The organism is Paenibacillus sp. ATY16 (assembly GCF_003399985.2).
GTDB classification, from domain to species: domain Bacteria; phylum Bacillota; class Bacilli; order Paenibacillales; family Paenibacillaceae; genus Pristimantibacillus; species Pristimantibacillus glycanilyticus.
This window is the reverse complement of the sequence record NZ_NMOK02000003.1, coordinates 1-46,461: the sequence shown is the minus strand read 5'-3', so window position 1 is coordinate 46,461 and position 46,461 is coordinate 1. Positions and strand designations below refer to the sequence as shown.

The window sequence follows — 46,461 nt, the reverse complement described above, 5'->3', positions numbered from 1 at the left end:
GAGGGTTCGAATCCCTTCCTCTCTGCCATAATTTTTTCTTACATAGCTGTTTGCTACGTAATTATCAAGGCCCGTTGGTCAAGGGGTTAAGACACCTCCCTTTCACGGAGGTAACAGGGGTTCGAATCCCCTACGGGTCACCAATTTTACCCCACAAAGTGAAGTTACACTTCGAAGGTTTTTAAGATTACTTTTCGGGGAACCCGGAATTACACAATATGGAGGCTTAGCTCAGCTGGGAGAGCATCTGCCTTACAAGCAGAGGGTCGGGGGTTCGATCCCCTCAGCCTCCACCATATATGTTTAAAATGACGCGGGGTGGAGCAGCTCGGTAGCTCGTCGGGCTCATAACCCGAAGGCCGCAGGTTCAAATCCTGCCCCCGCAACCAAAACTTTATCTTCGGTTTTTTACCGAGAATTCGATGTGGAGCTGTGGTGTAGAGGCCTAACATGCCTGCCTGTCACGCAGGAGACCGCGGGTTCGAATCCCGTCAGCTCCGCCATTTAATCAAACATCAGGCTCGGTAGCTCAGTTGGTAGAGCAGAGGACTGAAAATCCTCGTGTCGGCGGTTCGATTCCGTCCCGAGCCACCATTTTAGATGGTTGGAAAAGTTAATATGCCGGTGTAGCTCAGTTGGTAGAGCAACTGACTTGTAATCAGTAGGTCGTGGGTTCGACTCCTATCGCCGGCACCATTTTCACGGAGGGTTAGCGAAGTGGCCAAACGCGGGAGACTGTAAATCTCTTCCTAACGGTTCGGTGGTTCGAATCCATCACCCTCCACCATTTTTTATTTGAGAGCCATTAGCTCAGTTGGTAGAGCACCTGACTTTTAATCAGGGTGTCGAAGGTTCGAGTCCTTCATGGCTCACTTTACCTTGCTTTTTGCGGTTGTGGTGGAACGGCAGACACGCTATCTTGAGGGGGTAGTGCCCACCGGGCGTATGGGTTCAAGTCCCATCAACCGCACCATATGATTTGAAATTACGGAGCCTTGCTTAGCAAGGCTCTTTTTTGTTTTTCCGAAAGGATATGGAGCCTAGTTATATCCGTCAAAAAATTGAACATGGAATTAACGATAAATTGAATTGCAGGTATTTTGCCCAGACGGTATAATGCATCATCACCATTTGGCATCGATTTCATAAAAAGCGAGGGGTAGCATGATCGGTTGGACGAGCTCTACACAGGTTGGTCAAAAATTACGGACAGAGGATAAGGTCCGAATAGTTGCAGTAATGGATGACTCCGTCTTTCCGGCGGATAAGAGTCAGGAAGGCCCGCTGCCATGAAGGTAATCAAGTGGCTTTTCGTCAACCGGAGTATTCGGACAAAGATTGTTTGGAGCAGCGTAATCACGTCTCTCGTCCCGATGCTTGTGCTGTCTTATCTTTTTTACGAATCAAGCACGAAATCGCTGGAACGTACGATGTACCGCAGCACCAGCCAGAATGCGCAATATGTAGCAGGCTATTTGAATCAATACTTTCGAGATCTGTCCTCTTCAGCCCTGCAGGTGTACGGCTTCCCCCGTGTCATGAATTTGATGGAGCACGGCCGTAACATGAACGACGAGGATTTCTTTGCTCTTGGCGAGTCGCTGAAGAGCTACTATGCGCTTGTCTCCAATAAGAACAAGGATACCGTCATTAAAGTCATGATCTTTGGCAAGGACAATAAGCTGAAGGACTTTTGGTCGAGAGCGGCCAGTTATGATTCTATCCCTTTTAACGAGAGCATCCCCCATTACGAGGACATGCTCGATTTGCCGTTTCAGAACTCACTCTCCTTTTCCTACAGGGATTCTTCGTTTAAGCAGGATTTTTTCGTATTTGCCATTACGATCTATGACCCGTTCTACCATAGTAAAATCGGCACGCTTGTTTTTTACATTCAGGTCAAAGAGCTCGCTAAAGTGATCGAGGCGAATAACCAGTATCCGAATGTAATCGTGCTGCGCAACTCCAGGGGAGAAACCTTCTACCATACGAGCGACAAATACGATGGTATTGTACCTTCATTCGACATGCCGGATGCCAAGCTGAAAAAGAAGCCGAAGGAGCTTCGATTCGAGCAGCGCCAGGATCTGCTCGTCAGCACCTCTTATCTGGATAACGGGAACTCCACGCTAACCATCATTTATCCGAACGAAGAGCTGGCCCGCCATCGCAACAATACGCTTCTGATCGCAATCGGGGCCTTGGTATTTGCGGTTGTGTGCATTTCGCTGCTGTCGCTCTTTGCCCAGCAGTATTTGACACGACCGATTAAACGGCTTGGCCAGGCGATGAAAAAGGTGCGCAACGGCAACTTCCACGTCACGCTGTCACAGCCGTACCGTTACCGGGATGACATATCCGAGCTGACCCGAAGCTTCAACTTCATGACGGAAAAAATACGGGAGCTGATCGAGCAGCGTTACCAGATGCAGCTTCGGAACAAAGAGGCTCAGCTGCTTGCTCTGCAAATGCAGATTAACCCGCACTTCTTGTACAATACGCTTCAAACGATTGGCGGCAAGGCGGTGCTGATCGGAGATTATGAAATTCCGGAGATGTGCCGTTCTCTTGGCGACTTGTTCCGCTACAGCTTCTATGAGGGGAATACGGAGTCTACAATCCGGCAGGAGCTGGCGCATGTCGGCAACTATTTGTATATTCAGCAGTTTCGGTTTGAGGAGTCGCTGCGCATGGAGTTTGACGTGCCCGAGTCGTTAATGGAAGTCTCCACGATTCGTTTCGTTATGCAGCCTATTATAGAAAACGCGGTCATACATGCGCTTGGCGGGCCGGATGACGGGCAGCTGCTCATTCGGGTCAGGGCTGAAACGGACGAAGGGACAATCTTATTGTCCGTCAGCGACAACGGTCCGGGCATAGCGCCAACCAAGCTGGCGGAGCTGCGCAGCGATATGGAGAAGAAGTCGATGGAAGTATTCTCGGGGGTCTCGATTGGGTTGAAAAACGTTCACGAGCGCATACGGCTTGCATACGGCGATTCGTATGGCCTCGAATTGGACAGCAAGCTGGGCGAAGGAACGGTTATTCGTATCCGAATTCCATGCAGAAAGCGGGGAGAATCTCATGTTTAAGGTAATGGTCGTTGATGATGAGCCATGGGGGCGCAAATCGGTTGGCAAAATGATTGATGAGCTGCAGATGGATGTCGAGGTTGTCGCGGAAGCCCGAAACGGCGCGGAAGCGCTGGAGCTCATTCCGGTCAGCAAGCCCCATATCATCGTAACGGACATGAATATGCCGGTCATGAACGGCCAGCAGTTCCTCGAGCAATTGTATCACCGGTACAACCATATTAAGGTTGTCGTAATCAGCGGTCACTCGCAATTCGAATATATGAAAGCGGCCGTTGCCTACCAGGCATGCGAATACGTGCTGAAGCCGGTGTCTCATGCAGACCTGAAGGATGCCATGGTCAAAGCGATACAGGCCAGCCGCAGTCATATGAGCGTCGAGCAGCGCCAGCAATTCGCAAGCGAGATGCGCAAGCTGCGTACCGAGACGTTTCTGCAAAACGTGACGGGACGGCGAATAGTGGGCAACGCCGATATCGTCTCCCAAGCAGCGGAGCTTCTCACGAGTCCGCCTATAGGCCGCTATCGGCTTGCCGTCTGCATGTTTCGAAGATTCCGCGAGCTCTCGGATACCAAGTTCAACGGCAATGCGGACCTGCTTATGTTCAGCATCGAAAATATGATGAACGAATGGACGAGCGGCGCGCCGCTATACGTTTTCAAATCGGACGACCGTCAGCGTCTTTGCCTGCTGTTGTCAGAGCAGGCTATGGACGGCGGGACCGTGCGGGAGCTGCTGCTTCCCTTCCACGAGACAACGAGCCGCATGCTGCAGCTATATGCCGTTGTTGGACTAAGCGATCCGCGCGAACGACTGGACCAATTGCCGGAGGCTTTTGAGGAAGCGAGCGAGCGTCTTTACGGCAGCCCGCTGCGTGGAAGCGAGTTCGTGGTAAAAGCGGCCGATACGCCGCGGGAGCTGCGGGAGCGCGGCGAGATGTTCGGCGGCTTCGACGCGAAGCTGATGCAGCAAGCGATCGTCGGCGGACAAACGGCTTCGGTTCGCAGAATGCTTGGCGAGTTTGCGCGCAAAGCGGAGATATCGGAATCATTGTCCATCCGGAGCGCGCAGAAGGAGCTGCGCAAGCTTGGCGCTGCTGCCGGAAACGAATGGCCGGCTATTGCCGCAGCCAGTCTGCTGCTGTCCGATCAACGCGCGATTGACAGCGTGATGACGCTCTCCGCGCTTCACGCCTACGTGGCTGAGCTGTCAGCGGCTATAGAGGCGCATATACACGCCAGGGCGGCTTCGAATGATGCGGCTAATCCCATGAGCGAGATTGTGGCGTATTTGGACGGGCATTATTTCGAAGATGTCGGACTGATCGATATGGCAACCCGCTATCATATGGACCCGAGTTACCTGAGCCGGCAATTCAAAGCGGCAACAGGGGAAAATTTCATTGAGTATGTAACGCGCAAGCGCATGGAAAAGGCCTGCGAGCTGCTTCGCGAATCCGATCATAAGGTAAGCGATATTGCCGGGCTGGTCGGTTACGAGAATCAACGGTATTTCAGCCAGGTATTCAAAAAATTTACCGGGCAAACCCCATCGGAATTCCGGGAGTCGCCGATGCCAGAATTCCAGCCTGCAAAAAATTGAACATCGCATCTCCAATTTATTTTATTCCTGCAGCCGCCGACAATCAGTAAACTGAGCATCAGGACGAACGAGAACGCTCGATCCGAGAACATCAGACAAAGGGGATATGGATATGAACAAGAAACTCGGCCTTGGTCTCAGCGTTGCCATGATGACCGCGCTGCTGAGCGCTTGTGGCGGAAATAACGGCAACAATGCCGCAAGCCCGACTAATACGGCTCCGGCGCCCGCCAACTCGGCAACGGAATCGGCGAGCGCGCCGGCAACGGAAGATACCGAACCGGTTACCATCTCGTTCATGCATTTCAAGAGTGACGCGACGGACGGCATCAACAAAATCGTCGAGCAGTTCGAAGCGGAAAATCCGAATATTAAGGTGGACGTACAGCCGGTCAAGTTCGATGACTACGCCACCCTGCTGAAGACAAAGCTCGCCAGCGGCGATATCGTTGACGTATTTACTTTAAACGCCGGCAGCACGACCAAGCTGTACAAAGACGGCGGTTACCTGGAAGACTTAACCGACCAGGAATTTATGAAGACCTTCGATCCGGGCGTGCTCGCCGAGCAAGCAACGGACGGCCGCAACTACATTATGCCGCTGAACGCAGGGCCAATCGCCGTATTTTATAACAAGAAAATTTTCGCAGATCTCGGTATCGAGATTCCTACGACATACGATGCGCTTATCGCGGCGGCACAAAAAATCAAAGATTCGGGCAAAACGCCGTTCGCGCTTGGCTGGAAAGACGGCTGGCCGCTTGGCATGTGGCTGAGCCGCGACTTCCCGAGCAACACGGTGCTCGTAGACAAGCAGACCGATTTCTTCGACAAGCTGGAGAAGGGTGAAGCGAAGTTCGCGGACAATCCAGCCACAAAGACAACGATTCAGCATGCGCTCGACATGTTCAAATACGGCAACAAGGACCAGCTTGGCGTTGACTATAACGGAGCGGTCGACATGTTTGCCCGCGAAGAAGCTGCCATGATGTACATGGGCACCTGGCCGCTGCCGGACATCGAGAAGAAAAATCCGGAGCTGTTCGCAACCGGCATGGGTTACTTCCCGTATCCGTTCAGCAATGATCCGGCGCTTAACAAGCTGGAATTCAATCCGGACGCTTCCGTAGCGGTGAACAGCAAATCCGAGCATAAGGAAGCCGCGATGAAATTCCTTGCTTACTTGGCTAGCGTTCCCGCGGCAAACACGTGGGTAGAAAACGTGAAGACGTTGACTTACGTCAAAGGGGCTTCGGCTGACATCGCTCCGGCCGTATCGGATTTGAAGCCTTACTTCGATAACGGTCAGCTGTACAACTCGCAAGTGTATATTACGACAACGATCGACTGGACGACGCAGTTCTCGCAATACGTGCAAAAAGTATTTTTCAACAAGGCGACGGCAGACGACATCATTAAGGATCTCGACGATTGGGTTGCCAAAAACCATAAATAATAGAGCATTGGCGACGCGAACGGCATAGGTACAGCCTATGCCGTTCCTTTCGGAAAGGAGAGAAAGCGATGATAGGTTTGAAAAAAACGATTCGACGCGAGATGTGGTACGTTCTGTTCCTCGTTCCGGGCGTTCTGTTGTTTACGTTCGCCGTTATCTTGCCTTTTGTAACGGGAATACGTTATTCGTTCACGAACTGGGATGGCATCTCCCGCAAGTTGACTTATATTGGCTGGGACAATTACGTGAATGCGCTCCAAGACGCCGATCTGTGGACGGTTCTTGGCAACACGTTCAAATATGCGATCATTCTTACGCTGCTTGTCAATCTTGCTGCGCTTCTGTTCGCGCTGCTGCTCGACAGTTATTTGCCGCTGCGGAATTTGTTCCGCACGATTTTCTTTTTGCCAAGCGTTATATCGGTCATACTCGCCGGCTTCATCTGGAGCTATAACTACAGCCAAGGGTTTCCGAGGCTGCTCGCCCATCTCGGGATGGACGTAACCAGCCCGCTGGGCAATCCCGATCGCGCCCTGTACGGTCTGATCATTATCGCCGTCTGGCAGGGCATTGGCGCTCCGATGATTATCTACATTGCCGGCCTGCAGGGCATTCCGGCCGAGCTGTCGGAAAGCGCGCGCATCGACGGAGCAGGGCCGCTCCGCGTGTTCCGCAACGTTACGCTGCCGCTGCTTGCGCCGTCGGTGACGATCAACATGCTGCTCGTCCTGACCGGTTCGCTGAAGGTATTCGATCTCGTGCTTGTTACGACAAACGGCGGACCGGGCTTTGCTACCGAGGTGATCTCGACGTTTATTTATAAAAACGCGTTCTCCTCGTTTAAGGCAGGTTACGGCATGGCGTTATCGATGATCTTCTTTGTCATTCTGGTCATCGTAACGGTCGTGCAAGTGACGATATTCAGAAAGCGGGAGGTGGAGATGTAATGAGAAGCACGCGATTGCTTGTGTTTATTGCCGTTGCGGCGGTTGCCGCCGTGTTTCTGTTCCCGCTCTACGTCGCCGTGCTTATGGCGCTTAAATCGGCGAAGCAGACCTTTGATTCCTTTTACGCGCTGCCGCCGTCCCTGGATCTGGCCAACTTCGTTCATGCCTGGGATACGTCAAAGTACCCGACCGCGTTTCTGAACAGCGTAATCATCACCGTCCTTTCCGTGCTGCTTATACTGTTCATCTCCGCTTTGAGCGGTTACGCGATCGCGCGCGGCAACAAGCCGCTCTACAATTTCTTTTTCCTGTTGTTTCTTTCCGGCATGATGGTGCCTTTCCAGGTTACGATGCTGCCTCTCTACCAGCTAGGCAAATCGCTTGATATGCTGAACAATTATTGGGGAATCGTCGTGATCTACGGCGGATTCGGCGTCCAGTCCGGGGTTCTGTTCTTTACCGGCTTCGTGCGGGGGATTTCGCGGGAGATTGAAGAGGCAGCCCGCATTGACGGCTGCTCTACGCCGGGGATTTTCGTCCGTATCGTTATGCCGCTGCTGAAGCCCGTGACCGCGACGGTGCTTGTCCTTAACGCGCTCTATATATGGAACGACTTCTTGCTGCCGTTATTGTATCTGCAAAGCAAAGATTTCCGGACGATCCCGCTGCAGCAATACTTCTTCTTCGGGCAGTACAGCAGCGACTTGAACCTTGCGTTTGCCTATGCGGTGATGGGGCTTATCCCGATTATCGTCTTCTTCCTGTTCATGCAGCGTTTCATTATCAAAGGGATTGCGGCCGGGGCGATCAAAGGCTGAGGCGAATCGTAACCGAATACCGGCTAAGCAAAAAAGCGGACATCGATCACACAAATAATTGGATTATTTTGGTCGGTCTACTGTCGTACAATGGGTGGCGAGAGCAGGGTTGTCTGCTCATCACCACTCATTAGGAGGGAAAATAATGAGAAAGAATGGCATGAAGGTTGTACTGCTTCTCTCGCTGCTCCTGTCGGTATTGCTGCCTGTCGGCACCCGTACGACGTATGCGGCACCCGTGTCGATCTCTCAGACGGGCAATATTGTAACCGCTACCAACGGGACCATTACGGTTGCGTACGACCTGTCGACGGGCAAAGGCACGTTTAAGGAAGGCAGCACAACACTCATCAGCGATTTTTACTCGGACTATGCGATCAGCGGAAGCCCGACCAGGTATAAGTCGACCGATTCGGCGACCCGGACCGCAAGCTGGACGACAACCGGTACCGACGGTTATGGCACGAACGGCAAGCAGCTGACGATTACGAATGCGCTTGCGTCGGGATCCACGATAACGCTGCGCATCACCATGTACGAGAACCGTTCCTATATCCTCTCGGATATGACGGTCAGCAAAGGAACATCGCAGACGATCGACTTCCTTGAGCCAATCGCGGCCAATAATCTCGACATCGGCTCAGGTAGCGATAAGCGCATTTATACAACTCCTTATACGAACAACTACGATTTTGGCGTAGCGCCGGTCAACGATTTCGGCAACAGCCAGAACGGCGACGACCGTCCGTACGGTGCGGGTGAGACTTGGTCGGCGTTCAACGGCAAGAGCTACTGGGTGGCGGCCATGTTCGACAATACAAGCAAGAAAGGCGTTGTCGCCGGCGCGGCTACGACAAAGACGTGGAAAAGCATGCAATACCTGGCCCCGGCCAGCACGGCAAACGGTCCGCTTACCGGGTTTTCGGTCTACAACGCCGGCGGGAAAAAGAGCGGTACGTCCGTGGCGAGTGATAAGTTTTTCCTTGGTTATTTCACGGACTACCGTGACGGACTGGAGACGTTTGGCCAGGCTTACGCCGTTGGCGAGCCAAAGCTTAATTGGACCGGCGACGTGCCGATCGGCTTCAACACGTGGTACGCGTATTACACCTACGGCACGGCGGACGCGATGCTTCCGACAACGGATTACTTTTACTCCCATCTGAAGTCGCTTGGCTATAATTACATGAATCTCGATTGCTGCTATAAGGGTGTGCCTACCAAGACGCCGGTGCAGAATTTGAAGGACTTCGCGGATTACGTGCACAGCAAAGGGATGAAGGCCGGCACATACTCCGCTCCGTTCGCGATCTTTGATCCTCTGACGGACACGGTGCCAACAACTTCGTATACGTTCGGCGACATTGCGCTTAAGGATGCTTCCGGCAACCCGATCAAGTCGTACATCAATACGTATATCGTAGATGCGACGCATCCCGGCGGTCAGGCGTACTTGCGTTGGATCATGCAGACGCAGCATATCGACCCGGGCTTTGATTACGTGAAGCTCGATTTCATCGACCTCGGCATGTATGAAGGCAGCTTCTACGATTCCACGAAGAACGGGATGGAAGCCTACCGGATCGGCATGCAGGTCATGCGCGATACCTTGCTCGCGGCGCCGCAGGACATCTACATCAACGAATCGATTGCACCGCTGCTGCCATCGGGTTACGCGCATGGGCGCAGGACGGGCGTCGATACGACAATCGGACTGGAGTCATATCCGGGCATCGAGCGTCAAGCGCTTAACACGGCGGCTTCCTGGTGGACGAACGGTACGTTGTATTCGTACAATGACCCCGACATGCTGTTCCCGGAAAGCGTGATTGACGGCTTTAATAAAGTCACGCTGAACGAAGGAACGCTGCTGTCCACGGCCATTATAATGGGAGGCGGTCATCTCCTTATAGGCGACAACGTACCGTTCATATCGGAGGATCGGATGAAGACGCTGTTCAACTCCGATCTGCTGAATCTGGTGAAGGCCGGCAAGGCGGCCCGGCCGGTGTCGATGACGAACTTCTATCATAAGCTCGAACATCCTCCGACTGCGGTCTACTTAACGGCGGCGAATGGCGACAAATACGTTGGACTGTCCAACTGGGATATGAACAATTCGCAGTCCGCATCCGTAGCGTTCAGCGATCTCGGCCTTAGCTCAAGCACGACCTATACGCTGACCGAGCTGTACAGCAAGACAAAGCTTGGCACTTATTCCGGCAGCTACAGCCGGACGCTGAAGCCCGGCGAGTCGATTATAGTGCGCGTATCCGCGCAATCCAGCACTTGGCCGACGGCTGCAACGAATCTTGCCTCCGGCAAGGCTGCGACCGCATCGTCAACCTGGTCCGCCCAAGCCGGCTACGAGGCATCCAAGGTGACGGACGGCAGCCAAGCGACGAGGTGGAGCGGGGAGAACGGCACGGCCAACAACCAGTGGATCGAGGTTGACTTTGGTTCCAGCACAAGCGTTAACCGGGTTGTCGTGAACGAGTACGCTTACGGCAGCCAGAATTTCCAGATCGATACGTACGTCCTGCAATATTGGAACGGTTCCGGCTACGTGAACCTGACGAAGGGCTTTACGATTGGCGACCGGCGTATATTCGACTTCCCGACCGTCAACACGTCCAAAATCCGGCTGTATATCAACAAGGCCAGGTTTATCCCGTCTATTAATGAAATCGAAGCTTATAATGTAAGCGGCAATACGGGCTTCGTCATAGATCAAGACAATAGCAATGTTTCGTACTCCACGTACTCGGACATTCGCGCGGGTATTCAAAGGATGCAGACGTTTACGCTAACCCAATCAAGCCTGCCGAGGCTGGATGTCTATCTGTACGAAAGCTACGTAAACAAGGTACCGGAAGATAACTATTATCTGGATATCGTACAGCTCGATGCCAACAACAATCCGGTGCAAAAGCTGTTCAGCGCTTCGCTTAATCCGAACAATATTCCGGGAGCGGCGACGCCTTACGCGGTATATCCGCGCCTGACGGGACTGGACACCACGAAGAAGTACGGACTAATCTTACGCTCTCCGCAGACGCTTGACGACAACTCGACAAACAACAAGTATGGGTTCGCTTACAGCGACAGTAATCCGTATGCCGGCGGGCTCGAGCGGTTATCGACGAACGGGGGCGCTACTTGGACAACCGAAAACGGCGGCAATCGCGATTTGATCTTTACGATCTACAAGTAACAACGGCCATATAGCCGTATAAAACGGTGCTCCGCTGACAGCCATTCGGCTGTCGCGGAGGCCTTTATTGCCGCTTAAGAGAGCCGCGAAGCCTATAAAAATAACTGTTGCATAACCGGGAATGATGGGATATAATCTTCATTACGCGTTACGAAAAATGCGGTCATGGCGGAATTGGCAGACGCGCTAGATTCAGGTTCTAGTGTCAGCAATGACGTGGAGGTTCGAGTCCTCTTGACCGCACCATACGCGGAAGTGGCTCAGCGGTAGAGCATCGCCTTGCCAAGGCGAGGGTCGCGGGTTCGATTCCCGTCTTCCGCTCCACGGGATGTAGCTCAGCTTGGTAGAGCACCTGGTTTGGGACCAGGGGGTCGCATGTTCAAATCGTGTCATCCCGACCATTTAAAGCATATTGCGGGCAGCAAGCCCGCTGCATATAGGAAAGCCCTTTATCTATTCGGATAAAGGGCTTTTTTGTTGGATACGATTCCCTATTGCGGCTTTCCTCCGCATCAGGCAGGATAAACTCATAAAGCATCGAATATTGTCTTGTCCCATACTTGTTGTGAGGTGATGGAGTTGCAAGGCAAACGCTTGTTTAAGTCACCCGGAACGGCTCATGTTAGGAAAACGGGCATCCTGTCCATGCTGCGCAACCGGTTTTTGTTCTCCTCTCTCCGCAAGCGCATTATGGTGTTACTGACCATCGGCTTTGTAGGCTGCGCCATTCTAATGGCTTCCGTCTCCTACAATGCGATCTATACGATGCAGCACGATAAAATCAAAACCTCTATGGCATTTGATCTGTATCAGCAAACGACAAAGCAGAACCAAATGTACAATAACCTGCTCCAGGTTACCCAGCAGATGACGCCGGAAGGCACGGTAGGCCATCTGATGGAGACGTATGTGTACACCGCGGACATTTATAGTCAGCGTCTTCTCTCCCGCGATATTTCCTATAACATTGGCTTAATAACCTTCTCGAACCCGGCTATGCAGCTGGTCATGTACTACAATGAAGCAAGCGGGCAAGCAGCCTATTCGAATCTGCCGGTGCGCGCGGACTTTAAGCTTGAATCATTGCCGGATGTTGCCGGTATGGGAGAGCTGAGATACCAGTCCCCGCATAAATCCTTATGCCGGTTCAGCGATGATCTCGTGGTGTCCGTCACTCGGGAAGTTACCTTTTCGGACGGCACCAAGCTTGTTGTCTACGTGGAAGCCAAGACCGATATTCCGACGGATATGAGCTCGGTTACCGAAAGTTTGAACATGCCATACACGCTTGTATTCACGAACTCCGCAGGCAACGTAACCTACAGCAGCAACGGGAACGCGTTTGAAGCGGGCCAGCATCTTGAGCTGAAGGGCCAATCGGGAATGACGGACGATTATGTCTGGAACCGGATGACCGGCGATTACGGCTATGACATAACGATGCTTCTCCCCGTCTCTTACTACAACCATGAGCTTTATACGTGGAAAAATCATATGTATTGGATTCTCGCCATCGCCCTTCTAATGATGTTTATGCTTACGCTTGTGCTGCGGCGGCTTATTAACCGGCCGTTCCGGTTGATCGAGAAGGAGATGCGGACATTTGGCAAAGGGTACATGGGCACCACGCAGTACCATACGGGTATCGACGAGTTCGACCGGATTTTCGACCAGTTCAACATTATGAAACGGCAGATTCAGCAGCTCATCATGGACGTGGAGCAGAAGGAAAAGCGCCGGCATCAGCTGGAGATCGAAAAGCTCGCCTACCAGATCAACCCGCACTTCTTGATGAATACGCTGAACTCGGTCCGCTGGCTTGCCGTTATGCATAAGCAGGAAGAAATCGAGAAGTTTATCTCCTCGCTTATTATTCTGCTGAACTACAATCTGGGCAAATCCGAGGAAAAAGCGACCTTCCGATCAGAAATTCAGGTCATGAGAACCTATCTCGAGCTGCAGCAGATGCGGCATGATTTTGAAGTGAAGCTGGATATTGCCGAAGGGACTTATCTGGACAGCCCGGTCGCAAGATTCATTCTGCAGCCCATCGTGGAGAACGCGGTCTGCCACGGCCTAGACGACAACGGTATGCTGGAAATCAGCGTTGTGCCGGACGAGGCGGCGCAGATGGTGCGCATTACGATCCGCGACGATGGCAAGGGGCTCAGCCAGGAGACGTTGGCCCTGCTGCAGCGCGACACGCCGGACCAGCAGCAGACGGGCTGGGGGATTGGACTCCGGTACGTCCGCTCCATGCTGGAATCCTCTTACGGCCATAAAGCCCGCATGGGTATAGATAGCATGCCCAATCAGGGTACGACGGTTACGTTAACCCTTCCTTTTCTCGAACAACGAAAGGAGAGAGCCATGTGATTCGTGTATTAATCGTTGACGATGACAAGCTTGCGCGCAAAGGCTTTATTTCCATTATGCCTTGGTCCAATCATGGCATGGTTGTCGTTGGAGAGGCGGCAAACGGCGCCAAGGCGCTGGAGTTCATGGAGCAGCATGAGGTGGATCTTATGTTTGTCGACCTATCCATGCCCGTCATGTCGGGAATGGAGCTGCTTCAGGTGACGCGCCAGCGATTCCCGGGTCTTCGTTCCGTCATTCTGTCGTTTCATGAGGAATTCGAAAATGTGCAGACCGCTTACCGCATGGGAGTGCTCGATTATATATCCAAGGTGCGTCTGGAATCGGAGGATGACGAGCAGATTCTGAAAAGAATTCAGCAGCAGATGACGGGCGTGACGGCGCAGGAAGCGTCCGGTCAGCCTTCAGCTGCATCGCAGCCCGCGTCTTCACCTGCCGCTGAGCAAACCAGCCGTACGCAGGAGGAGGAGGGCTGGAGCGGGCTGGAGCAGGAATGGCGCGCTAACTACTGGCTTTATAATGAATCGGTCTTTCAGCGGCTCTGCAAGCAGACCGCGCAAGCCAAGGTGTCCTTCCGTCGCCTGGAAGGGCTGTTTATGCGCGTGTTATCTCAGCTCGAGACCGACCTTGGGCTTCCTGCCGAACTAGGCGCCGATGCGGCCGATGTCCGCTCGGCGGTCGAATGGATGCGCGATTTCAGGAAACGCGTATATGCGCAGGTGGCGGCAACCACCGATTTTACCAATACGACAACAAGCATTTTGAAGGCGGTTCTGTTCATACGCGAGCAGGCTTCCGGTACGCTGCATGCCGAGGACGTTGCCGATCACGTGCACATGAGCCGAAGTTATTTCAGTCAATGCTTCAAGAAGCTGTCGGGCTCGACGTTTAACGATTATTTGAAGCAGGAGCGGATCCGGTCCGCTGAGCGCCTGCTGTGCGAGACGAATCAATCCATCGCGTGGGTTGCGCATGCCGTAGGCTATAACGACTCTAAATATTTTTCCCAGCTTTTTTATGAGCAGACCCGTCTCTTGCCGTCCGAGTTCCGCGCGCAGTTCGTAGGGGGGAAGATTGATTACAATTAATCGAACAAATATCTACCCCCGTTTCTTGATTGAACACAAAACAGGGCACATCCGTCCGACTTTTTTTAAGCGCTTTCATTGTACAATGGGTAAGCAAGGAACGAACGAAGAGTTCTAGGAGGGGTTAGATGAAAAGGAATATGGCACTAATGCTTTCTGCTGCATTGCTAGGTGTAAGCCTGACAGCATGTTCTTCTTCCAATGATTCATCAAACAACAATGTGAAAGCGTCTTCAAGCCCTGAAGCAAGTTCTAATGCAACAAGCTCCGAGAGTCCCGCATTGTCCGGGGATGACCTCGCCTTCTCCAAATTCCCTAAGCCCGTTGACGTTCACATCGGCATGGTGGTGGACCCGACGGACAAAACGCTGCCGGAAGGCGACAGCGTAAGCAACAACCAATATACGCGTTACTTGAAAGAAAAGTACAACATTAACGTCATTGTGGATTGGACGGCTGCTACAGGCAACGACTTCAAGCAGAAGGTCAGCCTGACGATTGCATCGGGCAAGCTGCCTGACGGCATGGTGGTCGACGACCGCTCCTTCATGACGAAAGCCGCAAGCTCCGGGCTGCTCTATGATATTGGCGATCTATTTGATCAATATGCCTCCAAACAGGTGAAAGATATTATGGCAAGTACCGAAGGCCGCGCCTTGGAGAACGCCAGCTACAAAGGCAAGATGGTCTCGCTTCCAAACATTACGGTGGATACCGACGGCGTTCACGTCATGTGGATCCGCAAGGACTGGCTGGATAAGCTCAGCCTGCCGGTACCGAAGACGCTGGCGGAGCTCGAGACGACGGCAAAAGCGTTTATGGATAACAAGCTGGGCGGGGACAAAACCATTGGTATTGCCGGCCCATCCAAAAACTCGTTCCCGTATTCCACATTCCTCGTCTCTTCCAACAATATGGCTGGATTTGACCCGATCTTCGGCGCGATGGATGCTTATCCGGGCTACTGGCTCGACAATGGCGACGGTACGGTATCGTACGGCACAACATCCGAAAATACGAAGAAAACATTGGCTTTGCTGGCCGATTGGTATAAAAAAGGTCTTATCGACCCTGAGGTGGGTACCCGCGATAACACGGGTGATCCGATCAACGCCAACCAGACGGGTATTTTCTTCGGACCATGGTGGGCCGGCGGTTACGGCAACGGGGACTCTTTCAAGAACGACCCGACGGCCAACTGGCAGGCTTATCCGGTCTACTCCGATGACGGCAAATGGAATACGCATATGAAAACAACGGGCAGCACGTACACCGTGATCAGCAAAAATGCCAAGCCGGACGTGGTTAAAGCCATTCTGATCATGAACAACGCTCTTGTGCGTGATGAAGCAACCTTCGACCTGTCCGTTGCGGTGGGCTGGTATCCGCTCCGTAACGTAATGGCTGCTGCGAACGAAACGGAATACGAGTATACCGAGCTGATGAAAGTTCTGAAAGGCGAGACGGAACCTGAATCTTACAACGTACCGAACAGCTTGTACAAACTGATGTATGCCGATGCGAAAAAAGTAAGAGACGTCGTTAAACCGCCGTATGACGAACTAGGCGTGACTAATTACAGCACGGCTAACTTCGGCGACTTCCAACGGCTCTATTCTCTCTTGATCGGTGACCGTCCGTTTGCAACAACTCCAATCGACAAGAAGGTCTACAGCGTGACTTACAACCAGACGCCAACGATGGAAACCAAATGGGCGAACCTGAAGAAGATGGAGGATGAGACGGTTCTGAAGATCATCCTTGGGCAAGCGTCGCTCGACTCCTTCGATAAGTTCGTGAAGGACTGGAAAGCGCAAGGCGGAGATGAGATTACGGCGGAAGTTGCAGAGCTCTTGAAGAAATAAGGATAAGCAAAGCTTGCGGAAGGCACCTTGCGTTTCGGTGCTTTTCGCAAGCTTTCTCATCCATTAGAGTGACAGGAGGTTAGCCGCATGAGGAAATTAGGCCATCAGAAGCACTATTATTTGATGCTGCTGCCGGGTATGGTCTGGCTTGTCATGTTCAGTATTGTGCCTATGTTCGGGATTCTGATGGCATTTCAGAATTATAATCCGGGAAGCGGGCTGTTCAAATCCGAGTGGGTTGGACTTGAGAACTTCAAGTATATGTTTCAGCTGAATGACAGTAAAACCGTAATCAGGAACACCTTAATTATTGCCGTAGGCAAAATCGTGCTTAATCTGATCGTCCCGCTTGTCTTTGCTATATTGCTGAACGAGCTTCGCAACCTGCGATACAAGAAGCTGGTGCAGACGGTTGTTTATCTGCCGCACTTTCTGTCATGGGTTATCATGTCCACCATTGTTATCGGAATCTTCGGCTATTATGGCGTTGTAAATACAGTCTTCGGTTATTTCGGAGCGGATCCCAAGCTGTTTATGGCGGATGCGGGAATCTTCCGGCAGCTGATCGTAGGCACGGACGTCTGGAAGGAATTCGGCTATAACGCGATTATCTACCTGGCGGCGCTGACAGGCGTCAATCCTAATCTGTACGAAGCGGCCGCTATCGACGGGGCCAATCGTTGGCAGTTAATCCGGCATGTCACGCTTCCGGCACTAATCACTACGGTCGTCCTGTTAGGCGTCTTAAGTCTTGGCAACGTGCTTAACGCCGGCTTTGATCAGGTCTATAACTTGTATAACCCGCTTGTGTATTCGACGGGAGATATTTTGGATACTTGGGTCTACAGGCTAGGCTTGCAAAATCTTCAATTCTCGCTGGCGACGGCGGCTGGATTATTCAAGTCGGTCATTAGCTTTGTGCTGATTTATATCTCTTATCGTCTGGCCTATCGTTATGCCGATTACACGATATTCTAAGAGGAGGGCGCTGCTGTGGTCAGGAATACAACATTAGGTTCACGGGCGTTTGATATTGCGAATATCATCCTCCTCGGGCTGCTCGTTATAAGCTGCGTTTATCCGCTGTGGTACACCTTCTGTGTATCCATCTCCGAGAAATCCGCCGCTAACGCGGGTCTGGTAACGATTTACCCAATCGGCTTCTCTTTGACGCCGTATAAGGAAATTATTAACGACAGCATGTTCTTTAACGCTTTCTGGATTTCGATCCAGCGTACCGTGCTTGGCACAAGCTTCGCCTTGCTAATGACGGTATTAATGGCTTATCCGCTGGCACGACCGAAGAAGGATTTCAAAACGCGCAATATATTCATGTGGATCCTGGTTTTCTGCATGTTGTTCAGCGGCGGCTTGATTCCATGGTATCTTACCATTCAGAATTATCACCTGATCGATTCGATCTGGGCGTTGGTGCTGGGCGGCGGGGTACCGGTATTCGACGTGATCCTGATCATGAACTTCTTCCGCAATCTGCCGAAGGAGCTGAATGAAGCGGCGGTTGTCGACGGAGCGGGTCCGTGGTCGGTTCTGTTCCGGGTCTATGTCCCATGCTCGATCCCCGTGCTGGCCGCGGTAGCGTTGTTCATCAGCGTCTACCACTGGAACGAGTTCTTCAACGGGCTTGTGCTGAGCAATACCCAGTCCAGTTATCCGCTTCAGACCTATATCCAGCAGCTTGTCGTCAATATTCCGGTGGGCACCAACCTGACGCCGGAGCAGTACAAGAAGCTCTCGGAGCTGTCCAATCGGACGCTCAACTCGGCAAAGGTATTTATCGCCATGGTGCCGATGCTGGTCGTTTATCCATTCCTGCAAAAATACTTCGTATCCGGCATTATGCTTGGCGCCGTGAAGGAGTAACACAAAAGAACCACATCCTTAATCAGGATGTGGTTCTTTAATTTTTTGCCAGCGGTGACTGGAAAAAGCGGCCCGGTACGCCCCTAGCTGAATACTGAGCACGACCAGGTAGATGGGGATGGAGTAGAGGATGTAGTATCCGTGTTTGTAGTGGAATACGCCACACTTGACTCCAACCCATTCGAACAGGAGAGCGATAACCGCCCATGCAAGGATATATCCGACGGTTACGATTCCGGATATTCGGAAACGCTCAAACCCATAGATGTACATGTATCCGTACGGGGCGTACATCAGATACGAGATTAAATCGAAAAACTCATAGCTTGATTTGTCGCCAACATCGTACAAATCGAATGGAGGTATTGCGATCGTATGGTCAAACATAAGCCCTGACGTGACGCTGATAAGCATATTAAAAATGGTCTGCAGGGGAGACAGCGTTCGCGGCAGCAACCGATAGAAGGTGAAGCCAACTGTCATCAGAGTGATAACATATAACTCATTGCTATTGAATTGCTGGTCATAAACGATTGACTCCATTATCGAATCCATCCTTCTCTTGATGCCATCCACTGAAAGAGCTTTCCGAATAGCAAGGTATATAGCATGACCAGGAGAATCATCAGGGACTCATTGAGGTAGTTCCATTCTTTATAAATAAGAACCTGATTCCGATGCAGTTCCATACCAAGCAGCAGTTGTATGCCAAACGCGTAGACGGCTATACCGGTCCGTACGCTAGTTTTTGACGATAAGAGAAAAACATTAGCGAAAGCAATCAGGATAAAAGTTATGGTGAAGTCATTATGCAGAATCAAAGCGATAAAATGCGGGATATTCGGTTTGATTTGGAATAGCTTAAGGTTGTGGCTGCTAATGGTCAGCTTGTTCGTAAGAACGACTTCAATGGCCAAAAATAAAAGGAGGTTGACCGCAAGCGGCAGCTTAAGGCGCAGATTCATCAGTACTTGAATACAAAACCATGCGTATAAAATAAAAATAACGATGACCACCGGGGACCCTCCTTTCGTATCCAATCCAGCCTGAGGGTAGATTTCCCTTTGTATGTTAAAGATATCCTTAGTTCTGATTAATACAGGCAATAAATAAACCACATCCATAAGGGTGTGGTTTATTTATTGCAGCCAGATAGGATGCTTTTATAGGAGAAGTACTCCTGCAACGCCGCTTAAAGTCCCCAGAACGACAACCGATACGACTACAAATAGCAGCACCCTATAAGGGAACGACTTCCTAATCATAAGAATCGAAGGAAGGCTGATCGAGGGAAGCGTCAGCAGCAGCGCCGCAGCGGGTCCGGTGCCTAATCCGAAGGATAGCATCGTCTGAATGATCGGAATTTCGGCCGCCGTAGGAATAACGAACAGCATGCCGGCTATGGCGAACAACAGAATAAGCAAAATATTGTTGGATGCGGTCTCGCCTATGGTTGGGAACAGCCATGCCCGGCAGGCGCCGAGCAACAGCACCGCAAGGATATAAGCGGGAACAACGTGAAGCAGCATGCTGCCGATCGCTTTCAGCCATCTAACGAGAAGCGGGGCGGACTGCTCCTCCTGTTCCTTTTTCTCCGGGGCGGACGCAACCTGTTCAGGGAGGTTATCGCTTGAAGCGAACCGGTTAGCGAAATAGCTGACGCCAAACGTGAGCAGCAGTCCGAACACTAGTCGGATCACCGTGAACTTCCACGACAGGACGAAGGTCATAAAGACAAGCGTTGCCGGATTAATGGTCGGATTGCCCAGCCAGAAGGCTAGGGTTGCTCCGACGGAGGCGTTCTTTTTCCTCAGGCCAATCGCTATGGGAGCTGCGCAGCAAGTACACATCATGCCCGGAATGGAAGCCGCGCCGCCAACCAGCGTGCTGCCGAAGGACGTTTTGCCGAGCGCTTTAAGCAGCCAGCGGGAAGGAATAAGCACTTGAAGCAGCGAGCCTAGCAAAATGCCCAGGATAGCCGCCTTCCATACCGAATTGTAGTAGGCTTTCGCATAGTCCCAAGCCGATTGCCAAGAGGGATCGGGAGCAGCCTGATTCTTACCCGAGATAATCGACGAGCCAATGGTATGCTCGGTTGCCGCGTTTATGGCTTTGAGATAATAGGGCCACCATTTGACATAGGTAAGCCCGGCGATTGCGATGATGAGGAAAATCGCAGCCGATATAAGTATTTTCTTATTTATGGGTTCCGTTCGTTCCATATGCCCCTCCGGTAGTTATCGATTAAAAATAGCCGGTTATCATTATAACACAATTGAGGAAATGGATTATTTTTCAAGGAAATGGACGAAAAGTCTCGAATTATCCGTATTCGGCAAAGCAGTCAGGCTTCAAGTGAAAGCCTGACTGCTTAAGTGTTACTTCCGCTCCGTAGCGAAGTACAGCAGGGCAAGGGTCGGAAATGCGATTCCGAGCCATAACGCCGCACTCCATCCGCCCGCTGCGTAAGCCCATCCTCCTGCAGCTGATCCGATAGCACCGCCAAAGAAGAAGATCGCCATAAACAACCCGTTAAGCCTGCTGCGGATATCTGCTCCAAGGGAGAAGATCGAGCGTTGGCTGAGTACGAGATTAGCCGATACTCCAGCGTCGAGCAGAATAGCGGCGATAACGAGAACAACAACGCCGACTGGCGAGCTGGTTTGAATCAGAAGAGGCAGAAGCACCGAGACGATAACGGTTATAAGGGCAATTGCGGTAGCGGGTCTGGTCCAGCCGCGGTCTGCCAGACGGCCGGCGAGCGGCGCCGCGACTGCGCCTGCAACTCCAACGAGCGCATAAAGGGCAATAGCCGTTTGCGAGAAATGGAACTTAGGGCCGGCCAGGAGCTGCGGCACGGTGGTCCAGAACAAGCTGAACGCCGCAAACAGCGTTGCGTGATACAGGGCGCGGCGGCGCAAAATCGGGGTGGTCCGCAGCAGCCTCCACATGGAACCAAGCAGCGCCGTATAGTTCGTGGCTGCCGTTGGTTTTCTCACCGGCAGCACCTTGGCCAGTACAATGGCCAGAATAACAATCGCTGCGGCGGAAATCGCAAAGATGGCATGCCAGCCGAGGAAATCAGCTACTAGGCTGGATAATGGCCTTGCGAGCATAATGCCGAGCAGAAGACCGCTCATCACATTTCCAACGACGCGTCCGCGCGAGGCATCGGATGCAAGGTAGGAGGCGAAGGGTACGAGTACTTGTGCGGCAACCGAACCTAATCCAACAACAAGGGTAGCGGTTAAGAAAAGAAACGGTTGTTTTGCCAGCGCTGCAGTGATCAGCGCAGCAGCGGTAAGGAGCAAGGCGGTAACAACAAGCTTGCGGTTTTCCACAATATCGCCCAAAGGTACGATAAACAAGAGTCCCGCAACGTACCCGATCTGGGTCAGCGTTACAATCAGGCCGGCGCTGCCGGCAGACAGACCGAGGGAGGAGCTGATTAATCCGACCAGGGGCTGCGCATAGTACAGATTGGCAGCAATCATGCCGCATGCGGTTGCGAGCAGTATCGTTAACCATGCGGGAATATTTTTCTCAATGGCTTGCCCGTTTGAAGCTTCCATAACTATCACTCCGTTCTCTGGGGTTTCACTTCCGAGCGAATCAATTACTATACGTAACGTTCACTAATTAATGATTAAATCATATACTGAACGTATCGTTTTGTAAATAGGCTATATTCTTTTTCTTCGACTCTTTTTTTAGTATACTGAACGTATCGTTTTTGTTTTCCGGTTTATGTACAAACAGAAGAAAGGGATGGTTCAGGTGGAAGCTAAAAGAGGGCGGCCGCGTAATATGGAAACGCAAAAGGCGATCCTTACCGCTTCTTATGATCTATTATTGGAAAGCGGCTTTGAAACGGTCACCGTAGAGAAAATCGCTGAGCGAGCGAAAGTAAGCAAAGCTACGATTTATAAATGGTGGCCTAACAAGGCGGCCGTAGTCATGGACGGGTTCCTGTTTGCTGCCGCAGCCAGACTCCCCGTACCTGACACGGGCGTCGCATTTGATGATATCGTTATCCATGCTTCGAATTTGGTACGTTTTCTAACAAGCCCTGAGGGGAGGATAATAAAGGATTTAATTGGCGGAGGTCAGTTTGATGCAGGATTGTCGGAAGCCATTCGTACCCGGTATATTGAGCCCCGCCGACAAGAGGCGGGAAGCCTGTTCGAGAGGGGAGTTCAACGCGGGGAATTAAATAAAGATCAGGATATCGCCCTAGGCATCGATTTAATTTACGGGCCGATCTTTTATCGTTTGCTGATGACGGGCGGCACGTTGGACGATAATTATGTGAAGCAGTTGGTGACAAATGCTTTTGAAGGAATCCGTTCGAACTGAGGTCTTTGTCCGAAGACATGTTATAATGAAGTATCCGATCGATTAGGAATGAGAGAGGAAACGACATATGAATGGATTTGAAGACTGGAACCAGAAATTAAAAAGAGATTTTAACGCAACGAGCAACGTTGTTGTATTTACTGTCACTGAAGCAGGCAAGTTACTGGGTCTCTCCAAAGACCAAATGAAAGTATTCGTGGATAAAAACCAGTTAACCAAAGTTCCTATCATGAGAAATGTTCATAGATACCTGTTGTTGAAGAGCGAGATCGATCAAATATTAGCGAATCGGGCTGTTGAATAGCAGCAGAAGGACCCTCAGGCTAACTTAGTTTAGCCCGATGGTCCTTCTGTTATTACGGTTTATTTAATCCGGATTTCTCCGTCATACGAAGCGATTACGCCATACAGATCCGGACGGCGGTCGCGGAAGATGCCCCATTCGATGCGCTGCGATTCCAGCTGGTCAAGATCGAATTCGGCAACAAGCACGCCATGCTCGTCACGGCCTGCTTCGGCAATCAGATTGCCCTGAGGGCCGGCGATAAACGACGAACCATAGAAGTTGATCGACGAGTCTTCGTCAACTTCTTCGCCAATGCGGTTGGAAGCGATAACCGGCATCAGGTTGCACGCGGCATGACCTCTCATGCACATTTGCCAATGATCCTTCGAGTCGATGCTTCCGTCTTGCGGCTCCGAGCCGATAGCCGTCGGGTAGAACAGCAGCTCTGCGCCCATAAGAGCCATGCTGCGCGCCGCTTCCGGATACCATTGATCCCAGCATACGCCAACGCCGATCTTCGCATATTTCGTTTTCCATACTTTAAAGCCCGTATCTCCCGGATTGAAGTAGAACTTCTCTTCATAACCCGGACCGTCGGGAATATGGCTTTTGCGGTATTTGCCCAGCACCTCGCCATCTGCGTCAATAACGGCAAGGGAGTTGTAGCGTGCCCAGTTCTTCTTCTCGTAGAAGCTGATCGGAAGCACGACGCCAAGCTCCTTGGCGATGCCGCGGAAGTGGTTAACCGCTTTGTTTTCCTCCAGCTCGGTTGCATAAACATAGTAGTCCGCTTTTTCCTTCTGGCAGAAGTAAGGCGTTTCGAACAGTTCCTGAAGCAGGATAATTTGCGCGCCTTGTGCCGCCGCTTCGCGCACCAGCGCCTCCGCTTTGCGGATGTTCTCTTCTATATTCGATGTGCAGCTCATCTGTGTGGCTGCTACTTTGACCGTTCTCATGGATTTTCATGCCTCCTAAAAAAGTTTTGCGAAGAAAAACCTGCTTCGTAAGCTTTAGTAATAGCGTATATTAAGCCCGGCGAGCAGGCATCTGTTGCGTTGTGCAGTGTACGTTGCCGCCTTCGCGGATAACCGCCATGCCGTCGATCGGACGAATGCGGCGATCGGGGAATGCCGCCTGCAGGGTTTCGATAGCTTTGCGGTCGGCTTCCTCAGCCGCGCCGCCGAACACCGGCAGAATAATGCCGCCGTTAACAAAATAGAAGTTCAGGTAGCTCAGCGTCAAGCGAGTGTCCTCGTATTCCGCATAAGGCGGCTGCTCGATCTCGATAATCTCGAGCTTGCGGCCTTTGGCATCCACCGCTTCGCTCAAGATGCGGCGGTTCTCTTCCGTAATCGCGTAGTTCTCGTCGGAAGGATCGTTGCACACCTGCAGAATAACTTTGCCCGGCGCCGCGAAGCAAGCGATGTTATCGACATGGCCGTCGGTCTCGTCGCCGCTTAGGCCGCGCTTCAGCCATACGATCGTGTCCACGTTAACGAACTCTTTGACGTAACCTTCGATTTGCTCGCGGCTGAGCTCCGGATTGCGGTTCGTATTAAGCAGGCATTCCTCGGTGGTCAGAAGCGTGCCTTCGCCATCCGTATGGATGGATCCGCCTTCCATGACGAGAGGAGCATCGAATTGCTTCACGTCAACATGCTTCAAAATTTGCGGTGCAACGGCATCGTCCAGATCCCATGGCGAATATTTGCCGCCCCAAGCGTTGAACTTCCAGTTCACGCCCGCCAGCTCGCCTTCTTGATTCACGACAAACGTTGGGCCGTTGTCGCGCAGCCAGGCGTCGTTATGCTCGATTGGCAGACATTCCACGGCATCGTTGCCTGCGAACAGGGCGCTGACCTTCTCCAGGTCTGCCGGGTTCACAACAACCGTGATTGGTTCGAATTCCGCGATTGCCGTAACAAGCTCGGCGTAACCCGCGCTTACCTGCTCGTAATGCTCCGGATAGACCATCGAAGCTTGTACGGGCCAGGAGATGAAGGTACGCTCATGCGCCGTCCATTCGGCCGGCATTGTATAGTTCAATTGTTTAGGATTCATATTAGTTAATATTCCTCTCTTATCGCAATGGAAATGTGTCTTTAGCGGGATTAAGCTCGCTTAAACCCTTCTTATCATATAACAAAAAGGTTGACAGCTCAATTACGGGGTTTATCCAGTTTTTTAGCGGGATTTACCGTTTTGCCGCCGGATAAAACTTTGCGGGGTATTGAACTTCAATATCTGAATCAGCTGATCGTTAAAGAAGACCCCCGAGCCAACGGCTCAAGGGTCTTCTTGTTGTTCCCGGGCTATTCTTGGCGGGTTGCCTGCCAAGCTAATTGGTCCTGCTCATCAATCAGCTCGCCAACGGATGGCAGGATCAGACCGGCGTAAGGAGCAAGCTCCTCCCGCTGGCTTGTGCCGGATAGAACGCCAATGGCAAGTCCGGCCTCCGAGTTTTGGGCGAACCTCATATCGGTTAACGTATCGCCAACAATGGCGACTTCGCTTGGCTGCAGTCCGGTTAGCCCGCAAAATTCGTTCATCATGACGGGACTTGGTTTTTTCTCGTAACGGTCCGAGGTGCCAATGAAATCAAAGTAGTGCGCAATTCCGTATTTGTTCAGGAAGAAGAGGGTTGATTCATAATCGTCGGCCGTAGCGATTCCAAGCTTCAATCCTTTATCTCTTAGCCGCGGCAGCACGTTCTCCAAATCTGCCGTAGGCAGCAGTTGGTCGCGATGGGCTTGGGTGAGCCGGTAAATCTCTTCCGTCATCCATTCATGCAGTCCGGCCGTTTGTTCCGGCCCATAACCATATTCGGAAAGCACTTTTAAGTATGCCCCTGCAATATCCGCGGTTGTCCCCCCAGCCAGATAACCTTTCGAATCTACCTTCCCGTCCGGGAAGAGTCCAATGGATTCGAGCAGCGTTTCTTTTAAACCGGAAGCTGTCTCATTCGCATCCATACTGGATAACAAGTGATCCGTAAATTCCTCCGCGATCGGCACCCAGAACGAATGAAACTGAATCAAGGTGCCGTCTTTATCAAACAGAATTCCTTTAACCGGAAAACCGGACATCGTCATCCCTCATTTTGTTTTGTTGTTGTTACATGTCGTTCTAATTCTATAACTCCAATGTTAATGGGGTGCTAAGTATTTGTATATTGAATGAAATACAGAGTAAGCCAAAGTATTCTGACTAAAAACCACATAAAACAACATTATTTTTAAGCGGTATATCCATAACTATAAGCGTAGAGGGGACATTTGTACATGATACGGCGGCACGGTTAAGCTCGAAACCGAGATTGAACCGGCCTATAGCGAACGGGTAATCATTCATGGGAAGAGAAGCGGGCGATTGGAGTGCTTGCGGCCAGACTAGTCGAAGACAATGACGTGCTGATTATCGAAGAGGGCAGTACGGCCATGCAGATCATCCTCCATCTGACGGACAAGCGGAACTTTACGTTTCTTGTGTGCTCCATTCCAACGCTGACGCTGCTTCTGGAATTTCAGAGGAACGGTCGGATCAACTGGAGAACATATTTATCAGGGGAGAAGTGAATCCGAAGCATCTGAGGGTGTCGGGGCCAATGCGAGAATCGCCGATCTGCCCGACGTGGATTACGTCGTTTCCAATAGCGAGCCTCCTACGGGATGGAATGAAGTTTTTCGGGATAAGGGTGTAACCTGGCTCTCTTAAGTTACTTTTATGCTTAAAAGCCCAACCTTGCGAGGTTGGGCTTTTTGCGAGACGTTAGCTTATTTCGCATTCTCATCCGGCTGATGAATACCAATGACATTGCCTTCGGTATCGATATAATAGCCTTGCCAAGCCATGCCCGGCAGCGCGTATTTGGGCAGGGCTACCTGGCCGCCGAGACTTAGGATTTTCGCTTCCGTCGCATCGTAATCTTCCACGCCCATCGTGCATGCAAAGCCGCTTACCGGTTGCCCCGGCTGCGGGGGAGGACCCATGCGCTTCATCAGCGCGCCGTTAATGCCCATCGCATTGGCATCGCCCGTAGTAGCTCCGAAATAGGGCACTCCTGCGTATTCGCTCCAATCCTCGAACGTCCAGCCGAATACCTCGCCGTAAAACTTTTTTGCGCGCTCCATGTCATCGACATGAACTTCAAAATGAACGACTCTTCCCATGATAACCCTCCCGATTTTGGACTTCCTACTTTTTTCTTCAATAGCGTTGCCGTTCCTGCTTGAGATAAACCGTTTACGGAAATTATAATGTATCGATACAATTCCTTGGGCAATGGAGGGGACAAGATGAACGAGAATAGGGCTGAGAAAACGATAACGCTTGGCATGGGCTGCTACTGGAGCCCGGAAGCTTTGTTCGGCGCGGTTCCCGGCGTGATCAGGACACGCGTGGGTTTTGCCGGAGGGACAACGGCAGAGCCTTCTTACCGCAGCATGGGCGATCATACCGAGACGGTTGAGCTGCAGTTCGACGCTGCCCTTGTTTCCTATGACGAGTTGCTGGAGCTTTTCTGGAACAACCATAATCCATATAACATCAACGGTTATAAGGACAGGCAATATCAGTCCCTGCTGCTCTATCGGGATGATGAACAGGCGGAGGCTTTCCGGCGGATAAAGAGCCGTATGGAGGAAACGAAGGGCATTTTGAGTACGGAGCTGTCGCCTTTTAACGCTTTTTATCCGGCAGAATCCAGACATCAGAAATATTATTTAAAGAGGTTCCCGGATGCAGTGGAGAAGCTGATGTCGCTGTACTTATCAGAGGAGGAGCTGGAGAGATCAACCTTGGCTGCGAGGCTGAACGGAGTGGCGAAGGGATTTCTCAATCTGGAGCGTCTGCAAAATGAGATGAAGGGATGGCCGGCAGCCGAAGACGAGCTGAAAAAGATACTCTCCTTGATTCGACAAATTCGGTGGTAAGTAGTTCTTCTTGCATAAATGTTATATCATGTTATATTATTAGTAAGTAGTCTAAAGGATTTAATTAAATATGATATATTGACATAATACTAACCTGACTTTATATTATTAGGTGACTGAAGCCGATCGTATACCCGCATGCGAATCGGCTTTTCTTTTGCCAATTCATATTTTTTCAGGAGGGATGTTTGTGACCGGTAAGACAAGAAGAAGGTCAAAGCTTATCGTATTGCCTATTGCTCTTGCACTCTCTGTTAGTCCCTTGATTCCAAACGGAACACCCCGTGCCCATGCTTTTGAGGCAGCGGATGCGAAGACCGCGATTGAAGCCTACAATAACGCGTTCTGGGATGCGAGTGCGAAGTACTTCTGGAAAACCTCCAAGCATGACGGGTATCAGGACTTTTGGGTGGAGGCCGAGCTGTGGGAGCTGGTGATGGATGCTTATCAGGAGGCAACGGATCCGGAGCTGAAGGCGAAGCTGCGCACCCAGATTGACGACGTGTTCGACGGGGCGATAGCGAAGTATGGCCAGGATTGGACCAATAACACGTTTAACGACGACATTATGTGGTGGGCGATGGCAAGCACACGAGCCTATCAGATTACGAATGACGTGAAGTATCTCGAGAGAGCGGAATATTATTTTAACTATGTGTACGATACGCAGTGGGATGACGGGTTTGCGGGCGGCGGCATTTGGTGGAAGAGCGATGACCGCACGACGAAAAACGCCTGCATTAACTTCCCCGCCGCGGAAGCCGCGGTATTCCTGTATAACGCGACTGGCAATGCTCACTATCTGGATGCCGCTTCAAAGATCTACCGTTGGGGCAAAACGATGCTAACGGACGGCAACGGCAAAGTATTCGACCGGATTGAAACGCAAAACGGCCCGATACCGGATGCGACCCACTATAATCAGGGCACGTTTATCGGCGCAGCCGTAGGTCTCTATCAGATTACGGGAGACAAGGTTTATTTGGACGATGCGCTCAAGGGGGCAACCTTTACAAAGGAGAGACTGGTCGATGCCAACGGTCTGCTGCGTTACGAAGGACCTAACGGGGATCTGAAGGGCGGCAAAACCATTCTCATGCGCAACCTCGGCTATCTGCAGAAGGTTGTTAATGCCAGCAGCGAGAGCAAGTACAAAACCTTCGCGGAGAGCTATAACGAGTGGCTGGCGTTTAATACGGATATGGCATGGAGCAACCGCAATGCGGCCAATCTGGTCGACAGCAACTGGGCTGGCCAGCAGCTGTCCGGTACCTTTGAGTCGTGGAGCTCGGCGGCGGCCGTGCAAGCGCTGACCTCTCTGGAGCCGCAGGATGCGGAACACCTGGAGTATGCCGTTAAAAATCCGTATAACAAGATCGAAGCGGAAAGCTTTAATATCGTAAACGGCCCGGGCATGGAGGGCAGCATTGAAGGCTCGCAGCAACTAGGCGGTATTCAGGACGGCTACTATGCGGCTTATAAAAACGTGGATTTTGGCTCGGGACAAGGTGCAAGCGGTTTCATTGCGCGGGCATCAAGCGGCACGGGAGGCGGTCAGATCGAGGTTAGGCTGGATGCTTTGGACGGTCCGAAGGTAGGGACCTTGAACGTCGAGGGCACCGGTGGCTGGAATAACTTTATTGACGCCGTTACGCTGCTGAAAGATGACCAGGGGAATACGAGCAACGTAACCGGCAAACACGATGTGTATCTGGTATTCAAAAAGACGAATGACTCGTATCTGTTTAACCTGAACTGGTTCAAATTTACGAAGACCGATCCAACTCGGACGGATGCTTACGCGAAGCTGCAAGCAGAGAACTTTGCGGGCAGCGATGGACTCAGCGTGAATTCCTCCGGACAATTTGCGGACGGCATTCACGATAATGCGTATGCGTCTTATAAGGATATTGATTTTGGCTCAGGAGCTGCCGGCGTTACGCTGCATCTCGCGAGCGGCAATAAAGGCGGGTCCATTGAAGTGAAGCTGGACAGCCTTGACGGTCCGACGGCCGGCGTGATCGAGGTTCCCGCCATGGGCAGCTGGAATAATTGGTTGGACGTAACCTCCATCATGGATGATTCGCTGGCTGTTGGCGTTCATGATGTGTATCTCATTTTCCATGGGGCGGATGGGAGCGACTATCCTTGCAATCTCGACTGGTTCACCTTCTCGCAGATCAAAGGCAAGGCAAGGGATGCCTACGGCAAGCTGGAGGCTGAGAATTTCACGAACAGCGTAAATGTGGGCACGGAGAACGGCGGCAACCAGACTTATCTGGCTGGCGTATACGGCCCGAATAACCCGTATGCGATGTACAATTACGTTGATTTTGGCGATGCTGGTCCAACACAGTTCCATGTTCAGGCGGCAAGCGCAACAAGCGGCGGAACGATTGAGGCTAGAATTGACGGCATTAACGGACCCGTCATTGCAACGGCTAAGGTAAGCGGCACGGGCGGATGGCAGACGTTCCAGGTCTTTGACGGTTCGATTACGGCAACGGCTCCGGTTACGGGCAAGCATCTAGTCTACCTGTTGTTCAAGGGGAATGACTGGCTGTACAACTTCGATAAGTTCACCTTTGGCGATGTATCCGTCTTTACCGCGCCAACCGTGCCGACAGACCCGGTCGATGACGGGGTTCCGCCGGGAGAGGTCGAGAATGTCCAGTTCACGCGTGATAATAGCAAGCTGACCGTGCATTGGGACGGACCTTATGCGCTGGACGGAGATGTCGTGCGGCTTAAGCTGCTTCAGAGTGGCCAGCAAGTTGGTGAAGTTACCGAGGTGAAGCGAGGCGTTCAGTCGGCTGTGCTGAGCGGAATCGAAGCGGACCAAAGCTATACACTGGTAATCAGTGCCGCAGATAAGACCGGAAACGTGTCGGCTGGTATTAGAGTGGAAATCCCGGCAGTGCCCGTCTATACTTTGACGGCTAACGGATCGAAGCTTGCGGATGGCGCCGTGCTTGAGGATGATGGATACTTAAGCTTCCAGGCCGGAGACGGCAAGACGGCGATCCGGTCGGCCAGCCTTGCTTTTGACGGTAAAACGTATGACGGAAGTAAGCTTAGCATTGAGCTCGCCGGTCATTTGGGAGCGCAAACCGTTGTTATAGCCGTAGAGGATGCGGCAGGAAACAAGCTGCAGAAGACGATTCACATTCAGGTGAAGACAAGTACCGGTAGCATGAGCAAGCTGGTTGACCGGTACATGGCCTCGGGCGAGGTCGGCAAGTCGTTGGCTGCCCAGCTTTCGGCGAGCCTGAAGCAGGCGCAGCATCATCTGGACAAAGGACATCGCGATCAGGCGATCAAGCAGATGCAGGACTTCATCAAGCAGCTGGATAAGGCGAATAAGAAAAACGTTACGGATCAGGCCAAAGCCGTATTAAGTACCGACGCGGAAGCGCTGATCGAAAGCTGGAAGAAGAAATAGATCTAATACCTAAATCGAATCGATAAAGAAGGAGGAGGAGAAAGCTCTCTTCCTTCTTTTTATATGGACTTCCACCTGCTAAACTCCACAACCGAGCTTGGTCACACCGGAAGATGAGCTATAAAATATAGTAGTTTCTTCTTTAATTTGTATACTGTAAAGCGCTTTCATGTGTATTATCATTTAATTGACCTATCACGAAAGGAGGACATGTTCGTGATACTATGTAAAGATTTGAAAGGAGGCCTCCTTTTTTATCATGTAAGTGTAAGCGCTTTATCGTGAGATGACCCTTATTTAAGGGGCATACAACATGTCCAAAAGGACTTTGGCGCTGCTTTGCAGCCTATTGCTGGTCGTTCGCGTCGATGCCCTTCGCCGCGTTGACAGTGGCAGCGGCTGACAGTTCCGGCAGTACGGTTCTTTGGTAGCAGGACACTAACACGTTACAGGTTTGGTTGTAAAAGAAAACCTTAGTTTCGCAAGGCTCGGCGAATGCCGGGAGGCTTTATAATCGTTTTGGAGGGGAAGTAACGCGATGAATAAACGGTTAAAGCAGATTTTGATGATAGTGTTTGTGGTTGCCTTGTTGTTGCCGCAGTTTGGGATCAACCAGAAGGCGAGTGCGGCGGAAAGTTCCGGCAGTACGAATGGAAATTATGCTTTAAAAGTTCAAACCACAGGCGGGCACCAGTGGGATGGCGCGCAAATAGACACAGGGGCAAGCGGCTTAAACCTCGTTGCCGGCACAACCTACACCTTCTCATACGACTTATACACCCCTGACCAAGATGTGGCGGGCATTGTTCTGCAGACCAACGGAAACTACAACTGGATTAAAAATACGGGAGCTTTAAGTGCGGCAAGCCCCGGTTGGACTTCATACACTGCGAATTATACTTACTTAGCCGCAAGCGGTGCACAGATTCAGTTTGTTAAAATCGGTGATAGCGGAGTTACGGATGCAAAGAATATAACTTACTACATCGACAACTTTGTTGTTAAAGACGCAAGCGATAATGTCGTTTACAAGGCTGACTTTGACGACCAAACGGCTGGCGGATTTATAAAAAGTGGCGATGCTACATTAACTACGGTAGTAACCGATTATTTCTTAAAGGTTCAAACCACAGGCGGGCACCAGTGGGATGGCGCGCAAATAGCCACAGGGGCAAGCGGCTTGAACCTAGAGGATGGCAAAACCTACACCTTCTCATATGACTTGTACACACCTGACCAAGATGTGGCAGGCATTCTTCTACAAACTAGCGGCTACAACTGGATTAAAAACTCAGGAGCTTTAAGCGCGGCAAGCCCAGCTTGGAATTCCTATTCAGCGACGTATACTTATACGGCCGCCACAAGCGGGTCCTATATTCAGTTTGTTAAAACCGGTGATAGCGGAGCTACGGATGCAAAGAATATAACTTACTACATCGACAACTTTATTGTTAAAGACGCAAGCGATAATGTCGTTTACAAGGCTGACTTTGACGACAAAGCGGCTGACGGATTTACAAAAAGTGCGGATGCTACATTAACTATTGTTAATAGTATGAGTGCAGTAACAACACCAACGATTAACCCAGATGTACTCTCCTTGCAAAGCATTAAGAATACGTACCCGGATTATTTGATGGGCAACATCATCGGCCCCTATTACATGCATGACCCAATCATGCCCGTCCTGAAAGCCCAGTTCGGCGTTGTGACGCCTGAAAATGCGATGAAGCCAGCTTCGCTGATCGGTACCAGCGCCTCTACGCATGATGTTGCGGATCTGAACTTTACCGAAGCGGACACGGAGCTTCAGAGCGCGATCGACAATGGCCTGAAAGTACATGGGCATACGCTCGTCTGGGAAGGGCAGTCGATTCCGTGGCTGAACAACGCTAAGATCTCCGACTCTGACTCGACTCCGTCCAACCCAGGTCTGACCGCGGATGGGGCGTATGCGAACATGAACGCGTATATTAACACGGTTCTCAAGCATTTTGACGGCAAGTTCAACGCGAGCACGCAGAACATCATCTCGTGGGACGTCGTCAACGAAGCGATGGGGGGGAGCGTCCGTGACAGCTCTCTTAGTCCGACAGACTGGCACAGCTACCTGAAATCCACCCCGTGGCTGAAAGCGACGGACGCGAACTATGTCGAACAGGCGTTCAAGTACGCTCGTGCAGCGGAGCCGGATTACAACGTCCTGTTGTACTACAACGACTATAGCATGGACGACCAGAATAAGGCCGCGGCAGTTCGCGACATGGTGAAAGACATCAATAGCCGCTGGGCTGCAGATCACCCAGGAAAGCAGCTCATTCAGGGTGTCGGCATGCAAGAACATAACGGCCTCGGCACCAACCCTAATAATACCCGCAAGTCGATCCAAATGTTCAAGGATATTGGCGTCAAAGTCTCAATCAGCGAGCTGGACATCTCCGCTGGCACGGACGGAACGCAGACTGCCGATCAGAAAACAGCCCAAGCCGCACAGTACGCGCGGTTGATGCAAGTTTATACCGATCCTGCCTTCAAGGACACAGTGCAGCGTATCACACTCTGGGGACTGACAGACACTAACAGCTGGTTGGCTTCCGGCAGCCCGTTGCTGTTCGACGGCAACCTGTACCCGAAAGAGGCGTTTAATGCCGTGATTGACCCGGCCGGATACCTTGCGAATTACCACGCTCCGACAAAGCCTGCTGGGGGCAAAACCACTACAGCGGCAAAGGGAACGCCGACTATCGATGGCAATATGGACGGCATTTGGAATACGGCAACGCCTATCGATATCAATGTAACGCAGGCAGGCAACACGAAGGCGGATACGCACATGCCGGTCGCTACCGCTCGCGTGTTGTGGGACAACGCGAACCTGTACGTAATCGCGCAGGTGACCAAAGATCCGACTGAACCGTTGGACAAGGGGAACGCAAACCCTTGGGAGCAGGATTCAGTCGAAGTAGTTGTTGACCTGACGAACGGGTCCAGCGCAATGTACTCGAACGCTTCCGGGCATTACCGCGTTCGGTATGACGGCTTTGCGTCGGTAGACGCAGCCATGACGGATAATCAGGGCATTGCAACGAAGATGACCTCCGCGACGACGTATGACGAGACGACGAACTCCTACACCGTCGAGATGAAGATTCCGTTTATCCAGATTACGCCTGAGATTGGCACTCAGATCGGCTTTGACGTTCAGGTAAATGACGCGAAGGCCGGTGCGCGCATTGGCGCGTTCGCTTGGAACGACGCTACCGGAACGGCTTATCAGGATCTATTCAAGATTGGCACGTTGCAATTTGCTGCAGCAGGGTCGATCACTTCACCACCTAGCGGCGGTACGCCATCGCAGGGATCTAGCATCACAGTCGATAAAAATCATATCACTGCAAAGGCTCAACCGGACAGCAACGGTACAGCTTCCGTAACCATCAGTGCGAGTGATCTCCATCAAGGAGTCAGTCAATCAACAGACAAATCCGTGACGATTCAAGTGCAACACGCTGCCGGCGTTAAAGAAGTTCAAGTAAACTTGCCGACAGATCAAGTTCTAGCGCTGTCGGATCAGATCCAATCGATCGCTATCGACACCGGTTTGGCCACTGTTTCAATCGATCCGAATTTGCTGAAGCACAGCGGTGCGAGCGGAACTGGTAACGTCCAATTGTCCGTATCTGTCGTAGACCCGGCTTCGCTGCCCGACGCGGCAAGGAGCCAAGTAGGCGGAAATACCGTCTATAATTTCAACTTAAGCGTCAACGGCACGAAAATTACGAAATTTACCGGTAATGACGTTAAAGTCAGCATGGATTACACCTTGAAGCCGGGTGAAAATCCAAACAATGTCGTCATCTATTACATCGATGATAACGGCAAGCTGGAAATCGTCAAAAACGGGAAGTACAACATGGCGACGGGCAAAATCCAATTTACTCCGAAGCACTTCAGCAAATACGTCGCTAAGGTCAATGGATCTACATTCAAAGACGTGAACGATGTACCTTGGGCGGTGGAAAGCATCCAAGCTCTCGAAGCGCGGGGTATTGTTGCCGGAGTTAAAACTGGAACTTTCGCGCCAAACAATCAGGTGACCAGAGCAGAGTTCATCCAAATGCTGATGAATGCAATTGATCCGAACAGCGACAAGGCAACCAGCACCTTTACAGATGTGAAGGAAGGCGCCTGGTATTATCAAGCAATTGCTTCGGCCCAACAGCTCGGTATCGTTAACGGGAAAGCGGATGGATCTTACGGCATCAACGATGCAATCAGCAGACAGGAAATGGCCGCTATGCTGTATCGTGCCGCAGCGAAGGCAAATGTAAAACTTCCAAATACGGTTAATGAACTCAAGTTTGCCGATGATTCAAGCATTTCGGACTATGCAGCACAAGCAATTAAAGCATTGCAGCAAGCAGGAATCGTGAACGGCATGGAGGATGGGAAGTTTGCCCCTGCCAGCAACGCAACGCGCGCTCAAGCAGCAGTTATTATTTACGGATTGTTTAAATTATTGTAAGTTCAGACATCGCAACAAAGAAGCCTTCCTCCCATTACCGCGGGGGGAAGGCTTCTTTTTTAAAGTGATATTTTCGCCTTCTTATACTAGAACCTTCTTTTTCTCCCGAAACAATAGGAAGAACAGCATTGAAGCCGTTACATACAAAAACCCAGTGATGCTAAACGTAATGGCATATCCCCAGTAGTAGCCATTAGCCGTAATGAGATGGGAGTGGAGAGGACCCATCGTGGCCCATCCCATCATGAAGGCGGTCTGCATACAGGAATTGGCTAAGCTTTGTTTCTTGGCGGAGACCCGGTCCATAAGCGTAGCGGATAGGAGCGGATTAGCCGCGTTCATTAGGGCCTGCCGGAATAAGAAGCTGATTGAAGCTACAATAAGCATATTGGTGAAGCCGGTAATCAGCAGGAACGGAAGTGATAAGGTCTGGAAAATCACGATTGCTTTCACCTGTCCGACCCGGTTAACCAGCTTTGGACCAATCAGCATGGAGAAGATGGTCATGACTTGTCCAAGCGCCAGCAGGAAGCTCATCCCGCTTAGCGAAATTGAGAACCGATTCGTAAAATACAAATTTAAGTAAGGAATGACAAGTCCGGAACCAATTCCGATTAGCAGTTCCACAGCCGCAAACGCTGCGATAAAGCTAAATTCCCCTTTTGTCGGAGTAGATTGGTTGATCGCCGCTGCGGCAGGTTTCTCAGGCTGCTTCGTTTCCTTCAAAGCCTGCAAGGGCAGGAAGGCAACTATTGTTGCTATACTGCCCGCAAACAAAACAAGCTTGAACGAAAGCCTTTCACTTAATCCTGCTGCTTGCAATACATCAGAGATAACACCTCCTCCAAGGCTTCCAGCCACTTGGGCAGCAAGGACAAAGGCAGAGTAGATGCTGAATATGCGCAGCCTGTGTGTCTTAGCCACATTGGCGGCAAGGAAGGGAATCGCAAGTACTTGAAAGATGGTAGCAAATAAGCCAGTTAGGACTGCGGTGATCAGGAGGCTGCTCTCTGATTCGAAAAAAGAGCGTCCAACGAGTACGACTCCGCTGCATAAGGCGCCAATGACGAGTAATCTCTTGCGGCTGCCGCGATCACCAAATAAGCCAATCGGGATAAAACATAAAGCCGTCGCAAGAGACTGCATGCTGACTACGGTTCCGCTCATGGCATCTGGATAGCCAAGCTCATGGATATATAAGTTGTATAATACCGAGAAAAGCCCCGTTCCGAATTGATATAACATGTTCGCAAGGAAGAATAGGCGAATGTTGCGGGACCAGCCGTTCCACTCTGCGGTGGTGGATTGAATGAATTTCATGATGTAAGTGCCTCCTGGTGCTATTCCAACCACCTACACTACTACCACGGCAGCTATAAAGCAATCGGAAATTATTGTGGATCATGGTATGCTAAAATGAATAATCACACTTACAGTCCTGTTTGATCTATATGTGATTATTCGTACTTCGTAAGCATTATAGTAGATAATTGAGATGAGGGATTAGGATGCAGACGTTTGTTGTGCTTGGCAGTATTCTGATGGCTGTAGCGGTTGCGATCGGTGCGTTTGGCGCACATGCGCTGAAGAGCAAGATCGAACCTGATAAGCTCAAGGTGTATGAGACGGGTGTGCAGTACCACATTATCCACGCATTGGGATTAATCGGCGTTGGCCTCTTGGCGGACCGTTATCCGGATGCAGGCATTATCGTAACGGGAGGCTGGTTCCTGGCGGCGGGAATCGTCCTTTTCTCCGGCAGTTTGTATGTATTAAGTATGAAAAGAGTGCGCCCGCTTGGCCCGGTCACGCCGCTTGGCGGCTTGTCCTTTATAATTGGCTGGGTGCTGATTGCGATTGGCGTACTATAAGACAAGAAGACATCCGCCCCAGAAAGAGGGAAGATGTCTTCTTTTTGATTGACGGGAAGTGGGGTTGTTTTCTTCCGGCTTCCTCGTTGAAGCTATCTCGTTTGTCTGCCACATCTGGGGTATCGTGAAGTAGACAAAGGTTCGATGTTACGGTGGACAGGGCTTCTGCAGAAGAGGCAGCCTAAGCTTCGCCGGAACATGGCTGCGGCTGTCCCTTCAGTCTCAACTACTCGGAACCGTTGCCAAAGCGCTTCGCGTTTCGAATCCGCGCGCGTTCGATCTCGACCTCGCGGTTGCGCGGCTCGGCATTCGTGACCAGCGAGCCGAGCAGCTTGCGCGCCGCCTCCGCGACCTCCTCGATCGCTAGATGGAACGCTTCCTCATTCGCCTTGGACGGCGTGTTGAATCCAGACAATTTGCGGACGAACTGGAGCGCTGCCGCCTGAATTTCCTCATCGGATGCCGGCGGATCGAAATTATACAGCGTCTTAATATTTCGGCACATAAAGCTTCTCCTTTCGGTTGTCCAACGTTGCCTTTATGATACTATATCGACTGCGGCCGGGCCAGCCGAGTTCTTGCCGCTCCATGCTCATTAAATATAAAAAGCCAGCCGCAAGAGGCTGGCTTTAGTGCGATTGGGTAGGCAGGAGATTACTCGGCTAAAGCCTCTTTCGTAATCCGTTCGATATCAATCGGGGATTTCACGCCTTGCGCGACAAGGTCGGGGAGAATATGCGTGAGGAAGTAATCAACGCAATGGAGCTTGATTTCTTTGATTTTAATCAGGGCTGACCGGTACATGACGATAAATTCTTTTTCCGTGTTGCCCAGCTGCAGCTCGATAAAAGCTTCGTAGATCTGATCCAACTTATCCGCTACTTCGAGGATCTGGCCCTCCACGGACTGGTCCTTCCCTTCGCGCAGCTGTCTGCGGAAAGTTGGTTTGAACTCCTCCGGAATATGATCGTCGATAAAATGCGCGACCATGCCTTCTTCAACCTGCAGCAGCATCGAGCGCAGCTCCATGGAGTAATGCTTAACGGGGGTCTTGATGTCACCGATGAAAATTTCGCCATAGTCATGGCTGCTCGTAATTTCATAGAGCTTCTTCCAATCCACGGCGACTCCATTCATTTCTTCAATATCCGCCAAAGTCTTCGCGTATTGAACGACCTTCCAGGAATGCTCGGCTACGCTATGCGCCTGAAATTTAAATTTCCCCGGGCAGCGAATAATCCTCTCGAGGTCGGTTAACGACTGAAAGTACGTATGAATTCCCATAGGCTGAATTCCTTTCTTGGAATAAGGTAGTTTATATTCTGCTGCATGGCTCCAGTATATATCCCAATTGTTATTGGACCGTTAACGATATTTGGGAATTAATGTTTAAATTTCATTTGTACAATTAATATAGGAAAAAAGTTGAATGTTTATTATGTTTTCGCGATATAGAATTTGTTATGATAATAGTTAGTGCATGTAGAAACTTATTAGGAGATAACGTTATGAATACACATGGCATTCCATTAGAAGGTTTTGCGGCGTTCAGCAGGAAGGTTGCGGCGGAAGGAGCCGTTTTGCTTAAGAACGACGGACAAGTGCTCCCGGTTCGAAGCGGGGAAAGCGTTGCAATCTTTGGCCGGACGCAAGTGAATTACTACCGCAGCGGGACAGGGTCGGGCGGCAGCGTAAACGTAACCCATACGACAAATCTGCTGGACGGCATGCGGAGCAAGAAGAACGTTAAGGTTAACGAAGAGCTGGCAGCCGTTTACGAGAAATGGATTGAGCAAAATCCTTTCGATAACGGCGGAGGCGGCTGGGCGGCGGAGCCTTGGCATCAGAAGGAAATGCCGCTATCGGCAGAGCTTGTATCGCAGGCTAGAACCCAATCGGACAAGGCGATTGTTGTTATTGGACGCACGGCAGGCGAGGATCAGGACAATGCGGCAAAGCCGGGCAGCTATCTGCTGACGGATGAAGAGATCGCTATGCTGCAAGCCGTTACGGCGCAGTTCGAGCAAACGGCCGTTGTGCTGAACGTATCCAATATTATCGATATGAGCTGGTTAAACAGAGAGGAAATGAAATCGATTCCATCCGTTATCTACGCATGGCAAGGCGGTATGGAGGGCGGCAACGCGATTGCCGACGTGTTGGTTGGAGACGTAACGCCAAGCGGCAAATTAACGGATACGATTGCTTATTCGATTGACGATTATCCGTCGACCCGCAACTATGGCAATGAGCTCAACAACTTGTACGAGGAAGATATTTATGTAGGCTACCGCTACTTCGAGACGTTTGCGCCGGAGAAGGTTCAGTTCGAATTTGGTTATGGCTTGTCTTACGCAACCTTCGCCAGCGTGACGGAGCAGGCAAAGCTTGCGGTCAAAGACGGTAAGGAATATATCGAGCTTGGCGTTACGGTGACCAATACCGGTTCGGTCTACTCGGGTAAAGAAACGGTGCAGGCCTACTATGAAGCGCCGCAAGGCCAGCTGGGCAAGCCTGCAAAAGCACTGGCGGCATTCGCCAAGACCAAGGAGCTTCAACCTGGCGAATCGCAGCGGCTTACGTTAAGCTTCCCGGTTGATGCGATGGCCTCTTATGATGATGCAGGCGTGACAGGCCATCCTTCCGCATACGTGCTGGAAGCGGGGACGTACCGCATTTATGCAGGAAATAGCGTCCGGAATGTCTCGGCGGCAGCCGTAGACGGGCAAGAAGGCTATACCGTAGAAGCCCTTCGAGTAGTGGAGCAGCTTGCGGAGGCAATGGCTCCAACGGTCAGCTTCTCGCGATTGAAGCCAGGGGCTCGCAAGGAAGACGGCACGTATGAGCTGACTTCCGCGGAAGTGCCGGTTCGCAAGATTTCGCTTGCGGAGCGAATCGAGAACAACTTGCCGGCCAGCCTCGCGCAGACGGGCGATCAAGGCTACAAGCTGCAGGATGTAGCGAGCGGTAAAGCAAGCATGGAGTCCTTCATCGCACAGCTGAACGATGAAGATCTGGCTGCCATTGTCCGAGGTGAAGGCATGTCCAGCCCGAAGGTGACGTCGGGTACGGCGTCGGCTTTTGGCGGGGTGAGCGAAAATCTGCTTGGCTTCGGCATTCCGGTTGCCTGTACGGCGGACGGTCCATCGGGTATCCGTATGGACAGCGGCCATAAAGCTACGCAGGTAGCCATCGGTACCCTGCTTGCAGCGACATGGAATACGGAGCTTGTGGAGGAGCTGTATGTGCTGGAAGGGCGGGAGCTGCTCAGCAACGATATTGATGCCCTCCTTGGACCTGGCCTTAATATCCGCCGCAGCCCGCTCAACGGGCGCAACTTCGAATATTTCTCGGAGGACCCGCTGGTATCCGGGGCTTTTGCGGCAGCATGCACGCGCGGTATTATGAAGGGCGGCTCGAATGCGACGCTGAAGCATTTTGCCTGCAACAATCAGGAGCAATACCGTCATCGCGTGAACGCGGTTGTATCGGAGCGCGCGCTTCGCGAGATTTATCTGAAAGGGTTCGAGATTGCGGTTAAAGAGGGCGGAGCCAATTCGATCATGACCTCCTACAATCCGATTAACGGCCATTGGGCGGCATCGAACTATGATTTGAACACAACGATTCTTCGCGGCGAATGGGGCTTTAAAGGGATCGTTATGACCGACTGGTGGGCGGTTATGAATGATGTCACAGAGGGCGGCCAGGCTGACCGAAAGTTCACGAACTGGATGGTTCGTTCCCAGAACGATCTGTACATGGTGGTGTCCAACTACGGCGCGGAATCCAATGTATGGGGAGACAATACGCTGGAATCGCTGGAGAACGGAACGTTAACCCGCGGCGAGCTGCAGCGCAGCGCCATGAACATTTGCGATTTTATTATGAAAGCGCCGGTATTCGGGAGAGAGCTGGTGACCGAAGAGAAGGCAGAGCGGTTTGAGCCGGACGCGGAGCTGTCCGCGCCGCAAGCGCAGTCGCTGACCGACCGTGCCCAGGTGGTGTTTACGGCGGGAGAGCCGGCTGTGATGAAGGTCGAGCAAAGCGGCGTATACCGGATTACGGTACATTTGATGTCGACCGAGTTCGCATGGGCGCAAAGCGCATGCAACGTGCTGATCAACGGCAAGCTGATGACCACCGTTCAGACGAACGGCACGGAAAGCGCCTGGATCCGCCAGAAGCTGGTGAAGGTGGAGCTTCCGGCAGGTTTATATGAGCTTAAGCTGGATTTCGTGAAGCCGGGCCTGCAGATTGACTGGATTGAGTTCGTGCAGGAATAACGACCCTGCGTATGCGAGTGGGATGCCTTTGGGCATCCCCTTTTTATAGCCTCATTTGATATTATCCCGCTGTCCGTGTATGGTAGAGGCAGCGAAATTTTTGGATTGTTTTCTGAAATCATACAATTAAAGGAATGGTGTAACGTTTTGGATGAATTAATAAAAGAATTGCAGCAGATGAACATCCAGTATGCGATTAAAGGCGAGGTTAAGACCAGGCTTGCGGAGATTTTGCAGCTTCTGACAAAGGACAAGCTGAATCTGTTGGCCGGCAATTATGAGATTAAAGGACGCTCCAAGCTGAAGAAGCAAGAGCTTGCGGATGCGGTTCAAGCATCGATCATGACTTCGGAAGAATTGAGCATGGCGCTCCTCATGGCTACTTCCCAGGAGTGGGAGCTGCTGCAGAAGCTTCTGGTTGTTCCATCGCTGCAAGATGATACTGTGGTTCCCGGAGCTTATATTTTTCTGATGAACGCAGGACTTGTCTATTCGTTCTACGAGGAGGACAAGCTGTATTACGTACTGCCCGAAGAAGTGAAGGAGACATACGCGAAGGTTGTGAATCCGGCCTTGCTGAAGGAGCGCGAGCGCTGCCAGCAGGTATTCGACTATATTCTTGCGGCCACAAATTTATATGGCGTTTGCTCGTTTGATCAATTGATCGAGATCTACAATGCGCAGAACGAGGATCAGCTGAATGAGGCAGAGTTTGAACGCATCAGCCAATTGCTTACCCGACGGGAGCAGAGCTGGCATGTGGCGGATAACAGACTGCTTGCGGACTATTATGATGAGGACAATCAGGAGGAGCTGGAAGAACTGCTGGCAAGCGTTGCCGGCAAGCCTTACTATATCCCGGACAAACAAGAGTTTCTCCGCTATGCGGACTATGGCTACTATGAGGTAACGCCTCAACTGGCCGGACTCGAGAAGTATGTTCTCCAATATTTGTGCCCGGAAACAGACGTTGTCGAGGATCTTATCTCAGAAATTCAATTCGACTGCTCCATGGCAAAGCCGCTTGAAGAGATCATGATGGGCTTCGAAGCCCGGGGAATCGAGATTCCGTCAAGAGAGCAGCTGGAGATGGTTGTCCATCTGGTTATCAACGTATACAACAATACCCGGATGTGGTCGAATGGCGGCTTCAAGCCTAACGAACTGGATTCGTCCGGCGCGGGAGTGGCTCCTGTCAACAACGTCGTGCCGATGCAGCAGCGTGCCGGATCGGCCAAGGTTGGCCGGAACGAGCCATGTCCATGCGGAAGCGGGAAAAAATACAAGAAATGCTGCGGCGCTTAGTATAGCACTGGCGAGAACACCTTTAACCTTTACGGTTGAAGGTGTTTTTGTTTTTCCCTAATGGAGGAAAATGCCAGGGTTATGTCGAAACCTAAGGAAAAATAGGGAAATTTGTAGGATGGTAATTGGAATAACTAGTCGAAGGGGTAAAGACAGCATGTATATGTTTCGGAGCCGGTTGATACTGAAGTTAGCAGTGATGATATTGGCGATTCTCGTTCTTCTGTCATCTGCCTTGATCTACATTCAGGTTCAGAATACGAAAAAGGCAAGCGAGGAAGCGATCGGCAATTTCAATATTCATATGGCGGAGGCTTATGCCGGGCAGTTTGATGTAAGCGCTTATGCGGATTTTTTGAAGGACCGGAAGGAGAATGATCTGTACTGGTCGATCCGGGAGCAGATGAATGAGTACCGGGAACGTATCGGGGCGATGTACGTCTATACGGTGCAGATTAACGATAAGGGTGAACCGATTCTGCTAATCGACGGGCAGCCGAAGGATTCGGACTCCGCTTCGCCGATTGGCGAGGTAACGGATATTCCATCGGACGCTATCGGGAAGCTGAATAACGGGGAAACGGCCAAATCCGGCATCATCCGCAATGAGGAATACGGAGATTATATTTCCTCGTACGCTCCTTTGCGCGATGCGGGCGGTAAGATGATCGGCGTGCTTGGCATCGATACCGACGTATCGGTATCGAAAACGATCTATAAGGACGTTATCGGGGACAGCGTGCCGCTTTTTATCATTATGGGAGTGCTCACTCTACTCGTGTTCCTGTTTATTGCCTTCTTCCTGGCACGTACGCTTAGACCGCTCGGAGTTATCGTAAAAGGAGCCGAAGCGATTGCTCACGGCAATCTAGCGGAGGCAAGGCAGCAGCTTCAGGTAACGAAAGTGAAATCGAAGGACGAGATTGGACAAGTCTATTCGGCCATGACGCAGATGATCGCGCGGCTTGGCGTTACGCTTGAGGATGTCGTCCGCGATATGGCTTTGACTACTCAAAGCATTGTGCATTCCACGGAGCAGTTCGGCACCGAAGCAGCTCAGATGGTAGCGATGAACGAAAAGCTCGAGCATTCCGTAACGACGATGGCCGATGGCGCGCGTCATCAACGGATTGGAGCGGAAGAAAGCGCCAGCTCGATGGAGGATATTACGCAGGCGATCCAGCGCGTATCCGAGGCTTCCATGCAGGTATCAAGCGTATCGCATGAAGCGCTCGAATCGGCCGAGCACGGAAGGGAATCCATTCACGGGTTGCGGCAGCAGGTCGAGCTGATGGCCTCGGTAGCCAAGCAAACGGCAGATTCTGTGGAGCTTCTGCAAATCTATATGCAGCAGATTGAACCGGTGCTTCAGTCGATTACAAGCATCTCGGACCAGACGAAGCTGCTTGCGCTGAACGCTTCCATAGAAGCGGCCCGCGCAGGGGAGCATGGTTCGGGCTTCGCCATTGTAGCCGGAGAAGTGCGCAAGCTGGCCGAAGCGTCGGCTATCTCGGCATCTCAGGTAACATCTTTACTCGAACAGATTGGACAGGAGTCCGTTCACATCGGCGCGAGAATGCAGGCGGGCAGTGTCGAGATGGTAAAGGGCACGGAGCTGTCGGGCCGGGTAGAAGCGTTGTTTGACCGGACGATGGATCAGTTTATTCATGTAAACAGCCAGATTCAGGAGATCTCGGCAGCGGCTGAAGAGGTGCTGGCAGGCTCCGAGGAAGTAGCGGCTTCGGTTGAGCAGATCGCTCAGATTTCCCGCACAACCGCAGACAGCTCGGCCACCCTGGAGCAAATGTCGAAGCATCAATTGGAAGCAGCAAAGCGGATTGCCGACACAACCGAACAGCTGAAGAGCCGCAGCGCAGGCTTGGAAGCGGCGGTAGGCAAGTTTAAGCTCTAGTTATGCAAAGGAAAGAAGCCCTGCCTCTCATGGCAGGGCTTCTTCTTCGTAATACACCTGCAGTGTGCTCAGAGAATGAACAATCCGGTCGATGACGGCTTGCGTCTGAAAGTATTTGCGGTGGGATAAAGGCGTCCAGCTTAGCAGACCCGGGCACTCTACCTCGATATCCGCGGTGACCACTTTTTTATAGCGTTCGTTTAATGGCTTGATAGGATAAGCGATGACATCATCGGTGTCGTAGAAGTTCACCCACTCGCCAATCCCAAGTCCTTGAAGCGGTGGGGCGGGAACCGCAATCGGCACGCCAAAGTCCTTAAAGCGCAAAGCCCATACGGCAAGCGGGCTGCCTAGCGTATAGAAGTGAGTCAAAGTCTCGCCATGCACCAGCCTGGACTCGCTTGCTCCGATAACCTCCGAGACTTTGGGCGTCAGTTTGTTATTTTGCAAATCGTGGAAAAAGTTGCTCGATATGATAGACCCTAGGCTGTGAGAGATAATGCAGAGCGGAGCATCTTGTCCCGCGAGATCGGACAGGCGCTGCAGACATACGGCAAAACGCCGGTGAATCTCGTCATAAATATAATCATCGGGTGAAGGATCATTGTCGCGGGGGACAGCCTGATAGGCAATGGCTTCACCCAGCTGGTTAACGAAGAAGGGTCTTAACCGCATCCATTTGGCCCAGCGCAGCGGCTTGCTCCGAATACGGCTCCATAATCTTTCCTCCAGCCGGTTCACGATATCTCCCCAATAGATGCCTTCCACATACAGCTTTACGCTCGGATTCACAATAGCCATCTGGGCACACAGATTGTTGGCCAACTCGGCATGGAAATTCTCCCTGCTCTGTCCGATCCCATGTATGACAGCAACGGCAATTTTCACGGGGACAACCCCTTCCTATGCGCAGATCATAAATTAATGTATTCGCATACATTCGCTTTCGTTAAAGCAGGAGCCCTGCTAGATAAAGGAAGATGATGCCGTCCTGCGGCCGAATCCGAAAGGGAGTTGCGTTCGTTGCAGAGAGGGGCAAGTGGACTGCAGTGGAACGGAGAATGTTCTATGCCGAATGGTCATTCCACGCTACGCTGGATTTCATCCAGCGTAGCGTGGGTAAAACGTATCGCTGCCTCGTCTACAGTGGATTCCGTACAGTAAAATTCGCTTATATGGTCTTCTGTCAATTAAGTAGACACTTATT

At 51.5% G+C, this 46,461-nt stretch carries 33 protein-coding genes and 12 tRNA genes; 33 read left to right on the top strand and 12 right to left on the bottom strand.

What is annotated here, in order from left to right; genetic code table 11:
- The first annotated feature begins 68 nt into the window (after window positions 1-68).
- The 23 genes from CFI03_RS02960 to CFI03_RS02850 all read left to right on the top strand — a co-directional run bounded on the left by CFI03_RS02960 (window position 69) and on the right by CFI03_RS02850 (window position 18,340).
- A tRNA-Glu gene (locus CFI03_RS02960) sits at window positions 69-143 on the top strand.
- 77 nt (window positions 144-220) lie between these two features.
- Window positions 221-296 (top strand) — tRNA-Val (locus CFI03_RS02955).
- Between the two features lie 16 nt (window positions 297-312).
- Window positions 313-389 (top strand) — tRNA-Met (locus tag CFI03_RS02950).
- A gap of 37 nt (window positions 390-426) precedes the next feature.
- Window positions 427-503, top strand: a tRNA-Asp gene (locus CFI03_RS02945).
- A 15-nt stretch (window positions 504-518) separates the two neighbouring features.
- Window positions 519-594, top strand: a tRNA-Phe gene (locus CFI03_RS02940).
- A gap of 26 nt (window positions 595-620) precedes the next feature.
- Window positions 621-696 (top strand) — tRNA-Thr (locus tag CFI03_RS02935).
- Window positions 697-703: 7 nt separating this feature from the next.
- Window positions 704-787 (top strand) — tRNA-Tyr (locus tag CFI03_RS02930).
- A 12-nt stretch (window positions 788-799) separates the two neighbouring features.
- A tRNA-Lys gene (locus CFI03_RS02925) sits at window positions 800-872 on the top strand.
- A gap of 16 nt (window positions 873-888) precedes the next feature.
- Window positions 889-973 (top strand) — tRNA-Leu (locus tag CFI03_RS02920).
- A 316-nt stretch (window positions 974-1,289) separates the two neighbouring features.
- A complete protein-coding gene (locus tag CFI03_RS02915) occupies window positions 1,290-3,092 on the top strand; it encodes a sensor histidine kinase (protein ID WP_248756436.1) in 1,803 nt (600 codons plus the stop codon).
- Window positions 3,085-4,695 carry a response regulator transcription factor gene (locus CFI03_RS02910; RefSeq protein WP_248756435.1) on the top strand — a complete coding sequence of 537 codons (1,611 nt, stop codon included), beginning with the start codon at window positions 3,085-3,087 and terminating at the stop codon, window positions 4,693-4,695. Before CFI03_RS02915 ends, CFI03_RS02910 begins: the two co-directional genes overlap by 8 nt.
- Window positions 4,696-4,807: 112 nt before the next feature.
- The gene (locus CFI03_RS02905; protein ID WP_248756434.1) at window positions 4,808-6,151 is read left to right on the top strand and encodes an ABC transporter substrate-binding protein; all 1,344 of its coding nucleotides are present in this window, start codon (window positions 4,808-4,810) and stop codon (window positions 6,149-6,151) included.
- A 68-nt stretch (window positions 6,152-6,219) separates the two neighbouring features.
- Window positions 6,220-7,098 (top strand): carbohydrate ABC transporter permease, encoded by an 879-nt coding sequence (locus CFI03_RS02900; protein ID WP_248756433.1) that lies wholly within the window; start codon window positions 6,220-6,222, stop codon window positions 7,096-7,098.
- Window positions 7,098-7,916, top strand: coding sequence for a carbohydrate ABC transporter permease (locus tag CFI03_RS02895; RefSeq protein WP_248756432.1), 819 nt, complete (start codon window positions 7,098-7,100; stop codon window positions 7,914-7,916). The genes CFI03_RS02900 and CFI03_RS02895 overlap by 1 nt, the downstream gene beginning before the upstream one ends.
- A 145-nt stretch (window positions 7,917-8,061) precedes the next feature.
- On the top strand, window positions 8,062-11,130 hold the full coding sequence (locus tag CFI03_RS02890; protein ID WP_248756431.1) for a discoidin domain-containing protein: 3,069 nt from the start codon (window positions 8,062-8,064) through the stop codon (window positions 11,128-11,130).
- Between the two features lie 159 nt (window positions 11,131-11,289).
- Window positions 11,290-11,376, top strand: a tRNA-Leu gene (locus CFI03_RS02885).
- Between the two features lie 3 nt (window positions 11,377-11,379).
- Window positions 11,380-11,454: transfer RNA gene (locus tag CFI03_RS02880), tRNA-Gly, on the top strand.
- Window positions 11,455-11,531 (top strand) — tRNA-Pro (locus tag CFI03_RS02875). It abuts the tRNA gene before it with no gap.
- Between the two features lie 178 nt (window positions 11,532-11,709).
- The gene (locus tag CFI03_RS02870) at window positions 11,710-13,506 is read left to right on the top strand and encodes a sensor histidine kinase (protein ID WP_248756430.1); all 1,797 of its coding nucleotides are present in this window, start codon (window positions 11,710-11,712) and stop codon (window positions 13,504-13,506) included.
- A complete protein-coding gene (locus CFI03_RS31270) occupies window positions 13,503-14,594 on the top strand; it encodes a response regulator transcription factor (RefSeq protein ID WP_127498356.1) in 1,092 nt (363 codons plus the stop codon). The genes CFI03_RS02870 and CFI03_RS31270 overlap by 4 nt, the downstream gene beginning before the upstream one ends.
- Window positions 14,595-14,722: 128 nt before the next feature.
- Window positions 14,723-16,459 (top strand): extracellular solute-binding protein, encoded by a 1,737-nt coding sequence (locus tag CFI03_RS02860; RefSeq protein WP_127498354.1) that lies wholly within the window; start codon window positions 14,723-14,725, stop codon window positions 16,457-16,459.
- 87 nt (window positions 16,460-16,546) lie between these two features.
- Window positions 16,547-17,437 (top strand): ABC transporter permease, encoded by an 891-nt coding sequence (locus CFI03_RS02855; RefSeq protein WP_248756429.1) that lies wholly within the window; start codon window positions 16,547-16,549, stop codon window positions 17,435-17,437.
- Between the two features lie 15 nt (window positions 17,438-17,452).
- The gene (locus CFI03_RS02850) at window positions 17,453-18,340 is read left to right on the top strand and encodes a carbohydrate ABC transporter permease (RefSeq protein WP_127498350.1); all 888 of its coding nucleotides are present in this window, start codon (window positions 17,453-17,455) and stop codon (window positions 18,338-18,340) included.
- A gap of 18 nt (window positions 18,341-18,358) precedes the next feature.
- On the opposite strand, the gene CFI03_RS02845 is transcribed toward CFI03_RS02850, so the two are convergent.
- From CFI03_RS02845 to CFI03_RS02830, 4 genes are all read right to left on the bottom strand, one after another.
- The gene (locus CFI03_RS02845; RefSeq protein WP_248756428.1) at window positions 18,359-18,883 is read right to left on the bottom strand and encodes a hypothetical protein; all 525 of its coding nucleotides are present in this window, start codon (window positions 18,881-18,883) and stop codon (window positions 18,359-18,361) included.
- On the bottom strand, window positions 18,883-19,356 hold the full coding sequence (locus tag CFI03_RS02840; protein ID WP_248756427.1) for a hypothetical protein: 474 nt from the start codon (window positions 19,354-19,356) through the stop codon (window positions 18,883-18,885). Before CFI03_RS02840 ends, CFI03_RS02845 begins: the two co-directional genes overlap by 1 nt.
- A 147-nt stretch (window positions 19,357-19,503) precedes the next feature.
- Complete coding sequence (locus CFI03_RS02835) at window positions 19,504-20,562, bottom strand: permease (RefSeq protein WP_248756426.1); 1,059 nt, start codon at window positions 20,560-20,562, stop codon at window positions 19,504-19,506.
- 156 nt (window positions 20,563-20,718) lie between these two features.
- Entirely contained in the window at window positions 20,719-21,912 is a 1,194-nt protein-coding gene (locus CFI03_RS02830; RefSeq protein WP_248756425.1) for an MFS transporter, read from the bottom strand.
- A gap of 196 nt (window positions 21,913-22,108) precedes the next feature.
- Between CFI03_RS02830 and CFI03_RS02825 the strand changes: the two genes are divergently transcribed.
- Together CFI03_RS02825 and CFI03_RS02820 are read left to right on the top strand one after the other, a co-directional pair.
- Complete coding sequence (locus tag CFI03_RS02825) at window positions 22,109-22,696, top strand: TetR/AcrR family transcriptional regulator (RefSeq protein WP_248756424.1); 588 nt, start codon at window positions 22,109-22,111, stop codon at window positions 22,694-22,696.
- Window positions 22,697-22,763: 67 nt separating this feature from the next.
- Complete coding sequence (locus CFI03_RS02820) at window positions 22,764-23,000, top strand: helix-turn-helix domain-containing protein (RefSeq protein WP_248756423.1); 237 nt, start codon at window positions 22,764-22,766, stop codon at window positions 22,998-23,000.
- A 59-nt stretch (window positions 23,001-23,059) separates the two neighbouring features.
- Here the strand turns inward: CFI03_RS02820 and aguB are convergent, their stop codons facing one another.
- The 3 genes from aguB to CFI03_RS02805 all read right to left on the bottom strand — a co-directional run bounded on the left by aguB (window position 23,060) and on the right by CFI03_RS02805 (window position 26,068).
- Window positions 23,060-23,938 carry an N-carbamoylputrescine amidase gene (gene aguB / locus CFI03_RS02815; protein ID WP_248756422.1) on the bottom strand — a complete coding sequence of 293 codons (879 nt, stop codon included), beginning with the start codon at window positions 23,936-23,938 and terminating at the stop codon, window positions 23,060-23,062.
- A gap of 70 nt (window positions 23,939-24,008) precedes the next feature.
- Window positions 24,009-25,043, bottom strand: a complete 1,035-nt coding sequence (locus tag CFI03_RS02810; protein ID WP_248756421.1) for an agmatine deiminase family protein — start codon at window positions 25,041-25,043, stop codon at window positions 24,009-24,011.
- A gap of 251 nt (window positions 25,044-25,294) precedes the next feature.
- Complete coding sequence (locus tag CFI03_RS02805) at window positions 25,295-26,068, bottom strand: HAD family hydrolase (RefSeq protein ID WP_248756420.1); 774 nt, start codon at window positions 26,066-26,068, stop codon at window positions 25,295-25,297.
- 288 nt (window positions 26,069-26,356) lie between these two features.
- Between CFI03_RS02805 and CFI03_RS02800 the strand changes: the two genes are divergently transcribed.
- Window positions 26,357-26,557 carry a hypothetical protein gene (locus CFI03_RS02800; RefSeq protein WP_248756419.1) on the top strand — a complete coding sequence of 67 codons (201 nt, stop codon included), beginning with the start codon at window positions 26,357-26,359 and terminating at the stop codon, window positions 26,555-26,557.
- A gap of 198 nt (window positions 26,558-26,755) precedes the next feature.
- Here the strand turns inward: CFI03_RS02800 and CFI03_RS02795 are convergent, their stop codons facing one another.
- The gene (locus CFI03_RS02795) at window positions 26,756-27,151 is read right to left on the bottom strand and encodes a VOC family protein (protein ID WP_127498329.1); all 396 of its coding nucleotides are present in this window, start codon (window positions 27,149-27,151) and stop codon (window positions 26,756-26,758) included.
- A 126-nt stretch (window positions 27,152-27,277) separates the two neighbouring features.
- On the opposite strand from CFI03_RS02795, the gene CFI03_RS02790 reads away from it, so the two are divergent.
- The 3 genes from CFI03_RS02790 to CFI03_RS02780 all read left to right on the top strand — a co-directional run bounded on the left by CFI03_RS02790 (window position 27,278) and on the right by CFI03_RS02780 (window position 35,880).
- A complete protein-coding gene (locus CFI03_RS02790; RefSeq protein ID WP_248756418.1) occupies window positions 27,278-27,913 on the top strand; it encodes a peptide-methionine (S)-S-oxide reductase MsrA in 636 nt (211 codons plus the stop codon).
- A 190-nt stretch (window positions 27,914-28,103) separates the two neighbouring features.
- Window positions 28,104-31,355 carry a carbohydrate-binding protein gene (locus tag CFI03_RS02785; protein WP_248756417.1) on the top strand — a complete coding sequence of 1,084 codons (3,252 nt, stop codon included), beginning with the start codon at window positions 28,104-28,106 and terminating at the stop codon, window positions 31,353-31,355.
- Window positions 31,356-31,920: 565 nt separating this feature from the next.
- The gene (locus tag CFI03_RS02780; RefSeq protein ID WP_248756416.1) at window positions 31,921-35,880 is read left to right on the top strand and encodes an endo-1,4-beta-xylanase; all 3,960 of its coding nucleotides are present in this window, start codon (window positions 31,921-31,923) and stop codon (window positions 35,878-35,880) included.
- An 81-nt stretch (window positions 35,881-35,961) separates the two neighbouring features.
- Here CFI03_RS02780 and CFI03_RS02775 read toward each other — a convergent pair whose 3' ends face one another.
- A complete protein-coding gene (locus tag CFI03_RS02775; protein ID WP_248756415.1) occupies window positions 35,962-37,200 on the bottom strand; it encodes an MFS transporter in 1,239 nt (412 codons plus the stop codon).
- Between the two features lie 188 nt (window positions 37,201-37,388).
- On the opposite strand from CFI03_RS02775, the gene CFI03_RS02770 reads away from it, so the two are divergent.
- The gene (locus CFI03_RS02770) at window positions 37,389-37,751 is read left to right on the top strand and encodes a DUF423 domain-containing protein (protein ID WP_248756414.1); all 363 of its coding nucleotides are present in this window, start codon (window positions 37,389-37,391) and stop codon (window positions 37,749-37,751) included.
- A 226-nt stretch (window positions 37,752-37,977) separates the two neighbouring features.
- On the opposite strand, the gene CFI03_RS02765 is transcribed toward CFI03_RS02770, so the two are convergent.
- Window positions 37,978-38,256, bottom strand: a complete 279-nt coding sequence (locus tag CFI03_RS02765; protein WP_201007183.1) for a DUF2277 domain-containing protein — start codon at window positions 38,254-38,256, stop codon at window positions 37,978-37,980.
- A 149-nt stretch (window positions 38,257-38,405) separates the two neighbouring features.
- On the bottom strand, window positions 38,406-39,035 hold the full coding sequence (locus tag CFI03_RS02760; RefSeq protein WP_248756413.1) for a YfbR-like 5'-deoxynucleotidase: 630 nt from the start codon (window positions 39,033-39,035) through the stop codon (window positions 38,406-38,408).
- 224 nt (window positions 39,036-39,259) lie between these two features.
- Between CFI03_RS02760 and CFI03_RS02755 the strand changes: the two genes are divergently transcribed.
- The 3 genes from CFI03_RS02755 to CFI03_RS02745 all read left to right on the top strand — a co-directional run bounded on the left by CFI03_RS02755 (window position 39,260) and on the right by CFI03_RS02745 (window position 45,254).
- On the top strand, window positions 39,260-42,037 hold the full coding sequence (locus CFI03_RS02755; protein ID WP_248756412.1) for a glycoside hydrolase family 3 C-terminal domain-containing protein: 2,778 nt from the start codon (window positions 39,260-39,262) through the stop codon (window positions 42,035-42,037).
- 147 nt (window positions 42,038-42,184) lie between these two features.
- Entirely contained in the window at window positions 42,185-43,342 is a 1,158-nt protein-coding gene (locus CFI03_RS02750) for a YecA family protein (protein ID WP_248756411.1), read from the top strand.
- A gap of 157 nt (window positions 43,343-43,499) precedes the next feature.
- The gene (locus CFI03_RS02745) at window positions 43,500-45,254 is read left to right on the top strand and encodes a methyl-accepting chemotaxis protein (RefSeq protein ID WP_248756410.1); all 1,755 of its coding nucleotides are present in this window, start codon (window positions 43,500-43,502) and stop codon (window positions 45,252-45,254) included.
- 27 nt (window positions 45,255-45,281) lie between these two features.
- Here the strand turns inward: CFI03_RS02745 and CFI03_RS02740 are convergent, their stop codons facing one another.
- Window positions 45,282-46,142 carry a chemotaxis protein gene (locus CFI03_RS02740; protein ID WP_127498306.1) on the bottom strand — a complete coding sequence of 287 codons (861 nt, stop codon included), beginning with the start codon at window positions 46,140-46,142 and terminating at the stop codon, window positions 45,282-45,284.
- Between the last annotated feature and the right edge of the window lie 319 nt (window positions 46,143-46,461).

Excerpts from the sequence above, each read along its gene's own strand:
- CFI03_RS02915 (WP_248756436.1), top strand. The coding sequence starts at position 1,290 with ATGAAGGTAATCAAGTGGCTTTTCGTCAACCGGAGTATTCGGACAAAG.
- CFI03_RS02910 (WP_248756435.1), top strand. The coding sequence starts at position 3,085 with ATGTTTAAGGTAATGGTCGTTGATGATGAGCCATGGGGGCGCAAATCG.
- CFI03_RS02905 (WP_248756434.1), top strand. The coding sequence starts at position 4,808 with ATGAACAAGAAACTCGGCCTTGGTCTCAGCGTTGCCATGATGACCGCG.
- CFI03_RS02900 (WP_248756433.1), top strand. The coding sequence starts at position 6,220 with ATGATAGGTTTGAAAAAAACGATTCGACGCGAGATGTGGTACGTTCTG.
- CFI03_RS02895 (WP_248756432.1), top strand. The coding sequence starts at position 7,098 with ATGAGAAGCACGCGATTGCTTGTGTTTATTGCCGTTGCGGCGGTTGCC.
- CFI03_RS02890 (WP_248756431.1), top strand. The coding sequence starts at position 8,062 with ATGAGAAAGAATGGCATGAAGGTTGTACTGCTTCTCTCGCTGCTCCTG.
- CFI03_RS02860 (WP_127498354.1), top strand. The coding sequence starts at position 14,723 with ATGAAAAGGAATATGGCACTAATGCTTTCTGCTGCATTGCTAGGTGTA.
- CFI03_RS02855 (WP_248756429.1), top strand. The coding sequence starts at position 16,547 with ATGAGGAAATTAGGCCATCAGAAGCACTATTATTTGATGCTGCTGCCG.
- CFI03_RS02845 (WP_248756428.1), bottom strand. The coding sequence starts at position 18,883 with ATGGAGTCAATCGTTTATGACCAGCAATTCAATAGCAATGAGTTATAT.
- CFI03_RS02835 (WP_248756426.1), bottom strand. The coding sequence starts at position 20,562 with ATGGAACGAACGGAACCCATAAATAAGAAAATACTTATATCGGCTGCG.
- CFI03_RS02830 (WP_248756425.1), bottom strand. The coding sequence starts at position 21,912 with ATGGAAGCTTCAAACGGGCAAGCCATTGAGAAAAATATTCCCGCATGG.
- CFI03_RS02825 (WP_248756424.1), top strand. The coding sequence starts at position 22,109 with ATGGTTCAGGTGGAAGCTAAAAGAGGGCGGCCGCGTAATATGGAAACG.
- CFI03_RS02820 (WP_248756423.1), top strand. The coding sequence starts at position 22,764 with ATGAATGGATTTGAAGACTGGAACCAGAAATTAAAAAGAGATTTTAAC.
- aguB (WP_248756422.1), bottom strand. The coding sequence starts at position 23,938 with ATGAGAACGGTCAAAGTAGCAGCCACACAGATGAGCTGCACATCGAAT.
- CFI03_RS02810 (WP_248756421.1), bottom strand. The coding sequence starts at position 25,043 with ATGAATCCTAAACAATTGAACTATACAATGCCGGCCGAATGGACGGCG.
- CFI03_RS02805 (WP_248756420.1), bottom strand. The coding sequence starts at position 26,068 with ATGTCCGGTTTTCCGGTTAAAGGAATTCTGTTTGATAAAGACGGCACC.
- CFI03_RS02795 (WP_127498329.1), bottom strand. The coding sequence starts at position 27,151 with ATGGGAAGAGTCGTTCATTTTGAAGTTCATGTCGATGACATGGAGCGC.
- CFI03_RS02790 (WP_248756418.1), top strand. The coding sequence starts at position 27,278 with ATGAACGAGAATAGGGCTGAGAAAACGATAACGCTTGGCATGGGCTGC.
- CFI03_RS02780 (WP_248756416.1), top strand. The coding sequence starts at position 31,921 with ATGATAGTGTTTGTGGTTGCCTTGTTGTTGCCGCAGTTTGGGATCAAC.
- CFI03_RS02775 (WP_248756415.1), bottom strand. The coding sequence starts at position 37,200 with ATGAAATTCATTCAATCCACCACCGCAGAGTGGAACGGCTGGTCCCGC.
- CFI03_RS02770 (WP_248756414.1), top strand. The coding sequence starts at position 37,389 with ATGCAGACGTTTGTTGTGCTTGGCAGTATTCTGATGGCTGTAGCGGTT.
- CFI03_RS02765 (WP_201007183.1), bottom strand. The coding sequence starts at position 38,256 with ATGTGCCGAAATATTAAGACGCTGTATAATTTCGATCCGCCGGCATCC.
- CFI03_RS02760 (WP_248756413.1), bottom strand. The coding sequence starts at position 39,035 with ATGGGAATTCATACGTACTTTCAGTCGTTAACCGACCTCGAGAGGATT.
- CFI03_RS02755 (WP_248756412.1), top strand. The coding sequence starts at position 39,260 with ATGAATACACATGGCATTCCATTAGAAGGTTTTGCGGCGTTCAGCAGG.
- CFI03_RS02745 (WP_248756410.1), top strand. The coding sequence starts at position 43,500 with ATGTATATGTTTCGGAGCCGGTTGATACTGAAGTTAGCAGTGATGATA.